The sequence below is a fragment of the Paraeggerthella hominis genome, from assembly GCF_021044775.1.
GTDB lineage: Bacteria > Actinomycetota > Coriobacteriia > Coriobacteriales > Eggerthellaceae > Paraeggerthella > Paraeggerthella hominis.
This window is the reverse complement of sequence record NZ_JAJNOQ010000002.1, coordinates 115,344-171,597: the sequence shown is the minus strand read 5'-3', so window position 1 is coordinate 171,597 and position 56,254 is coordinate 115,344. Positions and strand designations below refer to the sequence as shown.

Genomic DNA, 56,254 nt, shown 5'->3' with positions numbered 1-56,254 from the left:
CGTGGGTGCAGCTCAACCCGCAGACCGCCGAGGAATACGGCATCACCGATGGCGACTGGTGCGAGGTTTACAACATGTTCGGCGAGGCTCGCTTCAAGGCCGAGGTTACTCCGGTCATCAAGCCCGGTATCCTGAACTGCGCTCATGGCTGGTGGTTCCCCGAGCAGGATGGCGAAGAGCCCAACCTGTTCGGCGTTTGGAAGTCCAACTTCAACAGTCTGGTTCCGCACTTCAATGTTGGTAAGCTTGGCTTCGGTGCTCCTTACAAGGGCGTCATGTGCAACGTTCGTCGCGTCCGTAGCCTTGACCAGGACTAACAAGAAAGGAAGTGACACCAATGGCAGATCAGAAATACGCTTTGCTCGTTGATTACACCTATTTCTCTGGCAATCATGCCGCTGAGATTGCCTGCAAGGAAGAGCTCGGCCTTCCTCTCGATCAGTTCGGCATCAAGGAAGTCGAAGTTGGTCCGTTCAAGAAGGGCGAGGGCAATGACGGCGACGCTTGGGAATGGTTCTACATCCCGTGCCCGACGTCCATCTTCTCCGAGCATTGGGGAACGGGCGGCGATAAGGCCGGCCAGCGCCCGATGGCTGTGCAGGTAGAAGAGTCTGCTTCCATGTACTACGGTACGCTTGAGGAGATGCAGGCCAAGATGGCTGAGTTCGACCGCCCGATGGTGCTGTTCCAGCTCTAAGCTTGCGCTCTAGGTAGGATTACCGTGGCCATCGGTTGCGTAGCCGGTGACCACGGTATCGTGTTGAAGACTGACAAGGAGGGCGAAATGACTCGTGACGAATTTTTGGCACTTGACGCACCCGAGGGCGCAGAGAAGCTGAACGCTCTGCTGGCTGAGGGCAAGAGCCAAGATGAAGCTATGGCTGAGTGCGGCATTACCAAGGCCGAGCTGATGAAGGCGCAGATCTTCTTCGTGAAGGGCAAGTACATTGCCCGCGCTTGGGGCGGTTACACCTCCACGAAGGCTACTGGTAACGAAGGTGCTGGCGAACTTGGTCTTGGCGGCAGCTTCAAGGACATCAAGCCGGCGGAATAAGCTTAAGCGATGTGCTTTTGCTGAAGTGAAGAGAAAGGGCTCGCTTGTTTCTCGGGGCGAGTCCTTTCTTGAAATGGGGAGCACTACGTTGTCCGTAGCGCTTTTCAGGGGGAAAGAGCTTTACGGGCATCGTATTGAAAACTATGGGAAGCGCCGAAAAAGCGAACACCGGACCGCGCAAGGAGGCAAGGCTCTTATGGCAACTGAAGACGAGATCAAGCGAGAAGTCGAAGAACTGGGTCGACTGACGGAGGAGCAGGAGAACATCCTGTACAACATCTGCCTGAAGCAGGACGAACTGGGGCGCGAGTCTACGAACATGCTTTTGAGCAAGCTTAAAGGCAATCCTATATACCAGGATATGCTTGATCGTAAGTACCTGACGTACGACGTGTTCAACCATGGTGGCAAGCATGAGATCGCGTGCTTGTACGTGACACTTAAGGGTATGCGCTACTGCATTCTTTTTGCTGAAGAACTTTCTCTTCGTCGCAAATTGAATCCGGCGGGCGCTCCTTGGAAGGTTGCGTAGTTTCTGTACGCCTGACCGCGCATGCGTGAATAAGAAACGCCCCGGACGTCCGGGGCGTTTCTTTGAAGTTCGCTTGGATGCCGTGCAAGCTTTGTGGCACTATGCTTCGCGCAAAGCCACGTCAATCAGGTAGCTTTCCGAGTCATTGCTCTCGCACACCAAGTAACATGTCATGATGCGGACGGACTTCCCGTTATTTGCCATGATGCTGCGCGCTGTATCGAGAAAGCGCGGAGGGAATGCAAGGGATTGTTCGGCCGGGTCTTCCATGAAGTCGGTGCAGCCTGCTTCTTGAAGCGCTGCGCGTACCGGAGGCACATCCTTTCCAAACACTTTTGCCGTTTTCAAAAAGAAATCGTCGTTGTCGAATACTACGCACGGATGAGCGTTGGCAGCTCGTTCGTTTTTTTGTCGAAGCTCGCTGCGGTGCTTGTTTTCAAGGGAGCAGTAGTGCATTCCAAACGATATTCCCTCGTCAAGTGCCCACTCCATAAGCGAAAGGGCAAGTGCTTCACTACCGGCGACGGCCAAGCCGCCCGAATAATCGTAGTCGTACATGACCTCGAATGGAGGGTTCTTCAGCATGAATCCTCGCTTGCTGAATTCGTCCCAGTTGCAGAAGGGGAAGCAGAATTCCAAAAGGTTGATGCCATCGATGCCGACCTCTTGGAATGCGCGGAACAACTTGTGCATATGTTGCTCGGAACCGGGAATCACCGGCATTTCCACCATGACCGAGGGAATGTGGCGCTTGGCGACGCGCATAGCTGCAATAACTTGCTTTTGCTGATCGGGAGTATCGTCGTCCTTTACGCTGAATCGGATTTCATCCAATCCGGCCGCGCACAATCTCGCAGCGCTCTCTTCGGTCAGCAGATCCCCTGAGGTGTACATGCGTTTGTGTGCGTTTGGCCACGTTCTTTCTGCATGTTGTAAAAAGTCGATCGCGTTTTCCAGATCGAGTAGAGGCTCGCCTCCGGTTAGACCCACGCAAGCAAGAGTTTGGTTCTCGCTTGCCGATCGTTCGAGGGTTTCCTTCCAGGGACAGCCTTCGCGAAAGAACGTTTCGTATTCGGGTTGGTTGTGGTTGAAGCAAAAATAGCAATCTCGGTGGCACTTGAACGTAGTGGAAAACGTTTCCGATCCGCGGTTGCCGGTGCATTCCACGCAGGCCGACGAAAGATGCCCCACGCTGAGACTTGCCCCGCTATTGCGCGAAGCAACTCCTCGTGCAATCAGGCGTGTGCGAAGTTGGGCGCAAAGATCGGCGTCAGCGTATTTTGGAGCGAATATCAACCCCTTTTTCTCAAGGGTTTGCACGTAGCGTTTTTCGACGTCGGCGTATTCGGCGAGGGCTGCATCGAGTGCTTCATCGGACATGCGGGCGCTCCGTTCGTATCTGTTCGACAATGGGTTGTTGAAGATGCGGTTTTTGCATGCTGGTCTGGGGTTATTTGTTCGATCGGGGTTGGACTTTTTGCTTGCTCCATTATAGTCGGTATAGGCGACTTGTATGACGAGACGCATCATTGCTGAGGGCAATACAAGGAGGTCGCGCGGTGGAAGTTCCTGTTGAAAGACGTTTTCAAGGGTCGGTGCGCTTGGTGACGCTGCATCTTTGGCGAGTTGCGAAATCGACCGATCTTGAAAAGGGATTCGAGGTCGCGCGTCGCTTGGGGATGCTTAGCCAGCAGAACGAAGATTTCGTTCGAGCCTGCTTTTTGATTGACGCGCAGATTGATCAGGGGCTCGCGTGCGATGGAGCGGTAGACATGCACATGGTTGACGAGCTGCAAAAATGCGCTATTCGTTTGAATACGGCTGATCCTGCGTAGAGCCTGCTATCCGCATTTGTAGCACGTGGGAGTGAAACTCAGCACCCGCTTGGTGATTTCGGGTTGCGTACGAAGCTTGACGAGCATGTTGTATACAGCCGCTCCGTCTATCGAAACAATTCGCGGATTCTTCGACTTCATAGCAAAGTAAACATCGGCTGCCGTGAGCCCTTCGATCACGAGAGGGCTTTCAACTTTGTCGAAGAAACGAGGTTTGGGTAGGTCGAGGTAAGAGCAGAATTCCCGATAGATGTCATCGTGTTCGGGTGCGAAGAGCGTTTTGCTGTAATCCGGGCGATGCGTAAGGCAGGATGCCTCTTCAGAAAGCTCGGCATCCAGCTCTGCAAAATAGTCGAGCGCTGCTTGGCCTCGCTGGGCAATTCCCTGTTTGATGTGCTGCTGCTCGCGCTCGTAGGTCCCCATGATTTCCTCCCTGCAAACAAGGGAAAATAAGCCTATTCGTTTCGGTGTTTTCATCGTAGTTTTCGGGCGTTTTCCGCTAAGCTACAAACACCTTTCTTCTGATAGTTTAGCCTGATTAAAGGCCATATAACAAGAATTATAGCAGGGCGATTGTGGTACAATTACTATCATGCAGTCAGCGGGCTTGAATGCAAGTTGAACAGGGTTCAAAAAAGCCAAACATCTTCGAACTACTCGGGGGAAATCGTGCAAATCAAAGACAAAACGCGCGTGGATGATGGCGAGGTTCAAGAGCTCTCTTTCACCATGGTCGCAACGGTGCAGGAAGTCGAAGAATCAGCGAAAGAGTTTTTTCACCAGATCTCTCAAAAAGATATTCCGGGCTTTCGGAAAGGCAAAGCCCCTCGCAATATCTTGGAGCAGAGCGTAGGCGGTCATGCAAACGCCATGGGCGGAGTTGCCGAGACGCTTATCAATGAATTTGCCTTCAAAGCTATCGATGATGAGGGAATTCTTTTTATAGGGGATCCTCAATTCAGCGTTGCCGAGATGCTGGAAGAAGGTAAGCCGTTTTCGTTCGATGTGTCCGGACCCGTTGCGCCGAGCATGCATCTGACAAGTTACGAACCGGTTTCTATCGTGATGCCGCCCGAGGAAGCAACCGAGCAGGATATTCAAGCTCAGATTCGCGAACTGCAGAGCTTTTACCATTCTTTTGAAACGATCGGCGATGCTGAGCATAAAGCCGAATGGGGTGACTATGTCGAAATGACCTTGACCGTGACGAACCACGGCAGGATGGTGTCTGGTCTTGGAGCGGCCGACCGCATGATAGGTCTGGGCGAGGGGACCATGCCCGAATCGTTTGATGCTCAGGTAGTTGGTTCAAAAGTCGGCGACAGGCTCGAATTCGACTTCGAGGCAAAAGATGCCGAAGGCGAATCGGAATACGGCGACGGCGAGTTGAGCGCGATCGTCGAAGTCAAAGGCTTGCGAAGGTGCATCGTGCCTGAAGTGGATGACGCATTTGCGGGTAAAGTTGGTTGCGAAAACGTTGATGATCTTCGGAAGCAGTTGAAATTGGCCATCAATATGCAGAAGGGGAAAGACCTCCCCGGGCTGATGGTAGATCGAGCGATCGACCAATTGGTCGATCGCCTCGATGGGGCCGTCCCTGCTTATTACGTTGATTTTATTCGTCAAGATGTCGGGCGCGAGATGATTCAGTCGCTCAAGCAGCAGGGGACCAGCTTGCAGCAATGGATGCTGCAGAACAGCATTGATGGCGACAAGATGAAAGAAAAAATCTCGACCGAAGCGGAACGCCGCGCAGCTATCGATTGCGCTCTCGAATCCCTGTTCGCGCAAAAGGGCTGGGAGCTTTCCGAAGAGGATATCGATGGAATGTTTTCGAGCGAGCGCGGCCTTGAGGGTGCGCGTGAAGATTGGGAAAAGAGCGGTCGCATGGCGTCCGTCCGAAAGATGTGCCGTCAGTCGAAATCCACGGAATGGCTGGTTGAGACGGCTGTGGTCACGGTGGTAGAAGAACCGGTTGAATAAGCGAACTGCCCGCTGGATTGTCTGTCGCGTTGCGGCGGACAATCGATTCGAAAAGGAGATCGAAGATGGAACTTGGCTCTACGGTAACTCTTACCTACACGGGTAAGCTCGATGATGGCACGGTTTTTGGGTTCGCTACGCCGGAGAATCCGATGAAGTTTCAAACGGGTATGGATATGGCGATCGACGGATTCGAGAAGGCTATTCTGGAGATGAACGAAGTGGGCGAGCGTGCTACGTTTATCGTTGATGAATACGGTGGATACGGTGAGTACTTAGAGGATTATACGGCGCGCATTCCCTTGGAGCAGATTCCCGTTTCCGACGTCAAAGTGGGAAAGCGCATTATGCTAGCAAGCGGCGAAGACGGATCGCCTATGCCTGCGACGGTTTTGGAGGTTGGCAAGGGCGTGGTGGTGTTTGACTTGAACCATCCTTTGGCTGGCCAGAATCTCAATTTCGAAGTGGAGATTCTCGAAATCGAAGATGCGCCTGAGAATTTTGTTTCTGCTGCCGAAAAGAGCAAACATTTCAAAGAGCAGTCGAAACTGCTTGGTGGCGACCAGGGCGAAGACTACCGCTAAGCTTTTTCGCCGATAGCGCAAAAGAACCCCCGCCTGGTTTTCAAGTATGGCGGGGGTTCTTTTGCGTTCGCGCTGAGGTGCGGGATTTCTCTTATTCGAAATCCCGCACCCCGCGTCTTACAATCCTACGAAGCTGTCAGGAAACTGCTTGTTCGCGTTAAGTACGTCGTTGCTCGTATCGCCGTAACGCAGCCATTCGGTATCGGTGGCCTTGCGTTTGATCATCGCGTTTTCCATGATTTCTTTTAGGGCCTTGGTCTTTCGGGCATACTCTTCCATTTGGGCGAGGCGACCCTGCATCTCGATCTGGCGCCTCTTCCGCGCCTTGTCCTGGATGCTGTCTCCGGGAATGATATCGTAATAATCTTCAGGCTCAACGATTATGCCCCGATGGGTTGCGTAGGCTTCGAGGGCGGAGTCTTCTCGGAGGCTTTGAAGTGTGCGTTCTTTGACGTCGGCGTATACTTGCTCAACCGTGATGCCTCGCTGTTGGCTGAAACTCTCCAGGGTCATACCGTTCCGGGCGATCATTTCCTCGAGGCGTACATTCGCGTCATTGAGCGCACCTTCAACGAGATCTTCGGGGAGCTCTTCAACCAAACGCGTCGCGAGTTCTTTGCAAATAACGTCCTGATCCGCCAACTCTTGAAGCTCTCTGCTGTCTTTGTACATGTTGTACCGAATGAAGATTAAAAGGTCATCTACGCTTTTGAAGTCTTCAGTATGGGTACTGATCCAGCTGTCGGTGAGCTTAGGCTCTTCGCCGGCCTTGCAAATCATGTTTTTCAACCAGCGGATTGCCTGATCTTTGATAGCGTCTTCGGGAATTCGGATTTCCTCGGCGACTACGTAAACCGGATCGTACGAGGTGAGAGTGAAGTGACGGCTTGCCATATGATAGCCTCCATGGGTTGAGTATGCGCGCTGTTCCCCGTGAGTTTTCGCATGTCGCGCGCATGTGACATGCGATCATACTAGACTACGTCATATATTATATAGCAAGCGAATGCGTTGAGAAGGATGATTGGTTGAACCTGTATGTTCTCGGTTAAATATGGGACTCTGGGGATGATGGATGAGGGACTATCTCTTGCTACCATTGATCGCAAAGAGCGACGACAAGGTGTTCGTGCGCCTAGATCGGCTGAAGGGAGCGAGAGAACGTGTGTTGGTCGTGTAATCCGATTTGCGGCGGTTGCAGACCGCCGCGCAAACGCCCGGTCAAGTGTCCGGAGTGCGGTATGTTCAATGCGGTGGATCTGGAGCATTTTTCCGAGCCAAACCCGTGTACGAAATGCGGGTTTGATTTGACGGACATGGCTGTTCCCGAGCCTGTGGTTTGCACGATTTGCGGTGAAGTGTGCTACAACTCGTGCAAGAAGGGAAGGACGGATCAACCGACCGAAGATATTCGTCCGTGCCTGACGCGTGTGAGCGAACCGTTGATCACGGCAAAATGAAATAGCCCTTTTCTCTTTTCGAAAATGAGATCATGGTTTTACGCCGCCCCTTTTTTCTAAGGGGCGGCGCTTTTGAATTGGTAGAGGTGAGCTCTTTACGAACAGCGCTTCTACCGGTGTGCCTTGATGCGATCTTTCGTAATTCCCGTACGATCGCAGATGCTGTCGATCTCGCGTCGATTTTTGGCAATGCTGATGCCCGACTGTCCTGCAATGAAGGCCATGAATATAGCTATCAGATAAACAGCGCCGCTGGCTATTGTGCCAACTGACTCGGATGGAATGAGACCGTACACGTCGAGGGCGGTTCGTCCGAGGCCGAGCAATAGGACGGCCGCCATGGCCGCAAGGATCTTGATAAACGCCTTGCGGTTGCTTGCTTTCAAAGCCTCGATGGTTTCGAAAGCTTTAGAGAATTGTTTACTTGCTTTCTTTGACATGCCGGTCTCCTTGTCGCGCTTTGTTTGCACGTAGGTTCATTATATTCCGTCGATGAACTCCTGGCCTTTCATGCGATGAACTTCTTCAAGCGGCATTCGACCAAACTTTGCCTTGTAAATCAAGAAGGTTGCAAGGCCCGTAAAGAATAGTCCTGCGACGGCGAGGAAGAACGAACCTAGATGGAGCAAGCCGTCGTCGAAAGCTCCCATAGCGAACGACATTCCCACGTTATACATGTTGTAACCACCAACAGGGATAAGCACGCTGAAGCCTTGTCCCGCCAAGCTTGCGAGTGCGCCAGAAATGCCCAGTGGCGCGAAAACGGATCCGCAAAACCATGCTGTAAGCAGAATCCAGAGCGGCTTACACTTGGGAGTTATTCTTTTAACTATCAAGTAGACAACTTGGAACAGCATGCAGAGCGCGCCACCTACCAAGAAAGAAAGAGGAAACACCGTGGCGGTGGTGTTTTTTTCGAGGCTGACCAAGGGCTCTATGCCTGCCATGCCACAGATGTAGCCAAACAGGATGCTGATGGCTGCCGCTACAAGGTTGAACCAAATCACCAGCCAAAGACCGGGGATGATGGCTTTTCCGACGCTAGCATTGTCTTTTGTCCAGGGTCCGATCATCTTCATGCCGACGGCCATGGCGAAACCTGAAAACGGGAGAAGGGCTCCGAAGGTTCCCCATTTCTCTACGATCTGGTAGTTAGCAAATCCTCCCAGTACGCATCCGATGATGCCCATGCTGATAAGAGTGGAGCCGCCAATGAAGAACTCCATTGGCGTGTTGGTAAGAAGATGGGTCCACACCGTCACCAAGGCTTGGGCAATAAGTGCAAATAGCCCGCCGATAAAGAAGCTGTATACCACCGTTTTGTATGCTTTCATCAACCATCTCCTCTATCCGTGCGTAGGTTGTTTCTTGTGCGGGTCTTCACGCTTCGGTTCCTTGCCTAGCGTGGAGACAAGCCTTTTCAATTGTAATGAGAAGAGGGGTTGCGGCATCCTTCCGAGCGTACTAGGCCTTCGGTATTTCTTTCTTCGGAGGGATGAATTGGGGGTTCTGACGGTGCGTTGCCTGGCGCAATCGATCACGGTGTATGAAAAGGATGTCAAGAGCGATCGATGCGCGACTCTCCCAGAAAAAGGAGAACCGGAAAGCGTTGGAGGACTTTCCGGTTCAGGGTGCTTCAGACGAGTACTATTATATGACATAGTCTACTAATAGGCAAGTGACATTTATCGTTCTGCTTTTGGGCGCGGATCGGCTTGTCGGACGGTTGTCGGTCGGCGTCACGCGCTCGCGCAACCGTTTAATCGCGTGGTTTTGCCTTTCGAGCCGCGCGCTTCTTTTCTGCTCGTAAAGGCAGGTATTCGCTCACCACAATGCCAGCGAAGATAAGGGCGAATCCGGCGAACAGCGGCGCGGTGAGGGCTTCGCCTAAAAACATAATGGAAAACGTCACTCCGAAAACCGATTCCGTAGCTAAGAACAACGATGCCGGAGCTGGATCCACGTGCGCAACCGCAACGTTTTGCAGCAGCAGCGCTATGCACGAAGCGAAGACGGCCAAGTAAGCCAAGCTGGTCCAGGTATCCAAGCCCAACGCGGAGAAATTAGGCGTCGGCTCGAACGCGATGCCTGCGGCGAAACCAAGCGCGCCCGCCACGATGAACTGCACCACGGTGAGCAGCGTCATGTCACGCTCCCGCGCGTATTTCGCCGTGAACAGCACGTGAAAACTCAGGAACAGAGCGGAAAGCAGGGTGATCAGATCGCCGAATCGCAGCGATAGTCCCGACGCACCCGCAAACGAAACGCATCCGACGCCCGCGACGCACACGATGGCTGCCGCTACATTGAATCGCGTGGGTTTGGATCCGCGCAGCGCCCAGCCTAAAAACGGGATGATCACGCAATACAGCGACGTTAAGAAAGCGCTGTTGGAAGCCGTGGTATCCGTGAGTCCCGTGGAGTTTGCCCAGTACGCAAGGAACAGCCATGCTCCCAGAATCCCGCCTTTTTTCAGGTGGTCCGCATCTAGATTCTTGCGGAAGCGCGGCAGCATGATGGCGCCCAGGATGATGCCGGCGGCCGTGAAGCGCACTCCTACCAGCCACGCAGGAGGGAAGGCGTCGACCGTCGACTTGATGACGACGGTGCCTAAACCCCAGATGGCAGCTGCCAACAGGAGAAACATCTTGTAGGTCCACAAAGAGCGCGCGGTATGTTGGATGATTTCGGTCACGGTAGAGCATCATAGCACGAAGCGCTTGCTGCAGAGTTGAGGCTGGCGTTCGCTCGGCTCGGTGTCGTTGGGGTGATTGGGGCTGACGGCTCGCGGGGACGCGGGCCGGGCGACGGCGGGGGCTGGCAACCCCCGCGGGGTCGAGCTGCGGCGGGGGCTGGCAACCCCCGCGGGGTCGAGCTGCGGCGGGGGCTGGCAACCCCCGCGGGGTTGGGCGGATCGACGCCGGCTGGCGCGGGCCGTGGCGTTCTGTCAAAAAGAACGAGTTTTGCGGGTCCTCAAGTGAGGATAAACAAAATGTACACGCTTGTGACCTGGTATTATGCGAAAACCCATCACGAGCCTTGCTTCCGAGAGGCGAAATACTCGGTCAAAGTCCCGCAAAACTCGTCTTTTTTGACAGCGGACGCGATTCCCATGGGTTTCGGTGCCGCGTGCGGCGCGTTGCTTTGACGGCGCGACCCGATTCCCAGGGACTTCGGCGCGCCGCACCGCTTTGCCGGTAGTTTACGGGTTGCGGAACGGCGGGCTTCGGTGCCGCGGCGACCCGCACGCCGCGCAAGCCCGCACCGCACGCGGCGTCACTCCTCGAACAAGGCTATGACGTCGGCTTTCGAGTGCGCGCCGAGCTTGGCGTACAGGTGACGAACATGGGTCTTAACCGTATTCTCGGAAAGGAATAGCTGCTGCTCGATTTCGGCGCGGCTTTTTCGCTGGGCGATCAGCCCCATGATCTCGGTTTCCCGGGCCGTGAGGCCGTATCGTTCCGCCAGCGACTCGCATCGCGCCATGAACCGTTCGCGCGGGCCGGGCACATGCAGTTGCCCGTCGAGGGTTATTCCCGATGCGCCCCAGTCTCCGTTCACGGACTTTTCGCTGGTCCAGACCAGTGCGCATACCAAAACCAGCACGATGCCGCCCAGCGCCAATCCAACAAGGAACGCCTCGTTGAAAAACAGGCTGTTCTGCAGCAGGCATTGGCGGATGCCGATTCCCGCGAAAATTCCCAACTCGCTCAACGCGCGGGCAAGGGCGAAGAGCCGCAGGGTGGGAACCTCGAAGCGAAACGCGATGTTTGCCAGCATGAGCAGTACGAACATGGTGAACCACACGTATGCCAGCTTGAGGGAAAACGAGACGGCGAATCCCCATTGCGGATCAGCGAAGGGAATCGCTGCCAGCGCGATGATGGAGAGGGGCAGGCCAACCTTTGCAAGGAACCGCACGTCGATGCGATCTTTCAGCGTGAGCGCCATCACGATGATCACGATACCCGCGAGTCCGGTCGCCACCACGCGGTGAATGGCTCCCATCCAGGTGGCATCGGGGATGACCGATCCTGCGGTGCCGGAAAGAAGTCCGGCGGCCGTCATGATGCCCAGCAGCTTCCAGGGAAGGGGGTAGCGTGTGTTCGCCGAGCGGGCAGGTTCCGTTGGAAGGATGCGCAAGCTCAGCAGGGCGCATGCCAACGACGCCAAGGGAAGCAGCGCCGTTGCGGCGATAGCGTACGGTTCCTGCATGGTGCTGACTGCGAACGAAACTACGGCGGCGGTGATGCACGAACCTGCGCCGTACATGAGCGTGCGCGTAGTTCCCATTTGGCTGTACGCTTCCGCCCAAAGACAAAAGAGAAAGGCGCCTCCGATAGCTGTTACGGCCGATACGGCAAACAGAATTGCCGCTGCGCTTCCTGCGGGGAACAAGACCAGTCCCAGAAGCGCTGTCCCTGCTGCCGTGATGATTACGAATGCAGTGCTTGCTTTTTTATGACTGCCGAGGCGACCGATGCGGTTTGAAAAAAGGGCGAGTACCAAAAACGTGCCAACGTCGCCTACGCGCATCCCGTAATTGATGGCCGCAAGTGACGCGTCGGGAAATCCGAAGCCAGGAAAAATGAAGGTTACGTGCGTGCAGCATAGCCATGCGACAAGCAATCCCATGCCCAAAAATCGCAGGGGGAACAGCAGCGCAGCAAGAGAATCTTCCTCTTCTGCCTGATCTTCGGGAACGATGGCTCGTACGACATCACTTGGTTTCACGGCGCCTCCTTGTGGTTGCCATATTGTACCAGGTCGGGTGCGTGGCGTTACGAAGAGACGCGCCCGCATCGTGAGGATGCGGGCGCGCTGCACGCTGCCGCAAATGCTGGGTATCTGGCAAGGGCTTTTGCTGAGCGCTTGGTCAAACCATGCGTCGAGCGCGTCTTTGCGGCAGTCGCCTGCATGCATGCGTGCTGTGCTTCGGGAGGGGTGAACGCAGGGGTGAGCTTGGATTCACCCCCTTGCTGGGCGGTTCACCCGCGACAAAACCCAAGGTTGAACGCATGATGGCCCAAGAGCCCAGGGAGGGCAGCCGATCGGCTTGGCGTGCGGCACCGACGCCGCGCTCAAGCTGACGGACACGTGAATTCTTCGGAGGGAGTTCTTATGAGCGAGATCACCAAAGGCCTGTCGCGCCGCAGCTTTCTGACGCTGGGAGGCGTGGCCGCGCTGGGCGGAGCCGCCGCGCTGGCCGGTTGCGCCCCGCAGGCGTCGAGCGAATCGAAGTCGGAGTCCGCAAAGGGCGACGACGCCGCTATGAAGACGGCCGACCAGACGAAAGAGTGCGACATCGCCGTAGTTGGCGCGGGCGGCGCTGGCATGTGGGCTGCGGTCGAGGCCGTGCGCGCCGGCAAGAGCGTCGTTGTCATCGAAAAGGGCGCGAATGTGGGCGTGGCGAACGGCTCGCTGGCGGGCGGCCCGTTCATCGTCGGCTCGAAGCTGCAGCAGGAAGCTGGCATCGACTTTACGGTTGAGGAAGCGTTCAACCATATTATGGAGTACGGCCACTGGTCCACGAACGCTGCTGCCATCAAGGCCGCCGTGGAGATTTCCGGCGAGACCATCGACCAGTTCACCAGCGATTTCGGCGTGCCCACCGGCCTGCGCCCCGACAATTACGGCGCTGGCCATGCTTCGGTGCGCGCCAACTTCCAGGCCGATCCCAAGGACTCGAAGACGCAGGCCAAGGGTGAGGCGCGCATGAAGCCGCTTCAGGAATTCGTTGAGTCCGAAGGCGGCGAGTTCCTGTTCAACACCGCCGGCAAGCGCCTTATCATGGAAAACGGCGCATGCGTCGGCGTGCAGTGCGAAGGCGAAGGCGTCATCGACGTGAAGGCCAAGCAGGTCATCGTGGCTACCGGCGGCTTCTTGGGCAGCGCCGACATGATGCTGGAGAAGTTCGGCACGTTCGTGAACCCGCTGGGCAACATCCTGTCCGTGGGCGAGGGCATCGACATGGTGCAGGCTGCGGGCGGCCAGGTGTCCACGCAGTGGGGCATCGCGGGCAACGAGTTCGCCGGCTCCAACCAGAAGGCCGACGGCTTGTACGATCGCAAGAACGCGGCGTTCACGGTGGGCATTTACGGCACGTTGCTGGTAAACAACCAGGGCCGTCGCTTCAGTAACGAAGGCAAGTTCGCGAACCTTCCGCTGGCGCTGGGCGGAGCCATCTCGCTGGTGGGCGGGAAGTACTACGCGGTGGTCGACCAGACGTACGTCGACGGCTTGAACGCGGGCACCGATGCGTGGACGCTGTGCGGCTCCGACGCCGAGAACTGGCGCACCGGCATGATGACCCTCAAGGGCAAGGCGCTCGAGAACGTTCAGGCGAACTTCGACGCCGCCGTCGAAGAGGGCTGGGCCTTCAAGGCGGATTCGATCGAGGCGCTGGCAGAGGCCATTGACGCCCCTGATTTGGCGAAGACCGTTGAAACCTACAACGCTGCGTGCGCTGCGGGCAAGGACGACCAGTTCTACAAGCCGGCTTGCTTCCTGCAGCCGGTGGCCGCCGGTCCGTTCTACGCCATGCAGTACGAGCCCAGCGCTTGGGTGACCATCGGCGGCATCCGCACGAACGACCGCTTGCAGGCTATCGACGCCGAGGGCGTGGCCATCCCCGGTCTGTACGTGGCGGGCGCCGACAACGGTACGCTCATGAGCGCGCCGTACACCGACTACGAGGGCTATTCCCTCATGTGCGCGTACTGCGGCGGCCGCCTGGCCGGCCAGTACGCCGCTGCGGCGATCGACGCGTAGCCTTTCGGTTCCCAGGGCGCGCAGACCCCTCCCTTACGCGCCCTGTTCCGTAGCTTCGGCGGCCTGCGCCGCTCGAAAAGAAACGGCCCGCACCTTGTGAAGCGTGCGGGCCGTTTCGCGTTTACTCGAACACGACGATTGCTGCGGGGTCTTTGATGCGCAACGCGGCTGTTTCCATGATGCGGAAGTGGTGGTTGAAGTCCACCAGCTCTGCGTACCCGACCGAAAGATCAAGGCCGAGCGCCAAGTCGAGGTACTCGGGCTCCGCGCACACCAACACGGCCTTGCCTTGGTCGATTGCGCTGGTCATGTAGACGTTGTCGCCGATCAGCTTCTTGATGCGGTCGATCTCCAGCATACCGGTGTTGGGCTGGAGGCGCTGCAAGGCCAGGAACAGATCCGGTGCCACGGCAAGCGCGTAACGGCCCAGGTACCCGGTCTTGGCAAGCTGGGAAACGGCGGCTGCTACGTCGGAAAACCCGTTCTCGCCCTTGTTCCAGTCGGCGCGCTTCATCTTGTTCGCGCCCTTGGCGGTGAGCAGGCCTTCGGTCCCCAGCAGCTGGCTGCCGTTCAGCACCAGGCTGTCCTCGCGGCGCGCAGCCTTCTTGGCTGCGGTAACGGCCGGAGCCAGATCAAGCGGCATGCCCGTTTGGGTGGCCAGCTCAAGATCGCGCCCGAGCAGGGTGAAGTCTTCGTACAGCATGGGCAGTTCAAGTTGCGTGCGCCCGACGATGCGGCCGATGCCGTCTTCGAGCACCTCTTCTTTGGCCACGCCGTCTACGGCGACGGTGGTTGCTCCGGGGCCGAGCGGTCCGTAGGTTTTCAGGAAGCGCCGTGCGGTCAATTGCTGGCGCGCCGTGCTTATGACGGCGTCGTCGATTCGGTTCCAAAGCTCAGCCGAAAGATCGGCCGATTCACGAGCGAGGTAATCCATATCGAACTCCTTTCGATTTGGGAAAGCGTGCGGCCACGCGCAAGGCAGAAAGCAAAGCCGACTGTCTTGCTGGGTCGTCGGCGGAAGGGCGGGCCCCTTCCGCACAGGTGGCAAGGTTAGGAAAGATCGCCCACCGTAGGAGCTGCTGCGGGTTCGGCGGGCGCCGGCGCAATCTGACCGTCCGTCTTGATGCCCAGGTCTTCCAGCATCTCCTGAACTTCGCCTTCGCCGTCCAGGAAGAACTCGGTTTCCTTCGGATCCAGATGGCGCATCAGCGTGATGAGCTCGCCCATGTGGGCCTTCTCCTCGTCGCGGATGTCGGCCAGCACGGCCTTAGCCGCGGGATCGTCGGTGGCCAGGTAGTGGGATTCGTACAGGTAAATAGCCTCAAGCTCTCCTGCGATGTCAAGGCGCAGTGCCTGCATGAGCTCGGCGTTGGTCATTTTGCGGTCGACGTTGCCGGCAAACGGATTAGCGAAACTGGGCATAGGGGCCTCTCTCTCCTTGTGTCGCTCCGATGAGCTGGCCGGTTGCGCTGTGGCCATAGCGCTCGTTGGTGGCGACTTCAGTGAACTTCTTGTCGTCATCATACGCTCTTCGTTCGAGAAGAGAGGTTACGAATCGGTAGTTATCAGTAACTATTCTCAATAACTACACGGTTTCGGTTTTAGTTCGCGTGACGTGCCGATAGGCGAGCACGCCGATTCCCGCCAGGCCAACGGTGATGGCAGCCACGATGGCCGCTGCGGCGTAGTTGCCGCTGCCCACCGCCCCGGCTACGAGCGTAGACGAAACGATAGACGGAATGCGTCCTACGGTCGTGAGTGCCACGATGCGCCACGCCGGGCTCGTTCCCAATCCGGCAACGTATGTGAGCAGGTCTTTCGGCGTTCCGGGAACAAGGAACACCAGAAACAGCACCAGCTCGAACCGCCGCGCGTCCTGCAGCCATTTGACTTCCGAAATTTTCTCGGGAGGGAAGAACAGCCTCACGACGCGCATGCCGAAGGTGCGGGTGAGCAGCAGGGCAAGGCCGGTTCCGATCGCGCTTGCCACCAGACACCACAGGGTGCCTTCGACCGTGCCGAACGCGTATCCGGCCGCGAGTTCAAGCGGTTCGCCGGGAAGGAAGGCTAGCACCACTTGAGCGGCGTTCGCTGCGACGAACGCGATGCGCCCCCCGATCCCCATGCCTTCCACCCATGCGCGGAAGCGCTCGGTATCCGATACGAACGCCAAAGCTTCGGGGCCGAAGCGAACGCAGAGCGCAATCAAGCCTGCGGAGCAGGCCAGCAGGGCAACGATGAACGCCGCGCGCTTCGCTATTTGCAGCTGCCGCGCGCGAGCGGCAGCTGCAGCGGCGCTTGCGGCGCAGGGAGGGAACTGCGACGAGGCGCCTGGCGCGATGGTTCGATGCAGTGCGGTGATGTCGTCCATGGGTGTCTCGATTCTCTGGTGCGATTAGCTTGCATCAGATGCTACGAGCCAAATATCTATTCCCGGTCAACGTCGCGTAAACTATAGGTCGAGTTCAAGGTCGGCATGCGAACCGCGCCGTCACGCGCGCGCCTCCTTCGGGGCGATTTTCGAGCGTGAGCGATCCGCCGTGCTTGTCGCACAGCAAGCTGCTGATGTTGAGCCCCAGGCCAAATCGCTCTTTCGACGGAGTCTCGCTGAAGAACGGCGCGCAGCCGTTCTTCAGGGCCGCGCATGAGAAGCCCGGCCCGTCGTCGTCCACGATGAGCACGAGTTCTTCACAGCCTTCGTGTTCTGTCGGCCGGACGTCCAGGCGCGTGGACACGGTTTTCGATGCGTAACGGAAGGCGTTCGCTAGAAGATTCTCTGCCACTTCGCTTACGAGCGAGCCGTCAACGCGCATCGAAGGCTGCTCGCATGCGCATCGCTGACTGGCGAACAGGGCGAAGCGCGCCTCGTTCGAGCGAGCCAGGCCGTTGCCGGCATCTTCGATCAGTTCGGCTATGCGGCTGAACGCGATGTCGGACCGTTCGGGTTCGCGATCCTCCAGCTTCTGGAGGCTGCTCATGGCCGCGACGTAGCGTTCGAGCCGTTCGACCTGGGCCGAAAGCGCCGCCGTCGAGGCTTCCAGCTGCTCGGGAGACGCCGTCCCCGCTTTGATGCGCGTATCCAGAAGCTCGATCTTGCCTTTCAGTATGGTGAGCGGCGTGCGCAAGTCGTGCGCGAAGGCAGCGTTGAGGCGCTTTCTTTCCTCGACCGTGCGCCACAGCGCTTTTTGCGATTCCGCCAGAGAAGCACGCATGGTTTCAAACGACTGAGCCAGTCTTCCCAGTTCATCGTCGCGGCCGCGCGCCACCGTGAAATCGAGGTCTTGCTTGGCTATTTTTTCGGTGGCGTTGTCGAGCACGGCAAGGCCCGGAGCAAGCCGCATGCGGAAAAAGCGGCGTGCGGCGGCGAATATGCACACGCCGAACCACAAGGGAAACATGAGAAACGACAAGAACCCGAACAGGGAGGAAAGAGCCAATGCGCTTGGTGATGCCGGCGTGCTGAGGTAGTAGCCGACGGGCGACGTCATGGGTCCTTCCGCCGCGGAACCTTCGGCCGTGTTCAGGGAGAAGAGCGGGGCATAGGGGCTGTCGGGGTTCTCGGCCAGCCATGCGTCGAATCGCTCGCGCGCCCATGCGTCGTAGGCGGGCAGGTTCGCGAGCGTCGCTTCGGTTCCGAAGGTGAGCTCGGGCGTTTCCTGCTCGCCGCTGGATTCGTAGTTGAAGTCGTAGACGAACGAGTGGTCGCTCGCGTCCGCTACGGCGGTGCTTTCGGGCAGCTCAGCCCGCGCGATCGACTGCATGCCGTCGCGTGCGCTTTGCACGAACGCCAGGCGGCTGTCGGACGTGACTTCGATCGACCGCGCCGCCACTAGGGAGTCGGTTTCCTTGTCGTAGAGGTAGAGACCCGATATTTCATAGGCATCGGCGGTCGCTTCGTTTTGCAGGCTGCCGAACAGCGCTGACGTTGTTAGGGACAGCACGAGCGCCGCAATCAGGAACAGCAGCATGTACGCCATGAACGAGGTCTTGAGCGATGCGTTGCGCCAGCGTTCCCTCAGCTGCGCGAGGCGGGCCGCACCTACGGACGCGCCGTTGTCGCCGTTGCTCGTGCCTGCGGGCCTGCCGTCGGCGCCGCCGGCCCGACCTACGCGCGCCATCGGTACCCCATTCCCCACACGGTTTCGACGGGGTCGTTTTCCGCTCCAGCCTTCGCCAGTTTCTTGCGGATGCGTCGGATGTGCTCGGTGACGACCGATGGGTCGCTCTCGTTCTCCCAACCGCCGACGCGTTCGTGAATTCGATCGCGCTCAAACACTTGACCAGGGTGTTTGGAGAGGAATGAAACAATGTCGAACTCGCGTCGCGTCAGCTCGACCGCGCTGCCCGCAACGCTGACGGTGCGCGCGCTGTAGTCGATGACGATGTTGCCGTCGAAGCGCACTTCGGCTTTCGTTTGGCGTCGTTGCTCTCGATTGAGGTGCGCGCGGATGCGGGCGCCCAGTACCGCTAGCGAGAAAGGTTTCAGCACGTAGTCGTCGGCACCCGCCTCGAACCCCTCAAGGGCGTCGATATCTTCCACGCGAGCCGTCAGGAACAGGATAGGGCAGCTTAGGTGTTCGCGAATGCGTCGGCATACCGTGTAACCATCCATTTCCGGCATGCCGACGTCAAGCACGATGAGGTCGGGCTTTTGCTGAACCCGCTTGAGCGCCGTTGCTCCGTCTTTGGCGGTAAGAACATGAAAGCCCTGGTCGCTCAAATATTCTTCCAATAGTTCGACGATATCGGGCTCGTCGTCCACGACAAGCACGGTGGTGACGTCGGTAGGTTTCTGTCCTGCTCTCATATGGTTCTTTCGCTTTAATGGGCATGCACGCGGCGAAGCATAGCACGGGAATCCCAACAAACGATCAACGCGCGGCCGCTGTGCGCTTCGCTATTCCTTGACCACCAGCACGGGGATGGGGGCCTCGCGAAGAACGTAGCTGCTCACGCTGCCCAGAATGCCGCGCAGCGCGCCCAGCCCGCGCGATCCCATGACGATGAGGTCGCAGTTGCATTCGTCGGCGTACGAGACGATTTGGGTTCCGGGGTGCGTTTCTTCGAGGATCTCGATGCGGATGCGATTCATCAAGCCGTCGATGATCCCATCGATCTGGCTATGCAGACGATCGTTCGCTTCGGCCGTTACTTCCTCGAACGCCTTGCGCATGCCTTCGGGCACGGCTGCGTCCACTATGCTCTGCGCTTCCAACCTGTTGATGACCAGCTTGTTCGTGTCTATGATCTGCACGATGTGCAGCGTAAGGCCGGGGTCTTCCTTGGCGAAGCGCACGGCCTCGGCCAGCGCGGCGTCGGCCGAGGCCGATCCGTCGTAGGGGACCATGACGTTGTCGTACAGCATGAGGACTCCTCTCTTTCGCACGGGGCGCATCGTTGCGATGGACCCGCGAAGGTGTTTCCAGTATAGCAGCCTGCCTGGTGCGCTCCCGGTTGGCGGGGAAGCTGTTGCTTTCACGCCTGCGCGCAGGCCGGGTTGTGGAAATTCCTGCGAGAAATCCACGAAAGCCCTCTTGCGAGGTGAGCGGGCTTTCTGTATACTTCATGTTCGCGCTTCGCAAGAGGCCGTATGCCAACGTGGCTCAGCTGGTAGAGCAACGCACTCGTAATGCGTAGGTCAGCGGTTCGAATCCGCTCGTTGGCTCCACGAAAGATGCAGGCCGTCAGGGTAGAACCTGGCGGCCTGTTTTTTATCAAGATCCACGGGTAGGGATGCCCTTTCTTTCGAAAGCAATGCGACTTCTGCAGCCTGTATAATGGCACCCATGAAGCAATCTAGGGGAAAGATCATCATCTCGCCAGACCTCAACGTCTGGCCGCACGAATACGAAACGGCCAAGGCGCTCGCGATGGCGGGCATGACCGTGGAGTTTATCCGTCGCAGCGAGGAGTACCGAACCACGTCCGCCGACGTGATCGTGAATGGGCTGATCTGGGAAATTAAAGCCCCCGAATCCGACAAGGCGAAAGTTATTGAGAAGAACTTGCGAAAAGCGCTGCATCAGTCGAAGAACGTCATCCTCGATGCTCGAAGGATGAAGAAACTACCCGATATGGTCATTGAGCGCGAGGTGCGGAAATGGTGCTGCGAGTTGAGAACCATCAAGCATTTGATTTATGTGAATCGTAGCGGGGAAGTTTGCATCATCAAGTGATACCTGTTAGAGTACGTATTAGCAAAGCGCCCGAATGGTGAGCATTTCACTTCCTCCGGCGCTTTCTTTTGTTATACAAAGACTGGTCAACAACCTCACCCGGAATGAGGTGCGGAAAGGTGGGATGCGGGCAGTTCCGCGTATTCCCTAGGCTTTCCTGCCGATGTAGAAGACGTATCCGTAATGGCGTCCGTACGTTGCGTACAGCTCGACTTCGCGTCGGTTTTCCGCCACGAACGCCGCCACGGTTTCATTGCCGGGGTACGTTTCCAGCAGCTTTTCGAGCGCCGTTTCGCGCGGTGCGAAGTACTCGTCGGTCCAGCAGCTTTCCGGTAGCGTGAAGCAAGCGATGAGCCGATACCCGCAGTTCTGCAGGACTTCGATGTTGTGGCTGATCGAATCCAGCCCGCTTCCAGCATCGGTCCAGAACTTCTCGATGACGGCAGGGTGCTGGTTCGTAAGCCACGAAGGGCACGTTACGGCAACGTAGCCGTCCTTTTTAAGGAAGCGGTGCCAATGGGCAAGCCCCTTCTCCAAGCCGATGTTGTCGACCGCACCTTCCGACCATATAAGATCGAGCGACTCCTGCTCGAAAGGCAGGTTGTCCATCGAGCCAACCATGCCTCGCACCCGATCCTTTAGCCCCAGCTGATCGGCGCGTTCGTTCAGTACGTCGATAAGCTGGGGGAACAGGTCGAGGCCGACCACGGTTCCCGTCAGGTGCTGCGCAAGCTCGAGCGTTTGCGGCCCGCTTCCGCAGCCTAGATCCGCTACGTTCGAGAAGCCGTCAAGCTCGCCTAGGAAGCTCAAGGCTTGGCGCGTCGTGTCGTCGCTGCCCGGCCCTTGCCTTTCCAGGTGCACGTGAGCCTCGATAAGCAGGTCAATTATGGATGGCTGGTTGGTTTCCATGTTTGGAGTCCTTTTTCTTAGGGCGCCCGGGACGTCATCCGCCGGAGTTCATTTCATCATACCCGATGGGCGGGCGCACTCCCCGACTCCCATGCTCGATTCTTTGCCGCGCGCGGCAGGGTGCGGTGTCCGCGGGCGAGCGCTCGGCAGGGCGAACGGGCGCGCATGGTTGCTAGGTGCTGCGCGCGCGGCAGGGCGCTCGCGAGCTCTTGGATGCTTTTCGTGCAACGGAAACGACGGCCTTGGCGACTTCGATTTCCCGAGGGGTTGGTTCCTTCTGGCAACAAGGTGCGTAGCATGCTAAGCTGTATAAACTCGAGTGCCTATGTAATTAATGGAATACAGGTTTGGATCACTTAACCGACAGAGAGTTCGATAGAATCTGCACGTATTTATCCCGCACGCTCGGGCTGAATATGCAGTCCAAACGCGTGCTGCTTGAATGTCGGCTCTCGCACGAACGGGAACGTCTGGGGTGCGCCTCGTTTTCGTCCTACTTCGATATGGTGGAGCGGGGCGCCGATCCCGAGATAACGAATCGCTTCATCGATCTTGCCACGACGCACTACACGTATTTTCTGCGCGGGCGGGAGCAGTTCGATTTTTTGCGTACCGTCGCGCTTCCTGAACTGGAACGTTCTCGGCCGCGTCGTACCTGGAACATACTATGCGCCGGCTGTTCCACGGGCGAAGAGTGCTATACCGCGTCTATGATCGTAGAGGACTATAGCCGCGATCACGCTATTCCCCCAGTGCGCATTACGGGCATCGACGTTTCAAGCGCGGCCATCGCGAAAGCCCGCCAAGCGGTGTATCACCCTATGCATGTGGAAAAGGTTCCGCCGCACTGGCTTTCGGACTACTTCACGCGCACCGGGGAAACCTATACGGTAACCGCCCCGATTCGCCGCCGCGTAGCGTTCGCGCAGGCGAATCTTTGCAATCCTGAGGCGCTGCGTCGCCGCTACGACCTTATTATATGCCGTAATGTTATTATTTATTTTGACGAACGCACTCGTGAGCAGGTGCTTGACAACTTGTATCGCCATTTAGCCGTTTCGGGTTACCTTATTCTCGGCCACGCGGAAATACTCCGTGACCGAGCAAGATTCGACTACAGGAAAGATTCGGTATATCAAAAGCGACCGGAAGCGACCGCCTTATGAACCTGTCATTTAAAAACGCGAGCATTAGCCGCAGTCTCATGGTTTCCTACCTCACGATCATCGTGCTGTTCGTGGTTTCTATTTGCGTGGCTATCTTCGGCGTTCATCAGAATTCAGTGATGACCACGGAGTTTTACGAGCGTCCGTATCAGGTGTCGAAAAGCGCCATCTTGCTGCGCAACACCATCGAGCAAACGTCTGCTTCGCTGAGGCAGTGCATTCTGACGGATGACCCCGCCGAAAGAACGCAGCTTGTCTCCGACATCGAGCAGCTGGCAATCGTGCGCGAAGCCGAGTACAACGTTGTTGCCAGCAATTTCAAAACCGACGTGGATGTTCTGACGCAGTTCGCCCTGACAAGCGAAAGCCTTATCGTTGTTCGCGATCAGGTTATCGAAGCGATACGCGCGGGCGACATCGAGCGGGCGCACGAGATGTACGATCAGAGCTACACGCCGCAAAAGGACATCATGGTGGCGCTGGCGAACAGCATCGTCGATATCGCCGAAAAGGAAGCTCTTGAGTACTCGCAGGATACAACCTACGTGGAAATCGCAACTTCGGTCATCATCGTGCTGCTGGGACTTTGCGCCATCGCGCTGGTGATGGTGCTTTGGCGTCGCATTACTCGTGCCATTGCGGTACCGGTGGTCGAGATCGAAGACATAGCGCGGCATGTGGCGGAAGGCGATCTTACGGTGCGTGCCGTTGCCGATTCGAGTAATGAGCTGGGTTCCCTTGCTGCGTCCATGAACAAGACGGTGGAAACGCTGCGCCTGACGGTGGAGCGGCTAAAGGAGACGGCCGATCAGGTGGAGCGCTCTTCGTCGCAAATGGCCGACGGCTCGCAGACCGTTGCGCAGGGTTCCGCCGAACAAGCCATGGCCATCGAGGAGCTGGCAACCAGCGTGCAGGGCATTAACCAGGTGGTGGAGGAAAACAACAAGAGCGTGGTTACGGCCAACGAAAACACCGCCATGGTGCTGCATGCCGTCGAGCAGAGCAATCGTCAGATATCCCAGGCCGTGAAGATCATCGAAGACATCAGGGTGAGCACGAGCAATATCTCGCAGCTTGCGAACACCATCGAGGATATTTCGTTCCAGACGAACATTCTTGCGCTCAATGCTTCCGTTGAGGCGGCGCGCGCGGGCGAGGCCGGCCACGGATTCGCCATTGTTGCCGAGGAAATTCGGCGTTTAGCGTCGCAGGTGAGCGAGGCGTCGCGCGCGGCCGATGAGTTCGCCGCCGATGCCACCCTCAACGTGGAAAACGGCAGCGCGCTCATTAAGACGACGTCGACCAGCATGGATAACGCTGTGTCTGCTACAGAGGGCGTGAAGGAGATGATGTCCGCCATCGCATTGGCGTCAGCGCAGCAGCTGGATTCTTTGTCGCAGATTCAGGAAAGCATGAACAGCCTGTCCGACGTGATCCAGGAAAACTCGGCGGCTTCGGAAGAGAGCGCGGTGATTGGCGAGGAGCTGGCTGACCAGGCTCGCGGCCTCAAGCGCCTGATCGATCGCTTTACGCTTGAGAAGCCCGCGCAGCGCTCAAACGGTGATGGCAAGTGACCGGGCGGACTGCTGCGCCTTCGTCGGATTCGACGTCGGAATCGGATCGTGCCGAGTGCCTTCAGCTGCGTGAAGCGAACGCCGTATTGCAGGACAAGCTCGATGCCATGCGAAGCTTGGCCTTTCGTGATCAGCTTACGGGCCTGTTCAGCCGACACTACCTTACGGATTACCTAGAGCAGAAAATGCAGGAGTCCAGCCATGATTCGAACACGGTGCTGGCGCTTTGCGATATAGATGACTTCAAGGCAATCAACGACGTGCGCGGCCACCAGTCGGGCGACATCGCCATTGTGTGCATCGCCGACATTCTGGATGATTTGGCTGGGAGCCACCCCGTTGTTCGCTGGGGCGGCGAAGAACTGCTTATCGTCATGCTTGCAACGTCCGACCATGACGCGCTGCGCCTGTGCAATCGCATGCGCGAAGAAGTTGCCGCGTATCGCATCGACGATGGGATGGGCGAGTTCTCCTGCACGCTTACGTTCGGGCTGTGCTCGTACGATTCCAGTTTTACGCTTGCCGAGAACTTCGCGCGTGCAGACCGCGCGTTGTATCGTGGCAAGGAAACCGGAAAGAACTGCTGCACGTTCGCTCAGTCTGAAGTGGCGGGTGAGCAAGCATGAAGCAGGCGAAGCGCGAGGAATTCATCGTTCAGGTTATCTTCAAGCCTAATTGCGGACTTGAGAACACGCGCGCGTCGCTTGTGATGCGCCGTATCGTGCCGCTGTGCGAAACGGCGTCGTGCCATCCCCGCGCAGTTAAAAGCGATCGATCCACCATTACGTACCTGCGTGACCACGGGCTGTTCATTCGCTTCACCTCTTCTGTTCCCGAACAGGTTTTGCTGACCATCAAAGGGTCGTTCTTTGTAGATAGATGCACCATCGTTGCTGATGAAAGCGCTATTCCTGCATACAAGAAGGAAAGCATTGCGTCTGGAGACTTGGGGGGAGCCGCGTCTGCGCTGCCGTATTCGTTTGCGGACGAAAATCACCTGAACGGGCGCGGGAGCCAGCTTGTCAACGTGTTGGCGCAGTTCGAAGAGGTGCATCGCAAGTTGCGCGAGCATGCCGAGAGCATGCCGCAAGACCATGAGCTGAACAGCATCGTGCTCTCGCATACGAAGGTGGTGGACGAGCTGCGCACGGCCGTTGCGCGGTCGCGTATCGAACGGTTCGATCGCATAGCGCCATCGCTGCGTGCGCTTGTTGCCGATTGCAGCCGGCGTTTTGGCGTGCTTGTCGACCTGGACATTGCCGACGGCCACATGGTTCTCGATCGGTCGGTGCTCGCTTCAATGGAGGAGATAATCAAGCGTCTGGTGCGGTTGTGTCTTCGCGACGGGATCGAGCAGCCCGAACATCGCATTGCCGCGGGAAAGCCTGCGCGCGCTCTGCTGCGCTTGCGATTGGAGGCCGATGGATCGGACGTGGTGTGCCGCATCGAGCACGACGGCATGCCGTTCAATTCGCACGACGTTGGGCAACATGCTGCGAAACACGGGCTGCTAACGCGCCCGCTTGAGGCGTATACCGAAGAAGAACTGGGCGCCCTCCTTTTGGTCCCTGGGTTTGCCGCTGCTTCCAAAACTCCTGTTGCAGGCATGTTTTCCCAATTCAACGAAGTTGCATCGCTTTTGCAGCACGTGGGCGGTCGCGGCGAGGTGCGCAATACCGATCGCAGCACGCTTGAGATCGTGCTGCACATTCCCGTGCCGTTCACCATTATGGAAGCAGCGCTTTTGCGCACGGGTTCAATGACGTTCGCGCTTCCCGCGCAACGCATCGATCGCTTTGAAGCGTATCATGCAAACTGGATCGAGCCTGATAGCCAAAGCGCACAAGAGCCTCAGGCGGCAACGCCCCAGCGGGTTCGCGCCGCGTTTTACGTGGGAGAGGACGGGAATCGCTCGAAGCTCATAAACGGAGCGAGTTCGGGCTCGCCTTTGAAGGCGGAGGATCCTCTGCTCGTTCTGTTTTTGGAAGAGCTGGGAGAGCGGCGTTGCCTTGTGGTGGACGCCGTAGTTGGCTACGAGCGGATTTCCGTAAGCCGGCTGCCGCAGTTGCTCGATCGGGGGTCCTTGCGCAAGGCCGGGTGCTTCGGCTATGCGCTTCTGAAGAACGGGGATCCTTGCGCGGTCGTGAGCATCCGTCATCTGTTGAACGCAGCGTTCAAGGAAGAGGGTTCCCATGCGTGACGTTGAGCAGCGCTTACGGTGGATAGAGGAACTGATAGGCGGCGGCCAGCGGGAGGCGCATCGCTCGAACGCGCTTGTCGTTCCCGTCGCAAACGGCAACATCGCCATTGCGTTCTCCTCTATTGAGGAAGTGGTGTCGTCGGGCAAGATGAAGTCGTTGGCGTTTCTTCCTAAGGAGTTTAGCGGCGTGCTCTCGCAAGGCTACGAACTTGTGCCGGTGCTCGATGTTGAGGCATGCGTCAGCGAGTCATCGTCTCAAATCGTGATCGTGCGCAGCAATGATTGCTTGTTGGGGCTGCGCTTTTCGGGCGATCCCTACGTGATCGACTTGAACGAGCTGGATCATGCGCCGTTGAAGACGGAATCCTTGCAAGATGCCGCCCGCGCTCCCTTGTCGCTGCTGGACGTCGACGCCATGGTTTCCTCGCTGCTTGCTGTTGGCTGATCGCGCGGATTGTCGGCGCTTGCGAGGCGGTATACTGGGCAGCGTTGATCGCTCGTTTTGGCTTACGAACTCGCAGGAGGTTGTTCGTGGAATTCGTCATTGCAACAGCTGAGCACCTTGATCGCATGTGCGACATAACCGACCAGGCGAAGCGTCAGCTTCGGGGTTTGGACGTGAATCAGTGGCAAAACGGGTACCCCTGTCGCGAAACGTGGGTGCAGGACATAGCGGACGGCTGCACGTATCTTGCCATGGAAGACGGTTCGGTGCAGGGGATCTTTGCCTACAAAGAGGGCCCCGATCCTTCGTATGCCGTCATCGACGGCGCGTGGTTGACCGGCGACGATGCGCGCTACGTGGCGCTGCATCGCGTGTGCGTGGCGGACGAAAGCAAGGGAAAGGGCGTGGCGGGCGCGATGTTCCAGTATGCGTTCGACCTTGCCTGCCGCGCCAACATGGCTTCCGTGCGCATCGACACGCACCCCGAAAACGTTCCGATGCGGCGTGCGCTTGAGAAGGCGGGCTTTCGGTATTGCGGCGAGATTCGTTTGGCCGAAGGCGCCGAACAGGGCGACCTGCGCATTGCGTTCGAGAAGGAACTGGCCTGATCGTAGGCTCGCGTCGCATCGGAACGCGCGCGTCGCCGCATGCCGTCGTCGGCTCACGCAGCATGCGCGACCGCTTCGCCTACGCGGCCGGGAACCTCAGCACCAGGTACACGCCCGCCATCAGCACCGTGAGCAGCATGATGGGGAAGGCCGTTTTGAAGAAGCCCATGAACGTGATCTCGTAGCCGAACTTCTTGCTGATGTCGGACAGCACTACGTTCGCGCTGGCTCCGATAAGGGTGCCGTTGCCACCCAGGCACGCACCCAGGGAGACGGCCCACCACAAAGGCGTTACGTCCATGCCCGACGCTTCCATGGTCAGCAAGATGGGGATCATGGTGGCTACGAAGGGTATGTTGTCCAGGAAGCTGGAGATGACCGCCGATCCTATCAGCAGCACCAGCATGGTTACGAACACGTTGCCCCCGGTCATGTCCACCAGCCCGTTCGCCAGCATGCCGATGACGCCGGTTTCCGCCAGCGCTCCAACAATGACGAACAGTCCGGCGAAGAACGAAAGCGTGGTCCATTCCACCTGCGAGAGCGCGTCTTCGATGCTCGTGCCCGATAGCAGGATGGTGATGCCGGCCACGCCGAGCGCGATGATGCTCGATTCCAGCCCTAGCGCTCCGTGCCCCATGAATCCGACGACTACGACGCCGGTCATGACAACGCTCAACTTGAGCAGGCGCGCGTCTTTGATGTACGTGCGCTCGTCAAGCTCCATGACGCGGGCGCGTTCTTCGTCGTTGACTTTCATGGACCGTCCGTACATGAAGTAGAACACTATCAAAATCGCGGCCAGGATGACCACGACGGCGGGGGCATCCATCATGATGAAGTCGAGGAACGTGAATCCTGCGGCCGATCCGATCATGATGTTCGGGGGGTCGCCGATGAGCGTGGCGGTTCCGCCGATGTTCGACGCCATGATCTCGGTCATGAAGAACGGGATGGGGTTGATGTCGAGCAGGCGGCATACGGTCAGGGTCATGGGCCCGATGAGCAGCACGGTGGTCACGTTGTCCAAAAACGCAGATAAAACGGCGGTGAGCAGCACGAACAAAAGCATGATCTTCCAGGGGTCGCCCCGTGCGATGCGCGCGCTCTTGATGGCCAGGTACTCGAACACGCCCGACAGTTTCACCACCGACACGAACAGCATCATGCCCAGCAGCACGCCCAGCGTGTTGAAGTCGATGTGCTCCATGGCTGCGTCGAACGGCATTACGTGCAGCGCGAGCACCACCATGGCGCCCACGATGGCCGCGAGCGACCGATGCAGCTTTTCGGTCATGATCGCCAGCATGACAACCACGAATATGACGATGGCTATGATCTGATTTGTGTCCATGCGGATTATTGTACGCCCGAAGCGGCAATCGAGGCCGCACTTTTCCAGCGGCCTGTCCGTCAATATGCGTCGAATGGCGGGCAGCGGGCTGCATGACGCCGGCGTCCGCCCGACGTCTGCCGTTGGTTTTCCTTCCGCGCGGCGCACGTTCCCTCTTAGGCTGTCTGAGGATGCTGCGCTTCGGTTGGCGCGCGGGCGCAACCTGATGATTGTATGGAGGGGCGTGCCTTGCGGGCACGGGGCGCGTTCGTGCGCGACAACCGAACGGGTATACTGATCGCATTGAAGCCGTACTACACGTACTACAAGACGAAGGACACTTTATGGGTTTGCAGTTCGCCGCCGCACGCGCCGTGAGCGCCGTCTCCACGTGGGGACTGAAGAACGTGTTTCATCGCCCTGCCGCCAACTTTCCCGGGAAGATCGCGCTGTACGTCGATCCGCGCATCATCGCCGATCTGACGCCGAAGCTGGCCAAGGGCTCGGTTGCGGTGGTCGGTACGAACGGGAAGACCACGGTCACGAACCTGCTTGCCGATGTGCTGGAGCAGGCGGGCCAGCGCGTGGTGTGCAACCGGACCGGAGCGAACCTGGATTCGGGCGTGGCCACGGCGCTGCTGCATGCGGGCCCGTCCGATTGGGGCGTGTTCGAAACCGACGAGCTGTGGCTGGCGAAGATCCTGCCGCATCTGAAGGCGAACTACGTTGTTCTGCTCAACCTGTTCCGCGATCAGCTGGATCGTGTGGGGGAGATCGACCGCATCCAGGACAGCATCGTGGGCGCGCTGGCTTCGTCGCCCGACACGGTGCTGGTCTACAACGCCGACGATCCGTTGTGCGCGATGATTGCCGAGCGTGCGGAAAACCGGTCCATCGCGTTCGGCGTTGCTCAGGATATGGGCTTGCCTCAGAACACGGTGGCCGACGCCACTATGTGCCAGCGTTGCTCGTCGATGTTTGAATATGCGTTTCGCCAGTATGGCCAGCTGGGAGATTTTCATTGTCCGACCTGCGGTTTCTCTCGTGCAAGCCTTGATTTTGCCGCCGAGGACGTGCGCTTGAGCACGGACGGCTTGTCATTTCAGCTGGGAAAGCCCCAGCAGGGTGTTGCCGCAAACGCGGGCGCGTTTTCGGTGCGCGCTCCGTTCAGCGGCGCGTACATGGTGTACAACCTGGCGGCGGTGGGTGTTGCCGCAAGCCTGCTCGGCTGCTCGAACGACGCGCTTCAGCAGGCTATCGATGCGTTCGACCCGCAGAACGGGCGTTTGCAATCGTACGAGATTGCCGGTCGGTCGGCGCTGCTCAACCTGGCAAAGAACCCGACCGGGTTCAACCAGAACCTCAAGATCATCTTGCAGGACGAAGGACCCAAGGCCGTGGCGTTCTTCGTCAACGATAAAGAAGGCGACGGTCGCGACATTTCGTGGCTGTGGGACATTGATTTCGAGGAGCTTGCCGCCGAGCGCGACTTGCTGGTGTTCGCGGGCGGCATTCGCCGCAACGACCTGCAGGTTCGCTTGAAGTATGCCGGACTTGACGCGCAGCTGATCGACGACGCTCACGACCTGTTCGGGCGTTTGTCCAACGTGCCTGCCGAGGTCAAGGCGTACCTTATTGCAAACTACACGGCGCTTCCTCCCGTTCATGCCGACATGGACGCGCTGGCCGCTGCTGAAACCGCGCCGTCGGCAGGCGCGCCGGGCGCTTCGGGCACGCTCGCTGCTGCGGACGCATCCGACGCTTCGCAGGCGCCTGTTGCTGCTGCGAGCGCGCCCTCGGCTTCGCAGGTGCCCCCTGCCGCCGACCCGTCGGATTCCGAGGCCCCGCTTGTTATCGCGCACCTGTTCCCCGACCTGCTCAACCTGTACGGCGACGGCGGCAACGTGCGCATTCTGGAACGCCGCCTTCGCGACCGAGGCGTTGCCGTGGAGGTCAAGCGCGTGAACCACGGGCAGTCCGTCGATCTGGCGGACGTCGACTTGGTGTTCTTGGGCGGCGGGCCCGATCGCGAGCAGCGCTTGGCTTCCACCGAGCTCATGCGCATGCGCGATGAGCTGCGCGCCTTCGTCGAGGACGACGGCGTGTTGCTGGCTATTTGCGGCGGCTATCAGATTCTCGGCAAGGAATGGCTGCTGGGCGACGAGGTGGTCGAGGGCCTGGGCATCGTCGACATGACCACCGAGCGCGCGGCGGGATCCGCTGACCGGCTGATCGACAACATCGTGCTGGACTCGCCTTTGGCGCAGATGCCGGTGGTGGGGTACGAGAACCATGCCGGTCGCACGCGTCTTGGCGCCGGCGTTCAGGCTTTCGGGCGCGTGGTTTCCTCGGTGGGCCATGGCAACAACGACGACGACAAGCAGGACGGCGTGCTGTACAAAAACGTGGTGGGAACGTACCTTCACGGTCCGCTGTTGGCGAAGAATCCGCAGGTGGCGGACGCTTTGCTGGCTCGGGCGCTCGAGCGCCGCGTCTCGCGTGCGGAAGTTCCCGCCCCCTCCCTTGCGGCGCTTGACGACACGGCGGAAAAGGCTGCGAACGAATACCTGTGCAAACGCTTGAACGTGCGCGTTTAACGAATAGCGAGGGCGGCTTCCTTGAGGATCCGCCCTCGATTCGCTATGGGCTTTTCCTAGTAAAGGCTTGTGCGCGCTTGCGCGGTCGCGCGTTCGTCGGCACAATACGTCCATGGACTCTCAACGAAGCAATCAAAGGCGCCCTTCGCGCGCGCATGAGGAATCACCTCGACCCACGCAAGAAAACCGTTCTTCGCGGCCCGGTTCCGTTCGGGCTTCTCGACCGGCCGCCTCGCGCGGCGCGGGCGATGGCGCAAGAAGGCGACCGAGCGTTCAATCCGCATCTTCTCCTACGCCTCGCGCTCGATTGTCGCGCAACGGCGCTGACGTGCCGCGCTCTTCAAAGCGGAAGCGACCCAGCAAGCTGGTGATCGCGCTTGCGGTGGTGGGCGTGCTCGTGTTGGGCGGAGCCGGCGCGGCGTTCGCGTACTACGGCATTTTGTCGGGGAACCTGCACGCCGGGGTCGATGCCAAGTTGCGCGCGGCGCTCGTTGATACGGATTTGGCGAAAGAGCCGTTCTACGTACTGCTTATGGGCACGGACGGGTCGAACGATCGTCAGGCTTCCCAGGAATACGCAGGGGACCAGTTTCGCAGCGACAGCATCATACTTGCGCGGATCGATCCGGTCGACAAAAAGGTCACCATGGTTTCGATCCATCGAGACACCCTGGTTGACATGGGCGAATACGGTCAAAACAAGCTGAATGCCGCTCACGCTATCGGCGGTGCGGCACTGGCGGTGGAGACCGTGTCCAAGTTGGCGGGCGTGCCCATTTCCCATTACGCGGAAATCAACTTCGACGGCTTCAAGGACGTGGTGGACGCTTTGGGCGGCGTTGAGGCGGACGTTCCCATGGAGATCGACGACGAAGACGCCGGCGGCCACTTGGATGCCGGCGTGCAGACGCTCAGCGGCGATCAAGCCCTTATCCTGTGTCGTTCGCGGCATGCGTACGATGAGTTCGGAGACGGCGATTCGTATCGCGCGGCGAACCAGCGATTGGTCCTGGGGGCTATTGCGAAGAAGATCCTCTCGGCTGACGTGGCCACCATGGCAAGCACCGTGCAGGCCCTTTCCCAATACGTGACCACCGATCTTGAAATTACGGACATCGTGGGCATAGCTCAAACCATGCAGGGGCTTGATCCGGCAACGGATATGTATTCCGGCATGGAGCCCACCACGTCCAGCTACATCGACGGCGTGTGGTACGAGATCAACAACGTCGAGCAATGGAAGGCCATGATGGCGCGCGTTGACCAGGGTCTTCCGCCTACGGAGGGCGATATCGTCGACGAGGTGTCGGGTACCATCTTGGCCAGTACGGGCAGCGGGCAGCTTGTGAACGAGAGCGGCGATTTGAGCGGCGGCGGCGCTTCGCAGAAGCGTTCGGGAACGGTTGCGGTGCGCAATGGAAACGGCATAACCGGCGCGGGGTCCCAGGCTGCCGAGCGCGTTCAATCGCTGGGCTACAAGGTGGAGTCGGGCAATGCGGACAGCTTCGATTATCCGCAAACGCTTGTCGTATACGAGCAGGGTGGAAAAGCGGATCGCGCCCAGGAGATTGTCGATGCGCTTGGCGTGGGCAAAGCTATGGTTAACGACGGGTCGTACGTTATCAACGCCGATTTCCTGGTGGTTTTGGGAGCCGACTGGAAATAGCTTACATGCCCCAGGTCCAGTCGTTGAGCAGCAGTCCTTTCGCCAAGCCCAGCACAAGGATGTGCAGGGGATAGTACGCATAGAAGAACCACTTCATCGGCAGGCCGCGCTTTCCGTTGTATGAGAGCAGCAGCGGAATGGTGGCCGTGCATCCAGCCAAGGGGTACAGCGCGAAGGATAGCAGAACCAGATTGGAGCTTGCCAGATATCGCGCAAGCGCGGGGATTCCGTCTGCCAATATGGGCAGCAAAAGCGGGTAGACAATGCGCTGGCGTCGATCTTCAAGGATCTTCATCATGAGGACCATGATGGGCCCTAGAATGCCCCAGTCACACAGAGAGCTTGCCGCCATCAGCGCCGCCGCGATCGCCCAAAAACCTGCTCGGTTTTCCAGGCGGTCGTAAAGATACAGCACGGCTAATCCGATGAGCAACGTGAACAGCACGTTGAGGTTTCCTGCAAGAAACAACCCGTAGGGTATTTGAGATATAAGGGCAAACACGAGCAGGCGCCGGGCGTATTTAGGTACGCTTGATGTGCGTCGGTAGCCTTCTACCAGCAGAAATGCCATGATGGGGAAGGCGAGTCCGCCAAGACCGAACAGTAGGCAGAACGCTTCGGCAGGTAGGTAGGGATAGAACATGTAGGACGCGTGGTTGGCTGTCATGCCGACTATGGCTACGATTTTCAAAGCGAAGGACGAGACGCCCCTACGCGTGTCTTCATCGGTTGTATTGAGCGATTCGTTCATAGGATTCCAGTATACTGGGACGGCTGGGGGATTGCGGGATGAAGGGCGAAATTGCGTGATGCAGGCAAAGGACGGCTCAAACGGTTCAAGCGGATCAAACGAGGCTGGGAAAGCGAACCGGCCCGTTTCGGCCTCGGCCTCGGCTCCGGGGGAGGGTTCCTCGGCCGTGCTCGCTTTGTTTCGGGCTCCCGGTTTGTTTGTTGCGGCAATCGTGCTGTCGGTGATGTGCTTCCAAGTCTTCCCGGACGATACGCTGGAGTCTTCGCTTGTGCAGGGGATTGCGCTGTCGATCATGGTGCTTGCGCTTGTGAGGATTGGTCGTCCCAAGGCGTTGCAGCGTTCTTGCAAGACGATCAGCTCCCTTGGCCGTTGGGTGGTTTTCGTGCTTGCGGTAGGGTTTGCCGCGGGCATCGCGCTGTGCCTGCTTTCCGAACCGGTTGGTTTCTTTGATTCGGACGCCGCGGCGCGCGTTGCCTTCATTCTTCCGATATGCCTGATGACCGGCTTGTTCGAAGAGGGTGTTTTCAGGGTTCTTGCCCTGGATGCGTTCTTGACGCGCTTGGCCCCGCTGCGTGCTGCGGTGGTTTCGGCGGTTTTGTTCGGGCTGCTGCATGTGTCGTTCGGACAGGCGCTGGCCGTTGGGGACGCGGTTGCGTGGACGCAGGCCGTGCTCAAGCCGGTGCAGGCGGGGCTGTTCGGCTTCTTCATGGCCGTTTTGTACCTGAAGGGCTGCAGCCTGTGGTTTCTAGCCTGGGTTCACGCTGCATTTGATCTGGTTTATCTGGGCCCGATCATGCTTGCTACGGGGATGCAGCCGGTCTACGTGACCGGCGGCTTTGACGATCTGATCGTGCTTGCGGCTGCTACGATCCTTTTGCTCGCGCCTGCTCGAGCGGCGTGGTCGGCTTTTCGCGCGCCGTCGAAGGCGGCCTCGGATTCGTAGCGGTTTTCCGCCCTCAGTCTTGGTTGGCGCACGAGCATTTGTTGCGCTTCGCACGGTACAAGTCGTTGTCGGCTTGCCGGTACAGATCTTCGAACACCGGGTTGCCGCATGTTTGCGAGCAGTTGCTGCGAGCTACGCCAACAGCTAGCGACAATGATGCGAGCGGGTTTTCTATGGCTTCGTCGTGAAAACCTTCGAATGCTTCGCTTTTGATGCGCTCCACCAGGCGATCGAGGTCGGACGTGTTTTGCGCATGCGGTACGAACACGGCGAACTCGTCGCCGCCGAACCGCGCGACGACGGCGCTAGGGCCTGCGACGTCCTTTAGGAATGCGGCAACGTGCGTCAGGACGCGATCGCCCGTGGGATGTCCGTATCGATCGTTCACTTCCTTGAAATCGTCCACGTCGATGAACAGGAGCGCGCACGTCTCGCTGTGCTGCTCGCAGTGTTTTCGAATGCGCTCGATGGCCGTGCGCCGTGCAATTGCCCCGGTTAGGTCATCGTGCTCCGCAAGCGCTCTGTACGTCTGCTGCTGCACCATCATGGCGTGCGTGTCCAGAAGCCTTCCCACATGGCGATACGGTTTTCCGTTTTCGTCTCGCAAGACGACGGATTGGTATCGGCACCACAGGGGGTTGCCTTGCGCGTCGGGCAAGGCAACGTCAACGTCGACGCGCGCTGCTGCGTGGTTCGTGCACGCGTGCTGGTAGATTTCGAAATCACCGTGGTTGGCCTGGCACGACGGCCCCTGCGGACCCAGTTTGTCGAAGTCGCTCGACGCCATGGGACGCCCGAACCGTTTTTCGAAATCCCCGAACACCTCCGTTTTCTTAAGGCGGCAGTTCGCGTCGAAGAGCACATCGTTGTTGAGCTCTGCCAAGATGGTGAGCCGCTCGTTGCTTTTCTCGAGTTCTTCTTGGTAGGTGATCTTGTCGGTGATGTCGAGCGTTGCCACGTAAAACCAGCGAACGCCGTCCTCGTCAACCACCAAGCGTCCCCAATCCTCAATCCAGCGAACGCTGCCGTCTTTTTTCTTGATGCGGTAGGTGACGACATCGGTGTCGCCGTACTTCATCTGTTCGGCTATGGACTCTTCCACGGCCTCGAGGTCTTCGGGATGGACAAATCCCCTGAACGAGTTTCCGGTTGCCTCTCGAAATGCCTGCTCGGTTTCGTAACCGGTCATTTCAAGCAGTCCGGCGCTGATCGAGCTGAATTCTTCGCCACCGTCGGCGTGGTAGCGGAACAGCCCTCCCGGCATGCGTTTCAGGAAGTGGTGGTATTCTTCTTTGATTTTTCGCTCGTTTGCCAAGGCCGATCGCAGCTTGCGCTGCGCTTGGTTCATTTCGATGGCGTTCATGATGCGTCGAGATGCATAAGGGCTGAAGGGTCGAACGATGATGTCCAACGCGTTCGGCGTCCGTTCGGTGGAGGGCGCTTCGTTGTGGTCATCTACAATCAAAAAGAACGGAATGCCGTCGGTTACGCTGGGCCCTTCGAAAACGTTTGGTCCGGTCATGCTTGCAAGATGGGGGAAATCGTTGTCTGCAATGATGGCCGATATGCCCTGTTTCGATCCTCTGACAAGGGAGAACGCTTCCAGGATGTCAGATGCTTTCAGCACGGTGCATGTTTGCGTCAGCAGGCTCCCCAGCTCTTCACGGTCGCTTTCGAGCGTACTTGCGATTAGGACGGTGTGCATGACGGTCGTTCCCCTTCGGCCGGCAGGCCCTCGCTTCTTGCGAGGCGAGGGCCACGTGGTATGGGTGGTGAAGGCATCGTTTTGTTTTCGAGTGTAGCATAGCGAGTGCGAGGCGAAGCTGACGAGCCCGTTGTTCGGAAGTGGGTTTTGACGGCTTGCCGTGGGCGTTTGCGCGTGCTGGGCGACCGGCGGGTTCGGCTTGCTGCGAGCGTGAAAGCTGCGTTTGAGAGTGCGTAGAAAATAGCGGAAATTTGTTCTTGCGTTTGCAAAGCGAATCCGGTAACATATTCAACCGCTTCGGAAGAAGCACGATTTGTGCGGGCGTGGCGGAATTGGCAGACGCGTACGGTTCAGGTCCGTATGGGGGCAACCCCATGGAGGTTCAAGTCCTCTCGCCCGCACCATTTGAATTGCAAGGCCCCTGGTTCCAGGGGCCTTTTAGTTGTGAACACGGATCTTGCTGGGAAGTTTCTGCTTCTCATTAGCACCACCCTATCCCCTAAGCCACCGATTGATTGCTTTCTAACTAGTTTCCAAGGGTTTTCCAAAGCGCAATCTGCAGATTATGGCAAAATTCCGAGATTTCTTGCTCTTTCAATATCTGTAGGGTCACAATGGTATTGGTTGTGGCGTCTCTTTGTCCAGGCGATAGTGGTGGATGACGCTCCGGATGCATGAATGCAAGTCGTTCCCCCTCTGCAAGAACCAGCGTATTCCACTACTCTTCTAAAGGATTCGTTATGAATGAAACGGTTCTCATAGTTGAAGACGATTCGGATATTGTCGAAATCTTGAGCCTTTACTTGTGCGGTAGCGACTATCAGGTTGAAACTGCCGCCAATGGAAGGTTGGGGCTCGAGTTGCTGAAGAGCGCGTTTCCGTCGGTTGTCCTCGTGGATTTGATGATGCCCGAAATGAACGGGTTCGACTTTATAAAGGAAGCTCGTTTGGTTTCGGATGCTCCCATCGTCATCATTTCGGCTCGCAGCCAGCCCACCGACAAAATGCTCGGCCTGGATTTAGGGGCTGATGGATATATCACGAAACCGTTCGACCCGATTGAGGTACTGGCTTATGTTCGCGCGGTTCTTAGACGCTGCAACGTATTGTCGGCGGCTGACGCAGGCGATGCTTCCTTGAACCATGCCGTCGTGCGCATTGGCAATATAGAGTTTGATAAGGAGTCTTTGATTGTTCGAAAAAACGGCAACGTGGTTCCTTTCACGGCTTCGGAATTAAAAATATTCAGCAAACTGTTTTCATCTCCTGGTCGCGTGTATACGAAGGCGCAATTATACGAGCAGATCAGTTCTTCATCGTATGGCGGAGGCGAGGACAGCATCATGGTTCACGTTTCCAATATTCGATCGAAGATAGAAGATGACCCTAACAGCCCGACGCATATCGTTACGGTTCGTGGATTGGGATATCGTTTTGAAGGCTGACGCGACATCGGTGGGGCGAGGTATGAGGTCGCTGTTTTCCAGCCTGGCGTTTCGCTGCATGGCGGTTGTGCTTATTTACGCAATCCTGATTATGGGTCTGTTTTCGGCCGTCGGCTACTTCGCAGATTTTCGCCTTAGCAGCGCATTTCCTTCCATTGATGCCTTGGAGGGAAGCGGAGATGCTTTGGAAAACGATTCTTTCAGCGAATTGAGGAGTTCGGTTCCTGCGTCTGCTCAAATGGCGATTTTCGACCAGGATGGGAACCGCCTGTACGCCAGTGACGACGATATTGCCAAATCAATCGATGCGAGCGATTTGGCAATCATTAACGGAAGCGAAGAAGACCGCGTTTTCTACGAGGTTCTGCAGCGTTCCGATGCTCAGCACGGTACCGTGTACGAAATAAACTTGTGCAGCATGAGCGGAACCGGCACTTCGAAGATAGTGCTGTCTTCTTGTGTCTGCAAGCTGGACGGAACGATCATCGAAGGCGACTTGTTTGCTGGCCGGGAATCGCTGAGCGCGCGTGATCTGTCCCTTATAAACGGGGAATTCAGCGCTAATAAGTCTATCGAAAAATACGAGTACGTCACTGCCGATAATCAGCCGCGAACCCTTGTTTTTATTTCTTCGAACGTGAGCGAATCGACGTACGAAGAGCTTATCGGTCAAAATGGAATCATCTGGCTCTCTTCTATTCCTGTTGCAATCGTTCTTACGGCCATTTCGGCTGCGGTTCTGGTAAGGATCATTCGCAGGGCGGCAAAGCCGCTGGACGCTGCCATTACCGCCTGCAAGGAAGGGGGCGAAAACCCTGACCGCGCGCATCGCGTTCCGACCGAGTTAGTGCCCACGTACGACAACTTTATAGAGCTGATGGACGAACTTGAAGCCGCGCAGAACGACAAGCAGCGGATTGTTGCAGATATTTCGCATGATTTGAAAACGCCTTTGACGGTGATAAGGGGATATGCGCAGGCCTTTGAGGATGGGCGCGTGCCTCCAGAAAAGGCGGAAGAGTACCTGAGGGCCATAAAGGAGAAGTCAGACGAGGCTGCCGGACTGATTGACTCGCTGTTTCTTTATGCCAAAACGAACCATCCTTCGTACAACCCCCAGCTTTCGCGGGTGGACGTCTGCGAAGTGGTTCGTCGCATAGCGATAGAAATGCTGTCGACTATTGAGCAGAGCTCCTGTCGCCTTGATGTGTCGATTCCCGACAATCCTATTTGGGTGAATGCTGATAGTTCGCTCTTGGCGCGCGTGTTTGGCAATCTGATAAACAACGCATGCGTGCACAATCCTGATGGGGTTACCGTACGGCTGACGTGCGACCACACTGAAAGCGAGGCGGTGATTGCTGTGGCGGATGACGGAACAGGGATCCCCGAATCCTTGCGCGATCAGGTATTTGAGCCGTTCGTTACCAGCAATGATGCGCGTGAATCGGGCAAGGGGACGGGATTGGGGCTTTCTATCGCCAAGCGCTTCGTCGATTTGCAGGGCGGAACGATTGGCGTTTCGCCCCAACCGGAAACTGGTTTTAAAACCGAGATAGTCGTAACTCTTCCGTTGGCATAGCATGTTTCGTTAAGAAATCTTAAGGCTCTCTTCAGCCTGGGCAAAGGATAGCTTCTCATAGTGGAGGCTGCATGTCTTTGTTTTAAGGAGCGCTATGAAGAAACCCCTGATATGTTGCGTTGCGTTAACCACCTTGCTCTGTGCTGGCGTCGGGTTGTCGGGATGTGTCGCAAGCCAAGAGGATCACGCTGAAAACGATTCGGTTGATAGCGAATTTGCAGACGTACGATACGACGCCCCGAAAGAACGCGTTTTGGTTGCGGCCGGAGGCAGCGACGAAAAAGACTCGAGAGAGATAGTTTGTTGGGGCGATAGCATGACCGAGGGTGCTGGTCGTGATTCGGCTGTAATCACAACCGGCGGTGGGGTTTTTGATGCGAGCTATCTGTCGTATCCCGAGGTGCTTCAAAAGCTGACGGGTATAACCACCTGCAATTTTGGCGTGTCAGGTGCAACGTCTGAGGAGATTGGCATCATGCAGGGAGGCATTAAGGCAAACCGCAAAGATGCGAGCATCGTAGTCGATGAAGAAGTTGTCGAGCTGGCAAAGCGGCATCCAGGAACCATCTTGGTGCTGGAAATTGGAAGCAACGGCGGTTGGGGTGGCGATTATGCTACGCTCATAGAGCAGTATCGTGCGATTATCAAAAACTCTGGATGCGAGAATTTCATTATTATTGGCGATACCGACGATCCGGGGACTTCGTATGGCGATTGGAAGCAAGAGGCTTTTGAACCGGGCGAGGGCGGTCGTCAAACCGACTGGGAAACCGCGCTGGCTGCGGAATTCGGGGACCATTTTATAAACATGCGCCAATTTCTTATCGAAGATGGTTTGGAGACTGCGGGGCTTGTGCCGACCGACGAAGACGCGGAAGATGCTGCGGCTGGCTGCATATCCATGCAGTTGCGATCTGACTGGACCCATTTGAATTCCTACGGATACTACGCGAAAGCGCAAGCGGTGTACCAACGAGGTGTTCAACTGGGTTATTGGTTTATGCAAAGTGCTCAAGAAGTAAATATTATGTTTAGTGATTGCAAGTCTTAGCTGTTCAAGGTTTCTTTATAGGACATTACTACTTCACATAATTTATCGCCACAATAGGTCTGTCTCTATTCCCAACGTGAAAGGATGGTTTATGGGACAGACCGTAAGTGAGATTGTCGGCAGAGCTCGTCGCTATATGGAGGCCGAAGGCTACTCTCCAAGCATCATCGAGCGGTATGTGAAGGGATGGGCGTACCTGGAGCGTTTCGCCAAAGATTCGGGCGACGACCAGTATTCAGAGAAGTTAGCAACACGCGCGCTCGCCAATGCCCCCTCTTCCTTATGTTTACCCATCCGTCGGCTTGTCGAGTTCGACCGGATAGGCATGTTTTACTGCAGGGCAGACTATCGCTATCCTTGCCCGGCCCGCTTTGTTTACCTTGTCGAAGGGTATCGCGATCATCTTACCGAGCGGGGGCTCAAGAAAGACACGAAGCGCTGCCGCTTGAACGCCGCGCGAAAATTCCTGTATTTCATTGATGGCAAAATCGGATGTATCGAAGAGCTTTTGCCGGAGCACGTAACGGCTTTCCTTCTCGACGCAAGGGAGAGCCAGGCGCCCAAATCGGTTTCCGTCACCGTAACTCGGCTTCGTGATTTCCTTGCATACGTGTCCACCGTACGCGAACTGGGTCACTCGCCTGAAAACGCGCTGACAGGCCGAATCGCAAAAGCCGCTCCCCAACTGCCTTCTTGGTTCACAGCCGAAGAGCTGGCATGCCTTTTGGATGCCGCAGCCGCAAGCCCTCGCCGCCCGAAGATGAAAACGGCCCTGGTTCTATTGTTCGTCACCTATGGGTTCCGAGCGAAAGACGTCATACGCCTTTCGCTCAATGACATCGACTGGGCAATCGACGAGATCCGCTTCGCGCAAAGCAAAAGCGGGGAGACGCAGATCGTTTTAATGACTCACCCCGTGAAGATGGCTTTGCTAGATTACTTAAAGAACGAACGCCCCGAATCGGGGTTCGACACGGTGTTCCTAACAGAAGTAAAGCCATATCGACCTTATAACAGCGCCGGCGCTATCTATTCGAAAATCACCGAACTTTGCGCTCGAGCCGGAATCGACGTGGTAGGCCGCCGCCACGGATCGCACGCCATACGCCACTCACTCGCCACGACGATGATGGACGGCGGAACCGACTACAAAATCATCGGTTCGGTCCTCGGGCAATCGCAGATCGACTCTGCACGGCCCTATCTCGATATCGACATCGAGCGCTTACGCTCGGTCGCCCTGGAGGTGCCGCCATGCCGTCTATAGACCGAATCGAAATCAACGGCCCGAATGCGGAGCTGTGCATCGACTTCGTCAACCACAAGCGGTCCATGGGCTACAAAGTGGACGTAGGGAAGATCTACATGCTCCGAAGCATTTCAGAAGCGGCGGAGGCATACAGACCGGCTGGAGACGATAGCGTCCTTCCCCGCGAAGCCGTCCTCCAATGGATCGAGCCCCGCGGAGAAGAAGCCATGGGCACGAGGCACAACCGTGCGAGCATGATCAGGAATTTCGGACTCTTCCTGCAATCCAACGGGTACGACGCGTACGTCCTCCCCAACAACATGCTGCCAAAATGCTCGTCGGATTTCCAACCCTACATCTTCACGCATGCCGAAATTCAGGAATTGGCCCGCATATTCGACGCCATACCCTATGACAAGCGCTATCCCGATCGCCATCTCGTCGTCCCCATGCTGTTTCGAACCCTTTACGGATGCGGCCTGCGGCTGGGCGAAGCCCTCAACCTCGCTGCCTGCGACGTCGATATGCGTGATGACGTCCTTGCGATTCGGCACGCGAAGGGGGAGAAGAACCGCTTCGTCCCCATGTCCAAGTCGCTTGCAGCCGAGTTCGCGCGGTATTGGGAAAACATGCGGTTTGCCGAAGGGCCGGCTGACCGCGTCATATTTCCCTCCCCGGAAAAACGCATTGTCCCTTATACGGAGCAAGCAGTGCGCAAGGTGTTTAAAGAAGCCTATGCGACTTTGAAATTGTCTACCGTCAAAGGAGACCTCCCGCGCGTCCATGACCTGCGCCACACGTTCGCCTGCCACGCGCTCGATGCCGCAGCGGAGCGAGGTGAAGATCCGTACGCGCTCCTCCCCGTGCTCGCAAGCTACCTGGGGCATTCCAGCGTTCAAGACACGATGCGCTACCTCCATCTCACCGAGGAGAGCCGACGTCGGATCGTCAACACCATGGCCGCATTCGATGAGAGCATTTTCCCGGAGGTGGATTACGATGCCATCTAGGCAGTTGGCAAGCAACAAGAACTTCCAGAAACATGTGACGGTTTTCCTGCGCTCGTGGATGCCGAAGCAGCGCAGCAGGAGCGCCAACACCGTCGCGGCGTATCGAGATTCCATCTCCCTTTTCCTTGTCTACATGCGAGACGAGCGAGGCATATCCGCTAATAAAATGACGTTGCATGACCTTACCGCTGAGGCGGTGGGCGACTTCTTGCTTTGGCTCGAAGACGAAAGGGAGAACTCGACTGCCACCCGAAACGCACGGCTCGCCGCACTGAGATCGTTCGCTGACTACCTTCAATATGAAGAGCCTGAAATGCTGACAGAGTGTCGCGGCATCCTGTCGATTCACACCAAGAAAGGCAGCGAGGGCCACCTGAAATACCTTTCGAGCGAGGCGGTGAAGGCCATCCTCGAAGAAGCGGCAGAGGGAAGCCTGCGGGATCTAGCCCTACTGCAGCTTCTCTACGATTCAGGCTGCCGCGTAGGCGAGCTGATCAATTTGAGCACCAACTCCCTCGCTCTGCGAAATCCTTCCGAAAGCAGCACGGTCTACCTCGTAGGCAAAGGCAGGAAGAGCCGAATTGTGGGGATTTCAGCGCTCACCACCTCGCATCTTAGGGAATATCTGAAGCGCCGCGACAAAAGCTACGTACCAAGCGATCCACTCTTCACAAACCAAAAGGGCGAACGCTTGACCAGAGGAGGAGTTGCCTACATCCTGTCCAAATATGTGGATACAGCTCGCAACGAACATCCTGAATTGTTTCCATCATGGCATATCACACCCCATACGATGCGCCATAGCCGTGCCACCCACTGGCTCGCAGAAGGCGTCCCTTTGGAAAAAATTCGGGATCTGCTCGGCCATGAGTTCATTTCGACAACCGAAATCTACGCGCAAGTCCTAGATAAAGACAAGCAGGAGGCCATCGAGCGCGCAAACGCCAAGGTGCTAGCGAAAGCCCATTATAAACCTCCTGCCGAGGAAGACTTCATCGAGTTTCTCAAAACAGTCGTCTAGACGGCAGGAGGCCGAAAAATATTATGTGGAGCTGGTATAGGATGAGATTCAGCCTCATCTGGCAAAACGCCGCCAGCTTCACATAATGCAGCCTTGCAAAAGGCTACACATAATACATGTTATCACTAGCTGTCCATAAAACGGTAAATCCAAAGAAACCTTTAGGAAGTGTTTAGAAAACGAAAAGGTTGCTCTCTTACTGTAGAACATGAAGCAAATACGGTAAGAGAGGTTTCTTATGAAACTCAAGAGCAATGTGCTGGAATATTTGGCCGAGGCCGCGCAGCGGACACCGGGCGGTACGGCGGTTGTCGACGAGTTCGGCAGCTATACCTATAAGCAGCTGCAAGACGATAGCGCAGCATACGGCGCGGCGCTGGCCAAATACGACGTGGCAAATCGTGGCGTGGTCATCATGGTTGAAAAAAGCTACGACACGCTTGCCATCATGCTGGGGACGTTGTTTGCATCCGGGTATTACGTGCCGGTTGATCCGTCGGTTCCCCCTGCGCGGCTTGCGCACATTGTCGGGGCATTGGGCAATCCGCTTCTGGTAACCACCGAAGAAACGTTGTGCGGCCTTCAGCTTGAGAATGCGTGCGAAACCGTTTCTTTGGAGGCGCTGCACAGCTTGCGCGCCGGGATGCAGCGACGTGACGCGGTTGAGCCGATGTCGCTTTCGATCGATCCGGCATACGTTCTGTTCACCTCTGGGTCGACGGGCGTCCCTAAGGGCGTGGTTGTCAGTCACGGAGCCATTATCAGCTTCATTGACGAATTCGTATCGGAATTCAAATTCGAAAACGGCGATCGGTTCGCCAACCAAGCGCCGTTTGACTTCGACGTGTCCGTTAAAGATATTTTCGGAAGCTTGGCGGTGGGTGCAACGCTCGTCATCGTGCCGCGCCGTTTGTTCATGCAGCCGCAAGCTTTGGTTGAGTTTCTGGACGAGCAACGCGTGACCGTGATGATTTGGGCGGTTGCGGCTTTGTGCATGGTCAGCTCGTTTCGGGCAATTGCCGGCAATTCGCTTTCGACGGTTCGAAAGGTGCTGTTCAGCGGCGAGGTTATGCCGCGGGCGCACTTAAAATCCCTGCTTGAGTCCTTGTCGAATGCCGAATTCGTCAACCTGTACGGTCCGACCGAAATTACGTGCAATTGTTTGTACTGCCGTGTTGATCGCGCACGCGTCGACACCGCTGAGCTTCCCCTCGGGAAGGCGTTTGGGCATTGCGAAGTCATGGTGGTCGACGAGGCAGGCCATCGTATTGTCGAATCGGGCCGGAAGGGCGAGCTCATCGTGCGAGGCCCTTCGCTGGCATTGGGCTATATCGGTAATCGCGAAGCGACGGAAAAGGCGTTCGTGCCCAACCCCCTCAATTCCCTCTATGGCGAGCGCGTGTACCGCACGGGAGATAATGCAATGCTCACGAATGAGGGCGACTTGGTCTTTTGCGGGCGTAAGGACAATCAGGTCAAATACCAAGGGCATCGAATAGAACTGGAAGAGATCGACAAGGTGTTCGAGGGATTCTCCGACGTCGATAGGTGTCGATGCGCCTTCGATTCCAAGAAGAATCGGCTGTGCGTGTTCTACGAGGGGTCGGCTTGCGAGAAGGAGCTTCCCAAGCGCGCCTTGTCAAAGCTTCCCGTTTTCATGAGACCGGCAAGCGTCGCGAAGGTGGAGAACATGCCTCTGAACAAGAATGGAAAGGTCGACCGTGCAATGCTCCTGGAATTGCACGGCGAGCCAACGAAGCGAGCGAGGGCTGTCCGATGATCGACGACGCGACGTTGCGAGAGGCGCTCGACGTATGTCCAACGCCCGTATACCTCTTTGACCAGCGGGCCCTTAACGACCGGATCGCCCATTTGCGAGCATTGCTTCCTTCCCACGCCAAGATCTGCTATGCGATGAAAGCAAACCCCTTCATCGTTCGGGAAGCATCGTTTCTGGTGGATTGCATAGAAGCGTGCTCGCCAGGCGAGTTGCGCATTTGCGCAAGTGCGGGCGTGCCGTTCGAAAAAGTAGTGCTTTCAGGCTTGTGGAAGGATCGTTGCTGCTTAGACGAATTGTTCCAAGCGGGCCGCATTCCCCATAGATTCACGATCGAGTCTCCCCAACAGTTGAAAGACCTGGTCGAACTTGCCAACGAATACGGCAGGCAGACGGACGTGCTTTTCAGGTTGAGTAGTGGAAACCAATTCGGCGTAGATTCCACCATGCTGAAAAAGCTGGTTGACAGCTGCAAAGACGATCCGTTCGTTAGCATTCAGGGTATTCAGTACTACTCGGGCACGCAGAAAACGTCGCTCAAAAAGCTTGATAGAGAACTGAGCAAGCTGCACTGCGTCGTGGCCGAAGTGGAGGCCTCCTGCTTGGTGAAGCTGAACGAGATCGAGTACGGTCCCGGGTTTCCCGTCGAGTACTTTGATGAGGACGAGCAGCGGGCTCGATGCATGCAAGACGCCCCGATTGCTGAACTTGCAACGCTGCTGAACGGCTTTCCTTTCGAAGGGGACATCGTTCTCGAGTTGGGTCGCAGCATCGCAGCGGATTGCGGAACGTATCTAACCAGCGTTGTGGATGCTAAAACGACGAGCGGGCAAAACTACGCGATCATCGACGGTGGCATGCACCAGATTTCGTATTACGGGCACTCGATGGCTATGAAGTGCCCGGTTTTCAGAAAGGTTGATACGGCGGCAGGCGTTTCGCAACCTTGGAATATATGCGGGGCGCTTTGCACGGTTAACGACATCATTGCAAAGCACGTGCCGATCGTCGATTTGTCCGTGGGAGACGTGCTCGCGTTCGCTCGGGCGGGCGCTTACTGCGTGACGGAGGGCCGGGCGCTGTTTTTGAGCCGCGACCTTCCGTCGGTGGTCGTGCGTGATGTTTCAGGAGGCATGCACGTAGTACGCCATCGTTTGGAAACAGCCCTGTTCAATTCATCGAAAAGGTCGCAGGATAACGCGGCGGAACAAGACAAAAAGGAGAACTGATCATGAAACGTCAAATCATCGAGATTCTCGAAGACATCAACCCGGGCGCGGATTATGAGATGTGCGTCGATCTTATCGATTCACGCTGCATTGACTCGCTGACGATGGTCGCCCTTGTGGCCGAACTCGAAGACGCATTCGACGTCGAAATACCGCCTGTTGAAATCGTTCCCGACAATTTCAATTCGGTTGATGCCATGTGCATCCTGATGGCGCGCCTGCAAGCAGAGCAAGACTAGCCTGCGCGAATCGAGCGAGTAGGGAACCGTTTTAATGACGTCGTATTATTCCGCCCTTTTCTTCACGGCCTTTTTGCCGATTGCGGTCATGTTGTACGGCATAGCTCCAAGGCGTTTTAGGTGGGCGGTGCTGCTGCTGGCCAGCTACGGCTTTTTCTTCGCCCTGAGCGGCGCGCTTGTTGCGTTCGTTGCTCTGTCGACGGTGGTCGTGTACGCATGCGCCCGCATGATAGACGCCAACCTTGAAAAGAAAAACCGGCAACCGGCAAAGGCTAGCTCGGGCAAGCGTGAGATGCGCGAGGCCTGCAAGCGAAAGAACCGGCGCATCGTTGCCGGGGCGGTCGTCATCAATATCGGTATTCTGGCCGTTTTGAAGTACTCGGGTTTCTTCGGAGTGTCCCTGGCCTCGGTGCTTGCGGCCTTCGGCATTTCGGTTGACCTTGCCATCCCCAGCTTCGCCTTGCCCATCGGAATCTCGTTTTATACGTTGATGGCCGTTTCGTACGTTATGGACGTGTACCGCGAGCGCACGAAGGCCGATAAAAACCTTGGACATGTGGCGCTGTTCCTGGCATTTTTCCCGGGAATCATGGAAGGGCCGCTCAGTAGGTACAACGACGTTGCTCCAAGTCTTACTGCGGGCGAACCGCTGAATCGGAAGAACCTGTACGCCGGAACCTTGCGCATCGTATGGGGCATGGCAAAGAAGATTATCGTTGCAGATCGGTTGAATGCGTTCGTGAAGCCGGTGTTCGACAACTACGGTTCGTATGATGGCGGCGTCATAGCCCTTGCGGCGATTCTGTACACCATTCAGTTGTACTGTGATTTTTCGGGGACGATGGACGTTGCCCTGGGCATGGGTCGCGTGTTCAACGTGACGTTGCCGGAAAACTTCAGACAGCCCTTCTTCTCGCGTACTGCTTCCGAATTTTGGCAGCGTTGGCATATTACGTTGGGTCTGTGGTTTAAGGACTACGTGTATTATCCGATTTCTCTGTCTAAGCCATGCAAGCTGCTGACGACTAAGGCGCGCAAGCGTTTTGGAAACAGGTACGGCCCGCTTTTGGCAAGCGCTGTCGCCCTTTTCTGTGTCTGGATTGGCAATGGTTTATGGCATGGCGCTGGCAGCCAGTACATTTTCTTTGGTTTGTACTACTTCGTTTTGATTATGGTAGGTGGATTGATCGAGCCTCAATGCGCACGTGTGGCGCAGCATTTTGGTATCAACCGCGACCGCTGGCCTTATCGAGCTTTGCAGACGGCGCGCACTCTCGTGATCATTTTTATTGGCGAGCTATTCTTTCGTTCGAGTTCGTTGGAGGCGGGACTTGCCATGGTGGGTCGGATTGCGGGCAATTTCACTATTGAAGCATTTACGACAGGGTCGGCATTGCAAATTGGCTTTGGCGTAGGCGACGGCATCATCGTGGCCCTGTTTATGATGCTGGTTCTGGTGGTGGGTGTAGCGAAAGAGCGGGGCTGCAATGTGTGGGAATGGGTAGCGGCGCGACGCGCGCCTATGCGATGGGGCCTTGTGATCCTTTTGTTTGTGGGAACCGTAACGTTTGGTGCCTATGGCATTGGATACATGCCGGTTGACCCTATGTACGCGCAGTTTTAGGAGCATGTATGAGAGCAGTAAAACTACAGAGCGCTCTGAAGGTGGTTGTGACCGCGATTTTTGTGGTGGCAGCAACTATCGGTCTTCTTTGGTTGGTGTCGAACGTTGTCCAACCGAAAAACAACCAGAAAGAATTCGGTCAGGTTGCAGAAGCAGCCAATGGAATTCTTGGCGAGCCGAATCGTTCTCTTGATGCTGTATTCATTGGCGATAGCGAAGCGTTCAGTTCATTTTCTCCACTGCAGATGTGGGGGGAGCATGGCTTCACTTCGTACGTGAGTGCTACTTCGGGTCAACGATTGACGTATGGATATTGCCTGCTCGAGAAGGCGCTCCTTTCTCAAAAGCCCAAGGTTGTAGTATTCGAAACGAATTCTATTTTCGCGCCGATTGAACCAGATGACGCGATACTGAGTCTTTTCCAGAACAAGCTGCCCGTCCTTGAATATCACGATCGATGGAAGAGGCTGGGCGCGCAGGACTTCGCGGGGAAGCCCTTGGCTACTTGGAGCGATCCGTTGAAGGGGTTTGTTGTTAACCGTGGGGTAAACCCGGCCGATGCCGCCAACCACATGGCGCCAAGTGACGAGGCGCTGCCGGTCAATGTTGTTAATCGCCAGTATCTCATTGCCATGGTTAAGCTTTGCAAGGCAAATGGCGTGACCCCTGTGCTTGTTAGCACGCCGAGCACGGTTAATTGGAACACGGCCAGGCATAACAGCATTACCGAGCTAGCTAAGGAACTTGGTGTTGACTATTACGACTTGAATATGGGTCCCAACAAGGTTCCAATCGATTGGAATGCTGATACGTACGACAAAGGAGACCACTTGAATTTAAGTGGCGCAACTAAGGTCTCGGCTTATTTAGGAAAACTCCTGTCGGGAAAATATGGTCTTCCTGACCATCGCTCGAACACCGCATTTAGCCAATGGAGCGCATCGTTTGAGAAGTACAAGCAGCAGATTGCTGAAGCCTTTTAGACCAACAACCTTGAAGGAGAGCACTATGGGTATTTTTGATTCCGTTGTCGATCTGCTGGGCGCCTTGAACGGCGGCAATGAAGACGCTGTCAACGAGGGCGAGTGGTTTTGCGAGCACTGTAAAGCGCGTCTGAACGACCAGACGAACTTCACCACTTTGCCCGGTCATTGGATTTGTACAGAGTGCGGACATGACAGCAATGTATCCGAGCCCGAAGAAAACGACGTCATGTCTATGCTTGGGAACATGCTGGGATAGCGGGGCGGCGAGTGCATGGCGTTGGATTTTGAGCACGCGCTATACAGGCGAAAGCAAGGATCGAGGTGGGTAGTGCTCCGGGGAGCAAGTCAACGGAGGTGCTTCGCTTTAGATTCCTGAGATCAAAAAAGCAGGCCAACCGTCTTTATTGGTTGGCCTGCTGAAAGTTTCATGGTCGCGGGGGCAGGATTTGAACCTACGGCCTCCGGGTTATGAGCGAATAGGTGCGTATAATCAGGTACTCCAGCAAGTGCATGTCATTCTATAGCAACGTTTTGACCTGCATCTTTAGCTTCAAATAATTCCACAAAGTCAATTTAATCAGCTACTCCAATTTTGGTTTGGCGGTCAATTGGCGGTCAAAATGGCGGTCGGAAGAATTGTGGAAAAGATTGGAGCCAACCTGATGAAGTACACCACCAGAAGCATGCGCAGAAGGCGCAATTCCGACAAATGGGAAGTAGTCCTTACGCACAAGGATCCACTAACAAATGAGTCAATTCGTACCTTCCACACGGTCGAAGGTAAAGCTCTTAAAGCGGCAGAGCGTGCCCGCGACGAACTCATTGTCGAGCTCGAAGTAAAAGGCGGTGCGTTTGGAACAAACGTTACCATTGCTCAATTCATGGCATCGTTTATCACTTATAAGGAAATGAGCGGAACGGTTGAGCGGTCAACCATCTGCGGGTACAAAACCGAGACAAAGTGGATAACCAAATACATTGGCAACGTCACTTTAGACGAGCTCACCATACCTATCATCAACCAATGGATGGCTTCCATGATTAAGAACGGATACGCGCCAAAAACCGTTTCAAAGGCATTCCGCTTACTCAAGCAAGCGCTCAAGTTTGCTCAAGCTCAAGATTTAATAACCAAAAACCCTTGCGACTTCTGCAAGCCTCCCAAGCGCGTAAAGACTAAAATCAACGCGCTTTCACGTGAAGATCGCACGCGCATGCTCTCCATCGCGCGCTATTCAATACACAATCCGCTTTCACTAGCAATAAAGTTTGCGCTTACTACCGGCATGCGTCGTGGCGAAATATGCGCACTCCGTTGGTCTGATTTTGATGAAGTCAAAAAGACCATCAGCGTTACCCATGCGCTTGGACGCGAGAACGGTAGTTACTACGTAAAGGAGCCTAAGACGGCGGGTAGCCAGCGCACCATCCCGCTTACAGCCTTCACCACGCGCGTTCTTGTGGCTATACGCGGTGACAAGCAGAACATCTGCAAGGCAATGGGTATTAAATTCGGAGACCCTTATATCCTCGGAACAATTGGTGAAGACACTAAACCCTACCGCCCTGATTTGCTAAGCAAGGAATGAAGAACAGAATGCCGATGCACCGGCGGACCGGGGTACAACAGAGAACGGTTTTGCTGGCTCTGATAGCCAACCCATCGGAACCGATCCAGCACAGGTACTAAGACCTGCGCCGTCAGGCAGCAGCAATTCCGGGACTTCTGGTGGCGGCAATAGCGGTTCTTCGAGCAACAATGAAAGCGCGCCTGCCGCACCAAGCAAAAAATGGGTTGTGGACTACAAGCAGGTCTGGGTTCAGGACTCTGCGGCATGGGATGAATCCATCCAGCCTATGGTTACGAGGAAAGATCAATCTGTAATGTTTGCGGCTCGGGCATCACCAGCAACGAGGTTGCCCACGGCAAGGCCCACATGATGGCCGGGGAAGGCAGCGGTCATCATACCGAAATGGTTCAAGTGGCTGCCGGCAGCCAAACCGTTCATCACGATGCTACCGGCCATTAAGAGACCGTCGAGAGTGGACATTGGGAGTGAGATTGGCTATTCTTGCAGTAAAAATGTATAATTGCAAGCATGTTGGGATTATGCAGAAAGAGTCCTATGAAAGAAGTATCCAGATACTTAAAAGACAGCCTTGGGTTTGACCTTGGTACTGAGAGCTATTCTGACTCATCTAGTTGGCCGCTCTTTCTGGAGCGCGCTGCAGATTATTATCTCTGCAGCGTTGATGGAGTGCGCTTTGTGATTGCCTCCATATCTGGCAATGCAACGCTTCCCGAATTGAAGCGAGTATTCAACCAAGCAGCCAAAAGGGCAGGCATGCCAATTGTGCTAACCAATGACAACATCGACGCCCGACAACGAAAAGCACTTGTTCAGCAGGGTATTCCCTTTGTTGTTCCCGATAAGCAGGCGTATCTTCCCTTCCTTGGTTTTATTGCTGCAGCAAAAACAGAGAAACGTAGTTTTGGGGAGTATCTAGCTCCAAGCACCCAAGCTGCCTTAGTTGCCATCATCGCCAACCCGGACGTCAAAAGTGCCTCGGCGTTAAAAGAGACCACGAACCTTACTACCAGCAGCGTTTCGCGCGCTCTTGACGAGCTTGTCGAACGTGAGCTCATTACCAAGTCAAAAGATGGACGCAATATCGTATTTTCATATGACGAAGCAAAGAATGCGTTACTTAAACAAGCGATGCCCTATTTGACAACACCTGCAGTACGAAGGATCTTCGCCCGCAAAAGCGCTGTATTTGAGACCCTACCAGACGCAGGAGACAGCGCGCTTGCGTCGCGATCGATGCTCGCTTATCCGGCGGTGGCTCAAAAAGCTGTTTCGAAAAACGCAGTAAAGAGCCTTGTCTTCGATGAAGTTCTTGAAGGCGAGCTTGATAATGCCGAAATGATTGAACTCCAGATATGGTCTTACGATCCCTTAGTAGCTGGGCTTGACGTTGTTGACAACGTATCTCTTGCGCTATCACTGGTAGAAGAGCAGGACGAAAGAATCTTCGGGGAGCTTAATTCCCTTTTTAATGAGGAGGACTTATGGCAATAAGCGAGGTATACGGATTAGACCGCTTTGCTGAATACATGAAAGACATGGAAGATTGCTATACCGTCATCGGCGGAACGGCATGCGACATCATTTTGAGAGGCGCCGATCTTCCTTTTCGAATAACTAAAGACATTGATCTGATTCTGATTATCGAGAACCGTTTTCCTGAAGGGGCAAGTGCTGTCTGGAAGATGGTCAAAGATGGTGGCTATACCTGTGGCTGGAAAAGCTCCGACACTGTTCATTTCTACCGTTTCACCAGTCCAAAAGCCGTCGGGTTTCCCAGTATGATCGAGTTGTTCAGCAAAGCCCCGTCGTTTATCGAAGCGCCAGAAGAATTGACCATTGTCCCGCTACCGGCAGACGAGGAAATATCAAGTCTTTCAGCAATCCTGCTTGACGAGAATTACTACGCTTACATGAAGTCGGGTCGTAAAACTATAAACGGCGTAACCGTACTTGACGAGGTGCACCTTGTTCCGTTCAAGGCAAAGGCGTACATAGACCTTTCCGCCCGAAAGGCACGCGGCGAGCACGTAAACTCCGGCGACCTGAAGAAGCATAAGAAAGACGTGTTTAGGCTTGCCCAGCTATTTGGCCCCAATACTTCATCAGAGCTTGTACCCTCAATAAGGGCCGATATGGTTGCGTTTTGCAACCTTGCAGAAACTGAGGGAGTTCCGCTGCAACAGATCGGTGTTCCCTTTACGCTCGACGAAGCAATTGAACTGCTGAAGCGTGTTTACAAGCTATAGGAGAACGTATGGAATTCGGTATAACGATCCCGTTACAGAAGTTCCTAAAATGGAAGCAACCGTCTTACGGCGATGAGCCCCGACTGTTCTTCTGCTGGGACGTGCATCGCGCCGATATCAATGGTCGCAAGATGCTTGTTGTTGTGAATGCTGCCACGCGCTTTGCTGGTGTGCGCACAATGACTGGTGCCGATTGGAGGAAGCTCGGCTCCATCGTTCCCGACGTTATCGACCAGGCTATGGAAACAGACGGTATACCGGATTGGGTAAGGCAGAAGTACTTCGATGCTGCAGGCGCGCCTACATTCACTAAAACACACGGGCGCAAAGCCGTAGGCGGAATGAACCGCATGGTAGAAGATCTTTGGTTCTACCACGATGAGATTAGACCCGACATGCGTTTTCAACCTGAAATGACCGAATGGGTGAACCAGATGCTTACGCATTGTGCCACTCGCACGGACTACGTCGTGCCGCGTGAAGCGTTTGGCGAAGACATGGAGTTCCTGATCAACGAAGGCGGCTTCGGGCGATACCTGGAAGAAAAGAAGCGCGACTCTGCCGGTAAATCCAAAACCGCCAAGATTATTAAGTTTCCCGGGGTGGAATAAGTGCAAACCTAGGTTCGATACAACATAGACCTTGCGGAATCTGTATTTGACTACAATTGTTGTCAATAGGTGGACTAACGAAGCAGGGATGCATTTGCGTAGTGACGCTATTAAGAGCAAGAAACCACCGAGTCTGCTCTCGTTTCACGGATTGTATTTGCACAAACTAATGATTCACGTTAGTTTGTGCAAGATGAGTCCAGACGAATCACCTCTCCTAAGCTGCAGCTGACAGAAACTTCCCATGGCCCCTGCCGACATCCTGCGGGAGATGCCCGCCGACGCGACGATCGCGGAGATGTGCCGAGCGGCTGCGGAGACGAGCGAGAAAGACCGGGCTATCGCCCAATGGGGCACGGCGGTCCGGTGGAGCGACCTTCATTCAAGCGGGCCATACAGAATCGATTATGATCAGCCCGCAGACACACAGTTCTGCCTATAACCCACGGAGGTGCTTTGCTTTAGATTCTTGAGATCAAAAAAAGCAGGCCAACCGTCTTTATCGGTTGGCCTGCTGCAAGTTTCATGGTCGCGGGGGCAGGATTTGAACCTACGGCCTCCGGGTTATGAGCCCGGCGAGCTACCAGACTGCTCCACCCCGCAACATGGTGTTGCGCCTACCCTTCCTGCTCAAAGTGCCTTCAAACAGGAAAAGCGGCGAAAATGAATATTACTAGCATTCAATATAAGAAGCAAACGATTTCTAGTAATTCATAAAATGTTCATAATTGTGATATAGCTTCGACTGGATCAACGCGATGTCCGCTGCGTGAAGAAAACCGCCGTTCATCAGTTTTGCGTCGTGCGCTCATCCGGGGGTATCATGCAGGCAACTCGACAAATCGCCAATCAAATGGAGGCAAGTTATGAAGTCGTTCATTGACGTGATTCGCTCCAATATTCTGGTTCAGGCCGTTCTGTCCATTGCTCTTGGCCTGCTTCTGGCTTTTTGGCCGGGGGCGACGGTGCTTACCGTAGTCTACCTGTTGGCTTTGTACCTTGCTGTTTCCGGTGCTGCGTCGCTGTTTTCCTACTTTCGATCTTCAAGTGGTCGCTACCGGTCTGCCGGGGTGCTTACCAGTGCGGTCGTGCTGCTGGTGTTGGCTCTGCTCGTGTTTTTGTTTCCGCAGGCTGTTGCCGGGTTCTTCTCGCTGATCTTGGGCATTCTGCTGCTTGTCGGCGGTGTTGTGAACGCGATTCGCTCCATCGAGTTGCGCGCGTATCAGGGCAGCACGTGGATCGCTTCGATAGTGATAAGCGCCGCCGTGGCCATCGGCGGCGTGGTTATCGTGGTCAATCCCTTCGAAACCACGGCGGCATTCGTCCTGATGCTTGGCGTGCTGCTTATCGTGAAGGGCGTTGGCGACCTGGTCATCGAGCGCAGGCTCGCACAAGCCTCGAAAGACCTACGCTAGAGCACGCCTCGCTTTCAACCGCGCCTCCGCGCTCGATTGTGGCCACGCCCCGCCTCCGCCTTCGGCTGTAGCCCTGTTTCCAGCCCCGGTCGCCCCGGCCCGCCGCTCTCCCGATTGCGTAGGCTGCGTCGGTCGTTTCGCCCGATCGAACAGGCACATTGCGGCTCGCAGCCGGGTTCTCCCACCTTTTTGCGCTACAATTGCAGCGTTTTGCTAACAGGCAGTTGCGTGCAAATATCTGCAAGAGGAGCGTGGTATGAGCGAGGGCAAGGGGACGGGCGGCGTGCAAACTGCCGACCGTGAGCGGTTCGCGTCGCGGTTGGGCTTTATCCTGATCAGCGCCGGATGCGCTATCGGCTTGGGAAACGTGTGGCGTTTCCCCTACATCGTGGGCGAGTACGGCGGCGCGGCCTTCGTGCTTATGTACCTGGTCTTTTTGATCATTCTGGGTCTGCCTGTCATGGTCATGGAGTTCGCCGTGGGCCGCGCCAGCCAAAAAAGCGCGGCGCTTGCGTTCGATACGCTGCAGCCTTCGCGGAAGTGGCATTGGTTCTCGTGGTGGGGCTACATCGGGTGCATGGTGCTCATGATGTTCTACACCACCGTGGGCGGCTGGATGCTGTCCTTCGTGGTGAAAATGGGAACCGGCGCGTTCAACGGCCTTGATAGCGCGGGTGTCGGCCAGGTGTTCAACGACATGCTGGCGAACCCCACCGAATTGGTGGGCTGGATGCTGGTGGTCATCGTTTTAGGCTTCTTGGTATGCAGCCTGGGCTTGCAGAAAGGCGTCGAGCGTATCACCAAGGTGATGATGGTGTGCCTTCTGGGCATCATGGTGGTGTTGGTGGCGCGCGCCGTTACCCTGCCGGGCGGCTTGGAGGGCCT

53 protein-coding genes, 3 tRNA genes and 1 pseudogene (2 of these 57 only partly in view) are annotated in these 56,254 nt (G+C 56.5%); 39 read left to right on the top strand and 18 right to left on the bottom strand.

The window, feature by feature from the left end:
* The 4 genes from LQE90_RS03020 to LQE90_RS03005 all read left to right on the top strand — a co-directional run.
* On the top strand, positions 1-317 hold the end of the coding sequence (locus tag LQE90_RS03020; protein ID WP_216529304.1) for a molybdopterin-dependent oxidoreductase. Its footprint begins 1,996 nt before the window's first position; the window shows 317 of its 2,313 coding nt (coding positions 1,997-2,313); its start codon lies off the left edge, out of view; it ends in the stop codon at positions 315-317.
* A gap of 20 nt (positions 318-337) precedes the next feature.
* Entirely contained in the window at positions 338-697 is a 360-nt protein-coding gene (locus LQE90_RS03015) for an oxidoreductase (protein ID WP_114566735.1), read from the top strand.
* Positions 698-784: 87 nt separating this feature from the next.
* On the top strand, positions 785-1,054 hold the full coding sequence (locus LQE90_RS03010; protein ID WP_114566734.1) for a hypothetical protein: 270 nt from the start codon (positions 785-787) through the stop codon (positions 1,052-1,054).
* A 196-nt stretch (positions 1,055-1,250) separates the two neighbouring features.
* On the top strand, positions 1,251-1,586 hold the full coding sequence (locus tag LQE90_RS03005; RefSeq protein WP_114566733.1) for a hypothetical protein: 336 nt from the start codon (positions 1,251-1,253) through the stop codon (positions 1,584-1,586).
* Positions 1,587-1,685: 99 nt separating this feature from the next.
* On the opposite strand, the gene LQE90_RS03000 is transcribed toward LQE90_RS03005, so the two are convergent.
* Complete coding sequence (locus LQE90_RS03000; protein WP_216529305.1) at positions 1,686-3,116, bottom strand: radical SAM protein; 1,431 nt, start codon at positions 3,114-3,116, stop codon at positions 1,686-1,688.
* Between the two features lie 29 nt (positions 3,117-3,145).
* Here LQE90_RS03000 and LQE90_RS02995 point away from each other — a divergent pair, with 29 nt between their 5' ends.
* Positions 3,146-3,421 (top strand): hypothetical protein, encoded by a 276-nt coding sequence (locus LQE90_RS02995; protein WP_216529306.1) that lies wholly within the window; start codon positions 3,146-3,148, stop codon positions 3,419-3,421.
* 6 nt (positions 3,422-3,427) lie between these two features.
* On the opposite strand, the gene LQE90_RS02990 is transcribed toward LQE90_RS02995, so the two are convergent.
* Positions 3,428-3,844, bottom strand: a complete 417-nt coding sequence (locus LQE90_RS02990) for a hypothetical protein (RefSeq protein ID WP_114566730.1) — start codon at positions 3,842-3,844, stop codon at positions 3,428-3,430.
* Between the two features lie 150 nt (positions 3,845-3,994).
* Here LQE90_RS02990 and tig point away from each other — a divergent pair, with 150 nt between their 5' ends.
* Together tig and LQE90_RS02980 are read left to right on the top strand one after the other, a co-directional pair.
* On the top strand, positions 3,995-5,404 hold the full coding sequence (gene tig / locus LQE90_RS02985; RefSeq protein WP_216529307.1) for a trigger factor: 1,410 nt from the start codon (positions 3,995-3,997) through the stop codon (positions 5,402-5,404).
* A 65-nt stretch (positions 5,405-5,469) separates the two neighbouring features.
* Positions 5,470-5,988, top strand: coding sequence for an FKBP-type peptidyl-prolyl cis-trans isomerase (locus tag LQE90_RS02980; RefSeq protein WP_114566728.1), 519 nt, complete (start codon positions 5,470-5,472; stop codon positions 5,986-5,988).
* A gap of 117 nt (positions 5,989-6,105) precedes the next feature.
* On the opposite strand, the gene LQE90_RS02975 is transcribed toward LQE90_RS02980, so the two are convergent.
* The 5 genes from LQE90_RS02975 to LQE90_RS02955 all read right to left on the bottom strand — a co-directional run bounded on the left by LQE90_RS02975 (position 6,106) and on the right by LQE90_RS02955 (position 11,741).
* On the bottom strand, positions 6,106-6,882 hold the full coding sequence (locus LQE90_RS02975; protein WP_216529308.1) for a trigger factor: 777 nt from the start codon (positions 6,880-6,882) through the stop codon (positions 6,106-6,108).
* Between the two features lie 676 nt (positions 6,883-7,558).
* On the bottom strand, positions 7,559-7,888 hold the full coding sequence (locus LQE90_RS02970) for a hypothetical protein (protein WP_216529309.1): 330 nt from the start codon (positions 7,886-7,888) through the stop codon (positions 7,559-7,561).
* 39 nt (positions 7,889-7,927) lie between these two features.
* Positions 7,928-8,782 (bottom strand): SpoVA/SpoVAEb family sporulation membrane protein, encoded by an 855-nt coding sequence (locus tag LQE90_RS02965; protein WP_216529310.1) that lies wholly within the window; start codon positions 8,780-8,782, stop codon positions 7,928-7,930.
* A 425-nt stretch (positions 8,783-9,207) separates the two neighbouring features.
* Positions 9,208-10,095 (bottom strand): DMT family transporter, encoded by an 888-nt coding sequence (locus LQE90_RS02960; RefSeq protein ID WP_216529338.1) that lies wholly within the window; start codon positions 10,093-10,095, stop codon positions 9,208-9,210.
* 629 nt (positions 10,096-10,724) lie between these two features.
* Positions 10,725-11,741 carry a helix-turn-helix transcriptional regulator gene (locus tag LQE90_RS02955; protein WP_231088175.1) on the bottom strand — a complete coding sequence of 339 codons (1,017 nt, stop codon included), beginning with the start codon at positions 11,739-11,741 and terminating at the stop codon, positions 10,725-10,727.
* Positions 11,742-12,569: 828 nt separating this feature from the next.
* Here LQE90_RS02955 and LQE90_RS02950 point away from each other — a divergent pair.
* Entirely contained in the window at positions 12,570-14,219 is a 1,650-nt protein-coding gene (locus LQE90_RS02950; RefSeq protein WP_114566722.1) for an FAD-dependent oxidoreductase, read from the top strand.
* A 121-nt stretch (positions 14,220-14,340) separates the two neighbouring features.
* Here the strand turns inward: LQE90_RS02950 and LQE90_RS02945 are convergent, their stop codons facing one another.
* The 6 genes from LQE90_RS02945 to LQE90_RS02920 all read right to left on the bottom strand — a co-directional run bounded on the left by LQE90_RS02945 (position 14,341) and on the right by LQE90_RS02920 (position 19,584).
* Positions 14,341-15,153: a family 1 encapsulin nanocompartment shell protein gene (locus tag LQE90_RS02945; RefSeq protein ID WP_216529312.1), complete on the bottom strand. Its 813-nt coding sequence runs from the start codon at positions 15,151-15,153 to the stop codon at positions 14,341-14,343.
* Between the two features lie 116 nt (positions 15,154-15,269).
* Entirely contained in the window at positions 15,270-15,641 is a 372-nt protein-coding gene (locus LQE90_RS02940) for a demethoxyubiquinone hydroxylase family protein (RefSeq protein ID WP_114566720.1), read from the bottom strand.
* 163 nt (positions 15,642-15,804) lie between these two features.
* Positions 15,805-16,590: a TVP38/TMEM64 family protein gene (locus LQE90_RS02935; protein WP_216529313.1), complete on the bottom strand. Its 786-nt coding sequence runs from the start codon at positions 16,588-16,590 to the stop codon at positions 15,805-15,807.
* A 94-nt stretch (positions 16,591-16,684) separates the two neighbouring features.
* Positions 16,685-18,337 (bottom strand): sensor histidine kinase, encoded by a 1,653-nt coding sequence (locus LQE90_RS02930; protein WP_216529314.1) that lies wholly within the window; start codon positions 18,335-18,337, stop codon positions 16,685-16,687.
* Positions 18,325-19,026, bottom strand: a complete 702-nt coding sequence (locus tag LQE90_RS02925; RefSeq protein WP_216529315.1) for a response regulator transcription factor — start codon at positions 19,024-19,026, stop codon at positions 18,325-18,327. The genes LQE90_RS02930 and LQE90_RS02925 overlap by 13 nt, the downstream gene beginning before the upstream one ends.
* Positions 19,027-19,116: 90 nt before the next feature.
* Positions 19,117-19,584, bottom strand: coding sequence for a universal stress protein (locus tag LQE90_RS02920; protein ID WP_114566716.1), 468 nt, complete (start codon positions 19,582-19,584; stop codon positions 19,117-19,119).
* 227 nt (positions 19,585-19,811) lie between these two features.
* Between LQE90_RS02920 and LQE90_RS02915 the strand changes: the two genes are divergently transcribed.
* Positions 19,812-19,887 (top strand) — tRNA-Thr (locus LQE90_RS02915).
* Positions 19,888-19,996: 109 nt separating this feature from the next.
* Positions 19,997-20,395: a CdiA C-terminal domain-containing protein gene (locus LQE90_RS02910; protein ID WP_216529316.1), complete on the top strand. Its 399-nt coding sequence runs from the start codon at positions 19,997-19,999 to the stop codon at positions 20,393-20,395.
* A gap of 147 nt (positions 20,396-20,542) precedes the next feature.
* Here the strand turns inward: LQE90_RS02910 and LQE90_RS02905 are convergent, their stop codons facing one another.
* On the bottom strand, positions 20,543-21,304 hold the full coding sequence (locus tag LQE90_RS02905) for a class I SAM-dependent methyltransferase (protein ID WP_216529317.1): 762 nt from the start codon (positions 21,302-21,304) through the stop codon (positions 20,543-20,545).
* 347 nt (positions 21,305-21,651) lie between these two features.
* Here LQE90_RS02905 and LQE90_RS02900 point away from each other — a divergent pair, with 347 nt between their 5' ends.
* From LQE90_RS02900 to LQE90_RS02875, 6 genes are all read left to right on the top strand, one after another.
* Positions 21,652-22,470: a CheR family methyltransferase gene (locus LQE90_RS02900; RefSeq protein ID WP_216529318.1), complete on the top strand. Its 819-nt coding sequence runs from the start codon at positions 21,652-21,654 to the stop codon at positions 22,468-22,470.
* Positions 22,467-24,044, top strand: coding sequence for a methyl-accepting chemotaxis protein (locus LQE90_RS02895; protein ID WP_216529319.1), 1,578 nt, complete (start codon positions 22,467-22,469; stop codon positions 24,042-24,044). Before LQE90_RS02900 ends, LQE90_RS02895 begins: the two co-directional genes overlap by 4 nt.
* Positions 24,041-24,670 carry a GGDEF domain-containing protein gene (locus LQE90_RS02890; RefSeq protein WP_231088174.1) on the top strand — a complete coding sequence of 210 codons (630 nt, stop codon included), beginning with the start codon at positions 24,041-24,043 and terminating at the stop codon, positions 24,668-24,670. The genes LQE90_RS02895 and LQE90_RS02890 overlap by 4 nt, the downstream gene beginning before the upstream one ends.
* Complete coding sequence (locus LQE90_RS02885; RefSeq protein WP_216529320.1) at positions 24,667-26,244, top strand: chemotaxis protein CheA; 1,578 nt, start codon at positions 24,667-24,669, stop codon at positions 26,242-26,244. The genes LQE90_RS02890 and LQE90_RS02885 overlap by 4 nt, the downstream gene beginning before the upstream one ends.
* Positions 26,237-26,689 carry a bifunctional autolysin gene (locus tag LQE90_RS02880; protein ID WP_216529321.1) on the top strand — a complete coding sequence of 151 codons (453 nt, stop codon included), beginning with the start codon at positions 26,237-26,239 and terminating at the stop codon, positions 26,687-26,689. The genes LQE90_RS02885 and LQE90_RS02880 overlap by 8 nt, the downstream gene beginning before the upstream one ends.
* Positions 26,690-26,775: 86 nt before the next feature.
* Positions 26,776-27,297 (top strand): GNAT family N-acetyltransferase, encoded by a 522-nt coding sequence (locus LQE90_RS02875; protein WP_216529322.1) that lies wholly within the window; start codon positions 26,776-26,778, stop codon positions 27,295-27,297.
* A 79-nt stretch (positions 27,298-27,376) separates the two neighbouring features.
* On the opposite strand, the gene LQE90_RS02870 is transcribed toward LQE90_RS02875, so the two are convergent.
* On the bottom strand, positions 27,377-28,651 hold the full coding sequence (locus tag LQE90_RS02870; RefSeq protein ID WP_114566753.1) for an ArsB/NhaD family transporter: 1,275 nt from the start codon (positions 28,649-28,651) through the stop codon (positions 27,377-27,379).
* 323 nt (positions 28,652-28,974) lie between these two features.
* Here LQE90_RS02870 and LQE90_RS02865 point away from each other — a divergent pair, with 323 nt between their 5' ends.
* Both LQE90_RS02865 and LQE90_RS02860 read left to right on the top strand, forming a co-directional pair.
* Complete coding sequence (locus LQE90_RS02865; RefSeq protein ID WP_216529323.1) at positions 28,975-31,227, top strand: MurT ligase domain-containing protein; 2,253 nt, start codon at positions 28,975-28,977, stop codon at positions 31,225-31,227.
* Positions 31,228-31,555: 328 nt separating this feature from the next.
* The gene (locus tag LQE90_RS02860; protein WP_216529324.1) at positions 31,556-32,893 is read left to right on the top strand and encodes an LCP family protein; all 1,338 of its coding nucleotides are present in this window, start codon (positions 31,556-31,558) and stop codon (positions 32,891-32,893) included.
* Position 32,894: 1 nt separating this feature from the next.
* On the opposite strand, the gene LQE90_RS02855 is transcribed toward LQE90_RS02860, so the two are convergent.
* Entirely contained in the window at positions 32,895-33,644 is a 750-nt protein-coding gene (locus tag LQE90_RS02855; RefSeq protein WP_216529325.1) for a TraX family protein, read from the bottom strand.
* A gap of 58 nt (positions 33,645-33,702) precedes the next feature.
* Here LQE90_RS02855 and LQE90_RS02850 point away from each other — a divergent pair, with 58 nt between their 5' ends.
* Complete coding sequence (locus tag LQE90_RS02850) at positions 33,703-34,587, top strand: CPBP family intramembrane glutamic endopeptidase (RefSeq protein WP_216529340.1); 885 nt, start codon at positions 33,703-33,705, stop codon at positions 34,585-34,587.
* Between the two features lie 13 nt (positions 34,588-34,600).
* On the opposite strand, the gene LQE90_RS02845 is transcribed toward LQE90_RS02850, so the two are convergent.
* Positions 34,601-36,292 carry a diguanylate cyclase gene (locus LQE90_RS02845; RefSeq protein WP_216529326.1) on the bottom strand — a complete coding sequence of 564 codons (1,692 nt, stop codon included), beginning with the start codon at positions 36,290-36,292 and terminating at the stop codon, positions 34,601-34,603.
* Positions 36,293-36,609: 317 nt separating this feature from the next.
* On the opposite strand from LQE90_RS02845, the gene LQE90_RS02840 reads away from it, so the two are divergent.
* The 18 genes and pseudogenes from LQE90_RS02840 to LQE90_RS02755 all read left to right on the top strand — a co-directional run.
* Positions 36,610-36,696, top strand: a tRNA-Leu gene (locus LQE90_RS02840).
* A gap of 336 nt (positions 36,697-37,032) precedes the next feature.
* Positions 37,033-37,737, top strand: coding sequence for a response regulator transcription factor (locus LQE90_RS02835; protein ID WP_216529327.1), 705 nt, complete (start codon positions 37,033-37,035; stop codon positions 37,735-37,737).
* A gap of 22 nt (positions 37,738-37,759) precedes the next feature.
* A complete protein-coding gene (locus LQE90_RS02830; protein ID WP_231088173.1) occupies positions 37,760-39,319 on the top strand; it encodes a sensor histidine kinase in 1,560 nt (519 codons plus the stop codon).
* A gap of 94 nt (positions 39,320-39,413) precedes the next feature.
* Positions 39,414-40,370 carry an SGNH/GDSL hydrolase family protein gene (locus tag LQE90_RS02825; protein ID WP_216529329.1) on the top strand — a complete coding sequence of 319 codons (957 nt, stop codon included), beginning with the start codon at positions 39,414-39,416 and terminating at the stop codon, positions 40,368-40,370.
* 91 nt (positions 40,371-40,461) lie between these two features.
* Positions 40,462-41,637 (top strand): site-specific integrase, encoded by a 1,176-nt coding sequence (locus LQE90_RS02820; RefSeq protein WP_114566400.1) that lies wholly within the window; start codon positions 40,462-40,464, stop codon positions 41,635-41,637.
* Complete coding sequence (locus tag LQE90_RS02815; RefSeq protein WP_114566399.1) at positions 41,625-42,629, top strand: tyrosine-type recombinase/integrase; 1,005 nt, start codon at positions 41,625-41,627, stop codon at positions 42,627-42,629. The genes LQE90_RS02820 and LQE90_RS02815 overlap by 13 nt, the downstream gene beginning before the upstream one ends.
* Positions 42,619-43,650, top strand: coding sequence for a tyrosine-type recombinase/integrase (locus LQE90_RS02810; RefSeq protein WP_181792526.1), 1,032 nt, complete (start codon positions 42,619-42,621; stop codon positions 43,648-43,650). The genes LQE90_RS02815 and LQE90_RS02810 overlap by 11 nt, the downstream gene beginning before the upstream one ends.
* Before the next feature lie 238 nt (positions 43,651-43,888).
* The gene (locus LQE90_RS02805; RefSeq protein WP_216529137.1) at positions 43,889-45,430 is read left to right on the top strand and encodes an amino acid adenylation domain-containing protein; all 1,542 of its coding nucleotides are present in this window, start codon (positions 43,889-43,891) and stop codon (positions 45,428-45,430) included.
* Positions 45,427-46,656, top strand: a complete 1,230-nt coding sequence (locus tag LQE90_RS02800; RefSeq protein WP_216529138.1) for a diaminopimelate decarboxylase family protein — start codon at positions 45,427-45,429, stop codon at positions 46,654-46,656. The genes LQE90_RS02805 and LQE90_RS02800 overlap by 4 nt, the downstream gene beginning before the upstream one ends.
* A gap of 2 nt (positions 46,657-46,658) precedes the next feature.
* The gene (locus tag LQE90_RS02795) at positions 46,659-46,895 is read left to right on the top strand and encodes an acyl carrier protein (RefSeq protein ID WP_216529139.1); all 237 of its coding nucleotides are present in this window, start codon (positions 46,659-46,661) and stop codon (positions 46,893-46,895) included.
* 34 nt (positions 46,896-46,929) lie between these two features.
* Positions 46,930-48,519, top strand: coding sequence for an MBOAT family O-acyltransferase (locus tag LQE90_RS02790; RefSeq protein WP_216529140.1), 1,590 nt, complete (start codon positions 46,930-46,932; stop codon positions 48,517-48,519).
* A gap of 8 nt (positions 48,520-48,527) precedes the next feature.
* Complete coding sequence (locus LQE90_RS02785; RefSeq protein ID WP_216529141.1) at positions 48,528-49,502, top strand: SGNH/GDSL hydrolase family protein; 975 nt, start codon at positions 48,528-48,530, stop codon at positions 49,500-49,502.
* Between the two features lie 25 nt (positions 49,503-49,527).
* Complete coding sequence (locus LQE90_RS02780) at positions 49,528-49,761, top strand: hypothetical protein (RefSeq protein ID WP_216529142.1); 234 nt, start codon at positions 49,528-49,530, stop codon at positions 49,759-49,761.
* A gap of 406 nt (positions 49,762-50,167) precedes the next feature.
* A complete protein-coding gene (locus tag LQE90_RS02775; RefSeq protein ID WP_216529143.1) occupies positions 50,168-51,094 on the top strand; it encodes a tyrosine-type recombinase/integrase in 927 nt (308 codons plus the stop codon).
* A gap of 537 nt (positions 51,095-51,631) precedes the next feature.
* Positions 51,632-52,588 carry a MarR family transcriptional regulator gene (locus tag LQE90_RS02770; RefSeq protein ID WP_216529144.1) on the top strand — a complete coding sequence of 319 codons (957 nt, stop codon included), beginning with the start codon at positions 51,632-51,634 and terminating at the stop codon, positions 52,586-52,588.
* Positions 52,579-53,343, top strand: coding sequence for a hypothetical protein (locus LQE90_RS02765; RefSeq protein WP_216529145.1), 765 nt, complete (start codon positions 52,579-52,581; stop codon positions 53,341-53,343). Before LQE90_RS02770 ends, LQE90_RS02765 begins: the two co-directional genes overlap by 10 nt.
* An 8-nt stretch (positions 53,344-53,351) precedes the next feature.
* Positions 53,352-53,954 carry a DUF6933 domain-containing protein gene (locus LQE90_RS02760; RefSeq protein ID WP_216529146.1) on the top strand — a complete coding sequence of 201 codons (603 nt, stop codon included), beginning with the start codon at positions 53,352-53,354 and terminating at the stop codon, positions 53,952-53,954.
* A 247-nt stretch (positions 53,955-54,201) separates the two neighbouring features.
* Positions 54,202-54,396 (top strand): annotated as a pseudogene (locus tag LQE90_RS02755) (hypothetical protein); the annotation flags it as partial.
* Between the two features lie 84 nt (positions 54,397-54,480).
* On the opposite strand, the gene LQE90_RS02750 reads toward LQE90_RS02755, so the two are convergent.
* Positions 54,481-54,557: transfer RNA gene (locus LQE90_RS02750), tRNA-Met, on the bottom strand.
* A gap of 263 nt (positions 54,558-54,820) precedes the next feature.
* Between LQE90_RS02750 and LQE90_RS02745 the strand changes: the two genes are divergently transcribed.
* The gene (locus LQE90_RS02745; protein WP_216529147.1) at positions 54,821-55,369 is read left to right on the top strand and encodes a DUF308 domain-containing protein; all 549 of its coding nucleotides are present in this window, start codon (positions 54,821-54,823) and stop codon (positions 55,367-55,369) included.
* A gap of 256 nt (positions 55,370-55,625) precedes the next feature.
* Positions 55,626-56,254: the 5' end (the start) of a sodium-dependent transporter gene (locus tag LQE90_RS02740; protein ID WP_216529148.1), read on the top strand. Its footprint extends 811 nt past the window's final position; only the first 629 of its 1,440 coding nucleotides appear in the window; the start codon lies at positions 55,626-55,628; its stop codon lies beyond the right edge, outside the window.

What these genes read in the sequence shown, in the direction of transcription:
- LQE90_RS02810 (WP_181792526.1), top strand. Translation starts at nt 42,619, where the DNA reads ATGCCATCTAGGCAGTTGGCAAGCAACAAGAACTTCCAGAAACATGTG.
- LQE90_RS02910 (WP_216529316.1), top strand. Translation starts at nt 19,997, where the DNA reads ATGGCACCCATGAAGCAATCTAGGGGAAAGATCATCATCTCGCCAGAC.
- LQE90_RS02920 (WP_114566716.1), bottom strand. Translation starts at nt 19,584, where the DNA reads ATGCTGTACGACAACGTCATGGTCCCCTACGACGGATCGGCCTCGGCC.
- LQE90_RS02795 (WP_216529139.1), top strand. Translation starts at nt 46,659, where the DNA reads ATGAAACGTCAAATCATCGAGATTCTCGAAGACATCAACCCGGGCGCG.
- LQE90_RS02925 (WP_216529315.1), bottom strand. Translation starts at nt 19,026, where the DNA reads ATGAGAGCAGGACAGAAACCTACCGACGTCACCACCGTGCTTGTCGTG.
- LQE90_RS02845 (WP_216529326.1), bottom strand. Translation starts at nt 36,292, where the DNA reads ATGCACACCGTCCTAATCGCAAGTACGCTCGAAAGCGACCGTGAAGAG.
- LQE90_RS02805 (WP_216529137.1), top strand. Translation starts at nt 43,889, where the DNA reads ATGAAACTCAAGAGCAATGTGCTGGAATATTTGGCCGAGGCCGCGCAG.
- LQE90_RS02790 (WP_216529140.1), top strand. Translation starts at nt 46,930, where the DNA reads ATGACGTCGTATTATTCCGCCCTTTTCTTCACGGCCTTTTTGCCGATT.
- LQE90_RS03010 (WP_114566734.1), top strand. Translation starts at nt 785, where the DNA reads ATGACTCGTGACGAATTTTTGGCACTTGACGCACCCGAGGGCGCAGAG.
- LQE90_RS03000 (WP_216529305.1), bottom strand. Translation starts at nt 3,116, where the DNA reads ATGATGCGTCTCGTCATACAAGTCGCCTATACCGACTATAATGGAGCA.
- LQE90_RS02950 (WP_114566722.1), top strand. Translation starts at nt 12,570, where the DNA reads ATGAGCGAGATCACCAAAGGCCTGTCGCGCCGCAGCTTTCTGACGCTG.
- LQE90_RS02815 (WP_114566399.1), top strand. Translation starts at nt 41,625, where the DNA reads ATGCCGTCTATAGACCGAATCGAAATCAACGGCCCGAATGCGGAGCTG.
- LQE90_RS02880 (WP_216529321.1), top strand. Translation starts at nt 26,237, where the DNA reads ATGCGTGACGTTGAGCAGCGCTTACGGTGGATAGAGGAACTGATAGGC.
- LQE90_RS02820 (WP_114566400.1), top strand. Translation starts at nt 40,462, where the DNA reads ATGGGACAGACCGTAAGTGAGATTGTCGGCAGAGCTCGTCGCTATATG.
- LQE90_RS02835 (WP_216529327.1), top strand. Translation starts at nt 37,033, where the DNA reads ATGAATGAAACGGTTCTCATAGTTGAAGACGATTCGGATATTGTCGAA.
- LQE90_RS02870 (WP_114566753.1), bottom strand. Translation starts at nt 28,651, where the DNA reads ATGGACACAAATCAGATCATAGCCATCGTCATATTCGTGGTTGTCATG.
- LQE90_RS02760 (WP_216529146.1), top strand. Translation starts at nt 53,352, where the DNA reads ATGGAATTCGGTATAACGATCCCGTTACAGAAGTTCCTAAAATGGAAG.
- LQE90_RS02825 (WP_216529329.1), top strand. Translation starts at nt 39,414, where the DNA reads ATGAAGAAACCCCTGATATGTTGCGTTGCGTTAACCACCTTGCTCTGT.
- LQE90_RS02980 (WP_114566728.1), top strand. Translation starts at nt 5,470, where the DNA reads ATGGAACTTGGCTCTACGGTAACTCTTACCTACACGGGTAAGCTCGAT.
- LQE90_RS02945 (WP_216529312.1), bottom strand. Translation starts at nt 15,153, where the DNA reads ATGGATTACCTCGCTCGTGAATCGGCCGATCTTTCGGCTGAGCTTTGG.
- LQE90_RS02865 (WP_216529323.1), top strand. Translation starts at nt 28,975, where the DNA reads ATGGGTTTGCAGTTCGCCGCCGCACGCGCCGTGAGCGCCGTCTCCACG.
- LQE90_RS02885 (WP_216529320.1), top strand. Translation starts at nt 24,667, where the DNA reads ATGAAGCAGGCGAAGCGCGAGGAATTCATCGTTCAGGTTATCTTCAAG.
- LQE90_RS02935 (WP_216529313.1), bottom strand. Translation starts at nt 16,590, where the DNA reads ATGGACGACATCACCGCACTGCATCGAACCATCGCGCCAGGCGCCTCG.
- LQE90_RS02960 (WP_216529338.1), bottom strand. Translation starts at nt 10,095, where the DNA reads ATGTTTCTCCTGTTGGCAGCTGCCATCTGGGGTTTAGGCACCGTCGTC.
- LQE90_RS02965 (WP_216529310.1), bottom strand. Translation starts at nt 8,782, where the DNA reads ATGAAAGCATACAAAACGGTGGTATACAGCTTCTTTATCGGCGGGCTA.
- LQE90_RS02895 (WP_216529319.1), top strand. Translation starts at nt 22,467, where the DNA reads ATGAACCTGTCATTTAAAAACGCGAGCATTAGCCGCAGTCTCATGGTT.
- LQE90_RS02785 (WP_216529141.1), top strand. Translation starts at nt 48,528, where the DNA reads ATGAGAGCAGTAAAACTACAGAGCGCTCTGAAGGTGGTTGTGACCGCG.
- LQE90_RS02775 (WP_216529143.1), top strand. Translation starts at nt 50,168, where the DNA reads ATGAAGTACACCACCAGAAGCATGCGCAGAAGGCGCAATTCCGACAAA.
- LQE90_RS02940 (WP_114566720.1), bottom strand. Translation starts at nt 15,641, where the DNA reads ATGCCCAGTTTCGCTAATCCGTTTGCCGGCAACGTCGACCGCAAAATG.
- LQE90_RS02745 (WP_216529147.1), top strand. Translation starts at nt 54,821, where the DNA reads ATGAAGTCGTTCATTGACGTGATTCGCTCCAATATTCTGGTTCAGGCC.
- LQE90_RS02930 (WP_216529314.1), bottom strand. Translation starts at nt 18,337, where the DNA reads ATGGCGCGCGTAGGTCGGGCCGGCGGCGCCGACGGCAGGCCCGCAGGC.
- LQE90_RS02770 (WP_216529144.1), top strand. Translation starts at nt 51,632, where the DNA reads ATGAAAGAAGTATCCAGATACTTAAAAGACAGCCTTGGGTTTGACCTT.
- LQE90_RS02990 (WP_114566730.1), bottom strand. Translation starts at nt 3,844, where the DNA reads ATGGGGACCTACGAGCGCGAGCAGCAGCACATCAAACAGGGAATTGCC.
- LQE90_RS02850 (WP_216529340.1), top strand. Translation starts at nt 33,703, where the DNA reads ATGCAGGCAAAGGACGGCTCAAACGGTTCAAGCGGATCAAACGAGGCT.
- LQE90_RS02975 (WP_216529308.1), bottom strand. Translation starts at nt 6,882, where the DNA reads ATGGCAAGCCGTCACTTCACTCTCACCTCGTACGATCCGGTTTACGTA.
- LQE90_RS02905 (WP_216529317.1), bottom strand. Translation starts at nt 21,304, where the DNA reads ATGGAAACCAACCAGCCATCCATAATTGACCTGCTTATCGAGGCTCAC.
- LQE90_RS02765 (WP_216529145.1), top strand. Translation starts at nt 52,579, where the DNA reads ATGGCAATAAGCGAGGTATACGGATTAGACCGCTTTGCTGAATACATG.
- LQE90_RS02830 (WP_231088173.1), top strand. Translation starts at nt 37,760, where the DNA reads ATGAGGTCGCTGTTTTCCAGCCTGGCGTTTCGCTGCATGGCGGTTGTG.
- LQE90_RS02970 (WP_216529309.1), bottom strand. Translation starts at nt 7,888, where the DNA reads ATGTCAAAGAAAGCAAGTAAACAATTCTCTAAAGCTTTCGAAACCATC.
- LQE90_RS03005 (WP_114566733.1), top strand. Translation starts at nt 1,251, where the DNA reads ATGGCAACTGAAGACGAGATCAAGCGAGAAGTCGAAGAACTGGGTCGA.
- LQE90_RS02955 (WP_231088175.1), bottom strand. Translation starts at nt 11,741, where the DNA reads ATGGGAACTACGCGCACGCTCATGTACGGCGCAGGTTCGTGCATCACC.
- LQE90_RS03015 (WP_114566735.1), top strand. Translation starts at nt 338, where the DNA reads ATGGCAGATCAGAAATACGCTTTGCTCGTTGATTACACCTATTTCTCT.
- LQE90_RS02855 (WP_216529325.1), bottom strand. Translation starts at nt 33,644, where the DNA reads ATGAACGAATCGCTCAATACAACCGATGAAGACACGCGTAGGGGCGTC.
- LQE90_RS02780 (WP_216529142.1), top strand. Translation starts at nt 49,528, where the DNA reads ATGGGTATTTTTGATTCCGTTGTCGATCTGCTGGGCGCCTTGAACGGC.
- LQE90_RS02800 (WP_216529138.1), top strand. Translation starts at nt 45,427, where the DNA reads ATGATCGACGACGCGACGTTGCGAGAGGCGCTCGACGTATGTCCAACG.